The following is a 57,671-nucleotide window of genomic DNA, read 5'->3' on the forward strand; positions in this document are numbered from 1 at the left end:
CGGCCTGGCCGCGGAACTGGACGGCGAAGCCCTCGTCGATCGCTGAGATGTCCGGCGCGCCGCTGCCGGCCACCAGCTTCTTCTGCAGGTCCTGGTGCTGCGCGTTGAACTCGCCGGAGTTCAGCGAGATCTTGACGTTGGGGTGGTCCTTCTCGTATTGCGCCTTGAGCGCTTCCAGGCCGAAGTCTCCCCAGAAGTTGACCTTGAGGGTGACCTGAGCCGCCGTCGCGTCGCTGTCACCGCCGCTATCGAGCTTCTCGCCACTGCAACCGGTAAGAGCCAGGGTTCCGGCAAGGCCTGCGGCGATCAGCGCCACGCCTCGCTTGGCGAACCGTTCCATTACTCCTCCACCCAGGGAAAGTGCTGTGCGAATTTACTGAACCGGATAAGTGACGCGACCGTATGACGTGGCTCACCCGCTGTCAAGAGTGTGTTTCACGTTGATGTCTGTGTCCGTAACCAACCACTGTAAGCAACCGTAAAGCGGGTCAAAATGGTCAGTATGTTTCGTCGGGCTACCGCGAAGGCAAGTGGTCTGCAACACTTAACCGATCAAGTTCACAGCGCTCGCCAGGGACTTAGCGGGGCGAGGTAGCGTGAGAGCGCTCCACCAGCGATGGTCCGAAAAGAGAGGCGACCTTCAGTGAAGCGGCCGACGATCGCCGACATCGCGCGCCGGGCCGGTGTGTCCAAAGGGGCGGTGTCCTACGCGCTGAACGGGCAACCGGGCGTCTCCGAGGCGACCCGCCAGCGCATCGTCGCCATCGCCCAGGAGATCGGCTTCAACCCCAACAGCGCGGCGCGCGCCCTCTCCGGCGCCAGCGCCCGGGCGGTGGGCCTCACCCTGTGCCGGCCCGCCCGCATACTGAGCATCGAGCCGTTCTTCATGGGCTTGATCAGCGGCTTCGAGCAGGAGCTGGCCGCCCGGTCATACGCGCTGACGCTGCAGGTGGTGGCCACCCCGCAGACGGAGACCGACGTCTACCGCAGGTGGTGGGGCGAGCGCCGGGTGGACGGCGTCTTCGTGACCGACCTGCGGGAAAACGACATCCGCATCCCGGTGCTGAACGAGCTGCAGCTGCCGGCGGTGGTGATCGGCGGACCCGGCGACACCGGAAAACTGCCGCAACTCTGGTCCGACGACGCGGGCGCCATCACCGAAGCGGTCGGCTACCTGATGGCCCTGGGCCACCGCCGCATCGCCCGGGTCGGCGGCCTCCCGGATCTGCTGCACACGCAGACCCGAACGCGAGCGTTCACCGAGGTCTGCGCGTCGCTGGGCCTGAGCGAAGCGGTGACGGTGCCCTCGGACTACACCGGCGAGGAGGGCGGCCGCGCCACCCGCCGCCTGCTGATCAACGCGGAACGCCCGACGGCGATCATCTACGACAACGACGTGATGGCCGTGGCGGGCCTGTCGGTGGCCCAGGAGATGGGCCTGTCGGTGCCCGGCGACCTGTCGATCGTGGCCTGGGACGACTCACCGCTGTGCTCCCTGGTCCACCCCCCGCTGACGGCGCTGACCAGGGACATCGCGGCCTACGGAGCGCACGCCGCCCGCCAGCTGCTGGCGGCGATAGCCGGCGAACCGGTCCAGGACGTGGAAGAGGGAACGGCACACCTGACGCCCCGGGGCAGCACGGCCCCACCCCGGGAAAGCTGACGTCTCCACCCGGTTGCGGCCTCAGGCCCGGTGGGTGTCCAGATATGCCTCCATGCGCTCGGCCGGCGCCGGCCTGGCCAGCGCGAATCCCTGCCCGTAGAGGCAGCCCGCGCGCCGGGCGCGCGCGATCTGCTCCGCCGTCTCCAGCCCCTTCGCGACCGTCTCGAGGCCCAGCCGGCGGCCCAGGCTGACCACCACGTCGATCACCGCCGGGCCGGCCGCCGGCTCCGGTGGGGTGTTCACCAGAGCCTGATCGAGCTTGAGCATGTCGACCGGCAGCCGGCGCAGGTGCGACAGCGAGGCCTGGCCCGCGCCGAAGTCGTCCAGCGCGGCGCGGACGCCGAGTTTGCGCAGGCCCGCGAGCGACGCGACGATCGCCGGCAGGTCTTCGGCGACCCAGGTCTCCTGCACCTCCACCACCAGGCGCTCCGGCTCCAGCTCGTAGCGGCCCAGGATCTCGGCCACCCGTTCCGGGAAGCGGGCCGTCAGCAGCTCGCGAGGTGCGACGTTGACCGACAGCCAGAAGTCGCCGCTGCCCGCCGTCCAGCCGGCCAGGTGACGGCAGGCCGCGTCGAGGACCCACTCGTCCAGCTCGGCGGCGCAACCGACGGCGCGGGCGATCGGCAGCAACTCGGCCGGCAGGACCGTGCCCATCTTCGGGTGGCGCCAGCGCAGCAGCGCCTCCACACCCACCGGCTGCTCGTCACGGAGCGACACCACCGGCTGGAAGACCAGGTCGAGCTCGCCGCGATCGGCCGCGCCGAGCAGCTCGCGTTCCAGGTCCATCCGGCGGTGCAGCTGAAGCTCGATGTCCGTGTCGTACCACTCGACGCGGTCGCGGCCGAGCTGCCGGGCCCGGCTGCGCGCCAGGTCGGCGTGCCGCAGCACGTCCTCGGAGTCGCTGCCGCCGGCAAGTTCGGCGAGGCCGATGCTGGTGTGCAGCTCGACGATCGTGCCGGGCAGCTGGTACGGCTCCAGCAGCAGCGTCACGATCCGGGTCGCCAGCGCGTAGGCGAGGACCGCACCCTCCGGCGTGAGCACCGCGAACTCGTCGCCGCCGAGGCGGGCCGCCACGTCTTCCTCGGCGAGCAGGCTGCGCACCCGCCGGCCCACCTCGATGAGGACCGCGTCGCCGGTCTCCCGGCCCTTGTTGTCGTTGATCTCCGCGAGGCCGTGCAGGTCGATCACCAGCAGCGTGCCGTGCTGCCCGGCGCGGCGCCGGTGGTCGAGCAGGTCCCGCATCAGCGCCCGCCGGTTCGCCAGGCCGGTCAGCTGGTCGGTGTAGGACAGCCGGTGCAGGGTGCGTTCGAGGTGCCGGCGTTCGCCGACGTCGCGGACGTGCACGACCAGGGCGGCGACCTCGGGCACCGACCGCTGATCGGCCACTGTGGACTCGGTGTCGCGCCACATCCCGTGCCCGTCGCGGATCCGCGCGCTCAGCAGCGCGGGCGGGCCGTCGTCGTGCTCGCCGGCCAGCAGGGACTCCAGGCCGGCCTGTGCGCTCGGAACGTCGTCGGGGTGGATGAGCTCGAGGAACGTGCGACCGATGACCTCCGAGTCCGCGAGGCCGAAGAGCCGGGCCGCGGCCGGTGACTGCCAGCGCACGGTCAGCCTGTCGTCGAGCACCAGCGTCAGGTCGGTGGCGCCGGCCACCAGCGAGCGGAAGTGCGCCTCCTTGATGCGCAACTGCCCGGTGTAGCGGCGGATGTCGCTGACCACCAGCAGCTCGCGCATGGTCAGCACGGCGACCATCGCGAGGCCGAGCAGCACGGCGGTGCGGTCGAAGGTCCCGAAGAAGGCGAGGTGGTACAGCGCGGCGACGACGCCGATGCCGGCGGGCACGGCGAGCAGCGGATAGCCGGACAGATACCGATCCTGCTCGCGAGGCGCGGTCGACTCGGGCAGATTGCGCCGGGAGCCGCCCTCCGCGGTGAGCCCCAGCCCGGCCACGATCAGCAGGCCGCAGATCGTCACGGCCCAGCCGTCCAGGCCCGAGAGAATCAGGTTGGCGGCGGTGCAGAGCGCGAGCAGGACGAGAATGGCGCCGCCCCCGCACCGCAGCGCGGCCGGACGATGCAGGCGGGCCCGCAGCACGATGACCGTGACGATCGAGATGCCCGCCGCGGCGAGCAGGATGCAGCAGAGCGCGGTGACCGGGATCCGCTTCATCGGCGTGACCAGATAAGCCGCGAAGCCCAGGGCGACGCCGAGCCCCAGGCCGTCGAATGCGCGGCGCAGCCGGATCGGGACCGTCGAGGCGGCGCCGGGCAGCAGCATGGTGCCGAGGATGTAGAGCACGGCGGCCGCGCCCACCCCGGCGGCGGCGTAGATTCCCCGACCGGGTGGGTTCGCGAAGAGCACCGCGGTGGTCACCCCGGCGGCGAGGGCGCCCATACCGATGAAACCGGCGCCGCGACAGGCCGCGAACGTGCCGTCCCGGTGGTGGATCACCAGGGCGGTGTGCACCAGGACCACGGTGGCCCAGAGCGCGACCACACCGACGCCGAGGGCCAGCGCGGCCAGGTCGGAGATCAGCCCGGCCAGCGCGCTGACCAGCACGACTCCGCCGGCCCCGGGCACGGCCAGGAACGCCACCCGGTGGGGCCAGGTGCCGGTACGCGCGGTGGGCTGCACTGCCACGTGGGGGGTGATCCTCTGCGGACTGTGAGGGCTAGGCGGAACAGGCAACGGCGACGAGGGTCACTGCACCCACACCGGGTAACGAATGTCCTCCGGACAGGTTACGTGCGCGCGGGAGCACTTCGCACGTCGAGATCGTCGGGTATGGACGGCCGCACGGCAATCGAGCCGAAAGACTGAGCGGTCCCCCCTGCCCTCCGCCAGACGCCCGATCCAGCCCGGCCCGGCCGACGGACCAGACCTACGGGACCAGGCCGGCGGACCATGCCCAGCCCAGCGGCCCATGCCCGGCCTGGCGGATCATGCCCGGCCCAGCGGCCACGCCCGGCCTGGCGGATCACGCCCAGCCCAGCGGCCACGCCCAGCCCAGCGGCCACGCCCAGCCCAGCGGCCACGCCCAGCCCAGCGATCACGCCCAGCCCAGCGGCCACGCCCGGCCTGGCGGATCACGCCCAGCCCAGCGATCACGCCCGGCCCGGCGGCCGCGGAGCGAGGATCCGGTTCTCGCCGGTGTTTGCCTCTGTGGCCCTTTCTCGGCCGGGCGGGCTGCGTCGGACGGCCGTGGCGCTCAACCGCCGGCGACCGACGGGAGCACCTGGATCTCCGCGCCGGACGGGACCGGGGTGGCCAGGCCGCCCGAGCGGCGACAGTCCTCCCCATCCACATAGATGTTCACGTACCGGCGCAGTTCGCCGCTTTCGTCGCGGATCCGGCGTTCCAGCCGGGGCCAGCGCTCCCTGATCTCGTCCAGGACGGCAGCCAGCGTTCCTCCGTCACCCACCTCGAGGTGCGCCGATCCGCCCGCCTCGGCGCGCAGCACCCCCGGCACCAGCACCGTCGGCATCAGAGGGTCGCCGCCCGCACGCAGAGCACGTCGGGCAGGTGAGTCGCCACTGACGACCAGCTCTCGCCCTCGTCACGGCTGGCGAACACCTCGCCGGACCGGGTGCCGAAGTAGACACCGGCCGGCTCCGCGTCGTCCGCGCACATCGCGTCGCGCAGCACCGGCGAATAGAACGGCTCCTCGGGCAGCCCGGCCTGGTGTGGATGCCAGCTCTCCCCCGCGTCGGTGGACCGGAACACCCGGCAACACAGGTCGACCGGCTCCCGCTGACCGTCGCTGACCAACGGGAACGTCCACAGCGTGCCGCTGCGCCGGGGGTGCGCGACGATCGGGAAGCCGAAGTCTGCCGGCAGCGGCTCGGCGATGGACTGCCAGGTGTCGCCGCCGTCCGCCGTGCGGTAGACGCCGTGGTGGTTTTGCGCGTAGTAGCGCTCCGGGTCGGCGCCGTCGCGGGCCACCTTGTGGACGCACTGGCCGAACTCGGGCCACGGGTCGGGCAGGAAGTAGGCCTTGATGCCTTTGTTCGCCGGCGCCCAGGAGTCGCCGCCGTCGGTGGTGCGATAGACGCCGCCGGTGGACATGGCGACCAGCACGCGGCTGGGATCGTCGGGGTGCGGCAGGATCGTGTGCACCGCCTGCCCGCCGAAGCCGGCGCCCCACTCGGGCCGGTGCGGGTGGTCCCACAGGGCGCGGACCAGCTCATAGGTGCGCCCGCCGTCCTCGGAGCGGAACAGCGCGGACGGCTGGACCCCGGCGTAGACCACTCCGGGCGCGGCGGGCGTGATCTGCCAGACCCGCTCGACCGCCGCGCCGGCGTCCGCCGGGAAGGCCAGCGGGGCCATGTCGGGCTCCTGCCAGGTGGCGCCGAGGTCGTCGCTGATGGAGACGCTCGGCCCGAAGTGGGAGTTGTCCACCCCGGCCAGCAGCCGGGGCTCCTTGCCGCGATTGTCGATCGCGACGGCGTATATCGCCGTGCCGGGGAAGTGCGCGGAGCTGACCTTCCAGCTCCGCCGGTCGTCCTCACTGATGGCCAGGAACAGGCCTTTCTTGGTGCCGATGGCTAGTAAGTCGGTCATGCCAGGGAGTATCCCCGCCCGGTCCGACAAAAACGCCGCATCCGGCGGGTGCGAGGATGAGGAACGTGAGTCGAAAGCCCGCCCTGCGCGTCCGCAAGTCCGGCGCCCTCGTCGTCGCCGCCCTGATCGCGTTCGTGGGCACCGTGCCGTTCGCCGGATCCCGCTGGGAGCTGACGCCGATCATCCTGATTCCGCTGGCCATCCTGCTCTGGGTGGTCCGGGCCGGCACCGACGTGCGCCCCGGCGGCCTGCGGGTGCGCGCGCTCTTCGGCAGCACCGACATCCCGTGGTCCCGGATCGACCAGCTCGCGCCGGACGGGCGTGGGCGGGTGTCCGCTCTGCTCACCGACGGCAAGGTGATCCGGCTGACCGGGGTGACCACAGCCAACCTGCCCGCGGTCATCACGGCCGGCGGCCAGGAGCTGAGCGACAACGACCACGAGCCCGGCGACGACGACCAAGAACGCAGCAACGATGACCAGGAGCTCAGCGACGGCCGAGCGCCCAGCGACGGAGGCCCGGGGCCAGGCACGACGGCCGAGCGCTGAACGACGAAGGCCCGGAGCCAGGCACGACGGCCGAGCACTGAACGACGAAAGCCCGGAGCCAGGCACGACAGCCGAGCACTGAACGACGAAAGCCCGGAGCCAGGCACAACGGCCGAGCGCTGAACGACGGCTCAGTAGCCGTCGACGACCCGGTTTACCAGCGGCTCCCCGGCGACGAACCGGCCTAGCTGCTCCGCCACCAGGCGGTAGGCCCGGGGCAGCAGCCCGACAACGGCGCTGCCGACGTGCGGGGTCATGAAGACATTGGGCAGCTCCCAGAGCGGATGCCCCGCGGGCAGCGGCTCCGGGTCGGTCACGTCCAGCGCGGCGCCGATCCGCCCGGAGGCCACCTCGATGAGCAGCGCCGTGGTGTCCACCACCGGCCCTCGCGCCGCGTTGACCAGCAGCGCGCCGTCCGGCAGCGCGGCCAGGAAGGCCCCGTCGACCAGCCCGCGCGTCTGCTCGGTCAGCGGCACGAGCAGCACCACGACCTCGGCCCGGGGCAGCAGAGCAGGCAGCTCGGCGACCCCGTGCACGTCCTGCTCGGGCCGGGCGGTGCGGGCCACCCGGGTCACCGTCACGTCGAACGGCGCCAGCCGGCGCTCGACGGCCCGGCCGATCGAGCCGGCCCCCACGATGAGCACCCGCCTGCCGGTCAGCTCCGCGGTCGGGGTGAAGGCGGCCGACGCCCACTCGCGCCGCTGCTGGGCCCGGGCGAAGGCCGGGAACTGCCGCAGCGAGCCGATCGTCGCGCCCAGGACCCACTCGGCGACCGCCGCGTCGTGCACGCCCGCCGCGTCGTAGAGCTGCACATCGGGCGGCACACGACCGATCCAGTTGTCCGCGCCGGCCGAGAGCAGCTGCACCACCCGCAGGCCGGTGAGCTTCGGCAGCAGGTCGATGGCGGCGGAGCCGAACGGCGGCACCAAGAACCGGACCTCCGTGGGATCCGACGGCAGCGTAAGCGCGTCGGCGCAGACCTCGACCCGGACGCCGGGCGGCAGCGCGCCGAGCAACTCGCGGCCCTTGGCGTGGGCGATCCAAACCTTCACCGTGCCCAACTTAGCCGGGCCGGGGACCGGGTGCCCGGCCCGAGATCGAGGTGTGCCGGACGTCCCAGCGGACGCGGCTACCCTGGACCGGGGAAACGAGGAGGTCGTGTGATCGAGCGCAGTCCGAGAGTCCGCGCGCGCGCCGTGACGCTGAGTGCCGCGGTTCTGGGCGCCGTGTTGGCCCTGAACGCCGCGTGCAGCTTCGGCCCCCCGGACCCGGACGTGGCGGGCGAGCCGCCAAATCTGCCGGCGCCATCCGTCTCCGCTGGTCCCGACAGCGGCAGCGGCGGCGAGTCCGCCGCGGCGGCCACGGTGCTGGCCAAGGGCCTCGAGGTCCCGTGGGGCCTGGCCTTCCTGCCCGACGGCGGAGCCCTGGTCACCGAGCGTGACACCGCCCGCATCCTGCAGGTCGGCCCGGAGTCGGGCACCGAGGGACTCAAGGTCACCGAGGTGCAGCGGCTCACCGAGGCGGAGCCCGGCGGCGACGGCGGCCTGCTCGGCATCGCCGTCTCCCCGAAGTACGCGACGGACGCGACGGTGTTCGTGTACTACTCGACGGCGACGGACAACCGCGTCGCCAAGCTCAAGCTCAAGGGCAAGCCGCAGCCGATCCTCACCGGCATCCCGCACTCGGCCAACGACAACGGCGGCCAGCTCGCCTTCGGCCCGGACGGCATGCTCTACGTCACCACCGGCGACGGCACGAGCGGCACCCTGGCGCAAAACCCGAAGAGCCTCGGCGGCAAGATCCTGCGGATCACCACCGCCGGCCGGCCCGCGCCGGGCAATCCGGTCAAGAACTCGCCGGTCTGGTCGTCCGGTCACCGCAACGTGCGGGGCATAGCCTGGGACGCGGCCAAGAAGATGTACGCGAGTGAGTCGAATCAGAAGAAGACCGGCGAGCTGAACGTGATCCAGAAGGGCAAGAACTACGGCTGGCCCGGGGTCGACGGCACCGGCACGAACGCCAAGTTCACCAGTCCCCTGGTGACCTGGCCGATCGAGGACTCGAACTGCGCGGGGGTGGCGGTGCTGGAAAGCATGGTCGCGACGGCCTGCCTGCAGGGCCAGCGGATGTGGATGGTCGACGTGACCGGCAACGGCACGCTGCTGGGCCAGCCCCGGGCGTTGCTCGCCGGCGAGTTCGGCCGGCTGCGCGCGCTGGTCGCCGCGCCGGATGGCTCGTTCTGGGTCACCACCTCCAACCAGGAGGAGGGCGCCGACCCGGCGCCGGAGGACGACCGAATCATCCGGCTGGTGTTCTCCGACGGCGGAGCCGGTCGGAGCTGACCATCAGCACTGTTTGGCGACCGGCGCGCGGGGGCAGGTGAAATGTTGACCATGAACGAGAAGATCTCCCGTGCCCGCGCGTCGGTGGACCGCACCTGGCAGCTGCCCTGGGCCCGACGGCTGCGCATCTGGGCGGCCGTCGTGGCCGTCAGCCTCACCGGCGTCTTCGTCGGCACGATGCTGTTCGCCCAGTCGGAGATCGCGGTGGGCCCGTTCCGGGCCGACATGTCGATCAGCCCGTCGATCGCGGGTGGCACCGAAGTGGAGATCCCGCCGCTGGGCGCGCTGCACCTCGACAGCCACGACGGCCCCATCCACCTCAAGGTGAACCTGGGCTCGCTGGACCAGGAACGCACCGAGGCGCTGATCGACGACCCGACGGCGATCAGCGCCGCCGGGCAGTCGGCGGTCGACGACGTGACCAAGGGCGTGCTGCAGCTCGGGCTGCGCGCGCTCGGCGCGGCGATCGTCTGCGCGCTCATCCTGGCGGCGCTGATCTTCCGCAACATCCGCCGGGTGGCGGCCGCCGGGGTGCTGGCGCTGGTGGTGACCGGCGGCAGCCTGGGGCTGGCCGCGGGCACGGTCCGGCCGGATTCGATCAGCGAGCCGCGCTACGAGGGCCTGCTGGTCAACGCGCCCGCGGTGGTGGGTGACGCGCGGCGCATCGCCGACAACTACGGCCGGTACGCCGACCAGCTCCAGCAGCTGGTCAGCAACGTCAGCCGCATCTACACCACGGTGTCGACGCTGCCGGTGTTCGAGCCGGCCAGCAACACCACCCGCATCCTGCACGTGTCCGACCTGCACCTGAACCCGACCTCGTGGGGCGTCATCCGCACGGTCGTGAAGCAGTGGGACATCGACGCCGTGGTCGACACCGGCGACATCGTGGACTGGGGCAGCAACGCCGAGACCTCGTACGTGAGCAACATCGGGCAGCTCGGGGTCCCGTACGTCTACGTGCGCGGCAACCACGACTCGATGGCGATCCAGGCGGCGGTGGCCCGGCAGAAGAACGCGAAGGTGCTCGACAACACGACCGTGACGATCAACGGCCTGACGTTCGCGGGCATCGGCGACCCGGAATTCACACCGGACAAGAGCGAAAACCCGCCGGTGAACGCGGACGACCCGACCGCCTCTCCGCTGCTGGCCAGCGGGGAACGCCTGGCCACGACGATCCGCGGGGCGCAGACGAAGGTGGACGTGGCGCTCGTGCACGACCCGGCGATGGCGCCGCCGCTGTCCGGGGTGGTGCCGCTGGTGCTGGCCGGCCACAAACACAAGCGCGAGGTGAGCGTGCTGGCGGCGCCCTCCCCGGCGACCTCACCGTCACCGGCGCCGAGCCCGTCGGCGCCGGTGACCGAGGCGCCCCAGAAGACCCGGCTGCTGGTGGAGGGCTCAAGCGGCGGGGCGGGCCTGCGCGGGCTGGAGAACGAGGAACCGACGCCGCTGACGATGTCGGTCCTGTACTTCGACGAGACCCACGCCCTGAAGGCCTATGACGACATCCAGCTGGGCGGCACCGGCGAGCAGAACGTGACGATGCAGCGCAAGGTGGTCGGCAAGGACGAGCCGGAACCGACGACGAACCCGTCGGTCTTCAACGCCGTGACCCCGGGCATCAACCCGAGCAGCGTCCCACCCGGCCGCTGAACCAACCCGGGCCCAGCGCCGCCGCTTTCCACCGCTCTCAGCCCGGAGGGTGGCGTGACCAGGCCGGGACGGCAAAGCCCGGCCCTGTGTGCCACAGGACCGGGCGGTGCCGTACGGGAAGGGCCTAGGCGAGGCGCGCGAGGATCAGCTCGCGGACCGTCTTGGCGTCCGCCTGGCCGCGGGTCGTCTTCATGACCGCGCCCACCAGGGCTCCGGCCGCCGCCACCTTGCCGTCGCGGATCTTCGCCGCGATCTCCGGGTTGGCCGCGATGGCCTCGTCGACCGCGGCCGTGAGCGCGCCCGTGTCGGAGACGACGCCGAGGCCGCGGGCCGCGATCACCGCTGCCGGGTCGCCCTCGCCGGCCACGACGCCCTCGAGGACCTGGCGGGCCAGCTTGTCGTTGAGCTTGCCCTCGTCGACCAGGCCCTGCAGCTGCGCGACCTGGGCCGGGGTGACGCCGACCGCGGCGAGCTCGACGCCCGTCTCGTTGGCGCGGCGGGCCAGCTCGCCCATCCACCACTTGCGGGCGCCGGCCGCGGTGGTGCCCGCGGCGATGGTCTGCTCGATCAGCTCGGTCGCGCCGGCGTTGGCCACCGACTGCATGTCGAGCGCGGAGATGCCCCACTCCTCGGCGAGCCGGGCGCGCTTGACGCTGGGCATCTCGGGCAGGGCCGCCTTCAGCTCGGCCACCCACGCGGTGTCGGGCGCGATCGGCACGAGGTCGGGCTCGGGGAAGTAGCGATAGTCGGTCGCGGTCTCCTTGGAGCGGCCCGGCCGGGTGTCGCCGGTGGTCTCCTGGAAGTGCCGGGTCTCCTGGAAGATCCGGGTGCCGTCGGTGAGCAGCATCGCCTGGCGGATGATCTCGGAACGGACCGCACGCTCGACCGAGCGCAGCGAGTTGACGTTCTTCGTCTCCGTGCGGGTGCCCCACTCGTCGCCCGGCCGGTTCAGCGAGGTGTTCACGTCGCAGCGCATCGAGCCCTGCTCCATGCGCACGTCGGAGACGTCCAGCGAGCGGATGATGTCGCGCAACTCCGTCACGTAGGCCTTGGCCACCTCGGGCGCGCGGGCGCCGAGGCCGGGGACCGGCTTGGTGACGATCTCCACCAGCGGGATGCCGGCCCGGTTGTAGTCCACCAGCGACTCGGTCGCGCCGTGGATGCGCCCGGTGGCGCCGCCGACGTGCAGCGACTTGCCGGTGTCCTCCTCGAGGTGGACCCGCTCGATCTCGACCCGGAAGGTCTCGCCGTCGATCGCCACGTCGACATAGCCGTCCACGCAGAGCGGCTCGTCGTACTGGCTGGTCTGGAAGTTCTTCGGCATGTCCGGGTAGAAGTAGTTCTTCCGGGCCATCCGGCACCAGGACGCGATGTCGCAGTTGAGCGCGAGGCCGATCCGGATGGTGGCCTCGATGGCGGCGCGGTTGGCCACCGGCAGCGCGCCGGGCAGGCCGAGGCAGACCGGGCAGACCTGGGTGTTGGGCTCCGCGCCGAACTCGGTCGGGCAGCCGCAGAACATCTTGGTGTTCGTGCCGAGCTCGACGTGCGTCTCCAGGCCGATGACCGGCTCGTAATGGGCGATCGCGTCCTCGTACGAGGGCAACACGGTCGTGCTCATGCGAGAGACTCCAAACTGAGCTCGGGCGGGGTGAACGTCCCGACGGCCGACTCGAGGGCGGCGGCGACCCGGTACATCCGGTCGTCGGCCATCGTCGGCGCCATGACCTGGAAACCGACCGGCAGTCCCTCGGAGAGCCCGCACGGCACGGAGATGGCCGGGCCGCCGTACAGGTTCGTCGGGATGGTGTAGAGGTCGGCCAGATACATCTGATATGGATCCGAGGTGCGCGACCCGAACGGGAACGCCGTGAACGGCGTGGTCGGCGAGATCAGCACGTCGGCCTTGGTGAACGCGCTCGTGAAGTCGCGCGTGATGAGCGTGCGGACCTTCTGCGCCTGGCCGTAGTAGGCGTCGTAGTAGCCGCTGGACAGCGCGAACGTGCCGAGGATGATGCGGCGCTTGACCTCGGGGCCGAAACCGGCCTCCCGGGTCAGCGACATGACCTCCTCGAGCGACCGGTTGCCGTCGTCGCCGACCCGCAGGCCGTATCGCACGCCGTCAAAGCGGGCCAGGTTGGAGGACGCCTCGCTGGGCGCGATCAGGTAATACGCCGGGAGGGCGTATTCGAAGTGCGGGCAGGACACCTCGACGACCTCGGCGCCGAGCTTGACCAGCGCCTCGACCGACTCACGGAAGGCCGCGAGCACGCCGGGCTCGGCGCCGTCGCCCGTGAACTCCTTGACCAGGCCCAGCTTGACCCCGGCCAGGTCACCGGTGGCGCCCAGCCGGGCGGCCGCGACGACGTCGGGCACCGGCTGCGGGATGGAGGTCGAGTCGCGCGCGTCGTGGCCCGCGATCACCGCGTGCAGCAGCGCCGCGTCCTCGACCGTCCGGGCGCAGGGCCCGGGGGTGTCGAGGGAGGACGAGAAGGCGATCAGGCCGTATCGCGACGTGCCGCCGTACGTCGGCTTGGCGCCGACCGTGCCGGTGACCGCGCCGGGCTGCCGAATGGAGCCGCCGGTGTCCGTGCCGATCGCCAGCGGCGCCTCGTAGGCGGCGAGCGACGCGGCGCTGCCACCGCCGGAGCCGCCGGGGATGCGCCCGAGATCCCACGGGTTGTGAGTGGGGCCGTAGGCCGAATATTCGGTGGAGGAGCCCATCGCGAACTCGTCCATGTTGGTCTTGCCGAGCATGACCGTGCCGGCGGCGCGCAGCCGCTCGACGACGGTCGCGTCGTAGGGCGGCCGCCAGCCTTCGAGGATCTTGGAGGCGGCGGTGGTCGGGATGCCGCGCGTCGCGATCACGTCCTTGACCGCGACGGGCACGCCGGCCAGCGGTCCGAGCTCCTCGCCCTTGGCCCGCTTCTCGTCGACGGCGCGGGCCGCGGCCAGCGCACCGTCTCTGTCCACATGCAGGAACGCGTGCACCCGCTCGTCGACGGCGGCGATCCGGTCGAGGTGCGCGGTCGCGACCTCGACGGCGGAGGCGTCGCCGCCGCTGATCAGGCCGGCGACCTGCGCGGCGGTCATCCTGGTGACGTCAGTCACGGCGCTCAGTCCTCCTCGTCCAGGATGCGCGGCACGCGGAACCGGCCCTCGGCGGAGTCGGGGGCGCCGGAGAGCGCCTCCTCCTGCGTGAGGGACGGCTGCACGACGTCATCGCGGTAGATGTTGGTCAGCGGCACGGAATGCGAGGTCGGCGGGATGTCCTCGGCGGCCACATCACCGATCCGGGCGACCGACTGCAGGATGACGTCGAGCTGACCGGCGAATCGGTCGAGCTCCTGCTCGGTCACGGCGAGCCGCGACAGGCGCGCGAGATGCGCGACCTCTTCGCGGGAGATGGCGGCCATCGTGCCCCCTTGGTATGGATGTCGCTGACCCGGGAAGTCTATTTCCCGGGGCCGTGGGCGTGGGCGGCGGCTCCCCGGTCTGTGGATAACTCCTCAGAGCCGAACTTCCAACTCGAGCTCGTGGCGCACCGGGATGCCGTCCAGCATCGTCGGGATGGCCGGTTTGAGGGCGCGAGCACGCGTCACCGCGTCCCGGTGCACGGCGACCAGGTCGTAGCCGTGACGCTGATAGAAGCGCAGGGCGTTGACGTTGTTGTTGGTGGTCACCAGCCAGAGCCGGGCCGCCCCGGCCGCGACGGCCGTCTCGCGGACCCAGCCGAGCAGGGCACTGCCGACTCCGCTGCCCGACCGGTCGGCGGCTATCGACACGACCTCCCAATCCGCCCCGACGACGCGGTAGGTGAGCAGCCCCGACGGTTCGCTCCCGTGCCAGGCGATCGCGGCGGGCAGCGCGGCCGCGTCGATCAGTTCGTCGTGGACGGCCACCACGGTGCCGCTGAACGCGGCGGTCAGCGACCGTCGCAGGTACGGCTGGTCGGCGGGCGTGGCCGGGCGCACCTCGATCGCCATGGCACTCCTCAGGACGTCGGCACCGCCAGGGCGCCGGGTTCACGGCCGGGTCTCAATGGACGATAGCGGGACAGCCAGACCGCCAGATCCGGCGCCGGCATCGGCCGAGCGTGGAACCAGCCCTGCGCCGCGTGACAGCCGGCCGCGGCCAGCAGCCGCCAGGTGCGCTCGTCCTCCACGCCCTCGGCCACCACCCGCAGCCCCAGCGAGTCGGCCAGGGCGATCACCGAGCGCACGATCGCCGCGTCACCCCGGTCGGCGGCCATGCCCAGCACGAACGAGCGGTCGATCTTCACCTCGGAGAACGGCAGCCGGCGCAGATGCTGCAACGACGAGTAGCCGGTGCCGAAGTCGTCCAGCGAGATGGCCACGCCCATCCGGTCCAGCCGGGTGATGGTGTCCAGCACCCGGTGCGGGTCGGCCATCAGCGCGCTCTCGGTGATCTCGAGCTGGAGCAGGTCGGGCGGTACGTCGTACCGGTGCAGCAGGGTGTTGATCTCCTCCGCGATGTCCGCCGCGTGCAGGTCCCGGACGCTGACGTTGACCGCCGCGCGGAGCGGGCGGCCGGCCGCTCGCCAGGCCCCGAGCTGGCCGATCACCTCGCGCAGCACCCGGCTGGTGAGCAGCCGCATGACGGGCGTCTGCTCGGCGACCCGCAGCAGCTCGCTGGGGCCGACCATGCCGCGCACCGGGTGCCGCCAGCGCAGCAACGCCTCGACGCCGACCACCTCGCCGGTCGCGACGGCGATCTGCGGCTGGTAGTAGACGGTGATGCCGTCGGCGGCCGGATCGCCGCCGGGCTCGGCCCGCACGGCCAGGCGCAGGTCGGCCAGCAGGGTGAGGTCGGGAGTGTGGTGCTCGGTGTCGCGGGCGTAGACGGCGACCTGGTCGCCGCGCTCCTTGGCGTCGTACATCGCCGCCTCGGCCTGGCGCAGCAGCGAGGCGCCGTCACCGCCGCGTTCGGACTGCAGCGCGATGCCGATGGAGGCGCTGACGTCGATCGGCAGGCCGTCGAGGGCGAACGGCCGGCCGAGTTCCTCGGCCAGGTGCGCGGCGAGCCGCCGGGCCGCGGCCGGCCCGTCGACCCGGGTGGCCAGCACCGCGAATTCGTCGCCGCCGAGACGCGCCACAAGATCATGCGGGGGTACGACCGCGACGAGCCGGCGGGCGACCTCGACGAGCAGCCTGTCGCCGGTGGTGTGCCCCAGGGCGTCGTTGACGGTGCGAAACCTGTCCAGGTCCAGCAGCAACAACGCGAGCCGGCGCTCCGGCCGGTGGGGACCGCGGCCCGTCCACCGCTCGGCGACAGAGGTCTGCAGGGCACGACGGTTGGGCAGGCCGGTGAGGGAGTCGACGCGGGCGGCCCGTTCGTATTCGCCGGTGGAGCGCACCATCCGGTGCACGGCGTGCAGGGCGAGCAGGACCAGCGGCACGAGCGCGAGGCCGACCTGTGCGGCTGCCAGGACCACGGGCCCGAGCAGCAGCAGCGCGGCGGTGGCGAACAGCTCCGGCCCTCGGCGCCGCGCCCGCGGCCGGCGGCGACCCGCACCGGCGCAGCGGGTGATGAGCGGGTCGAGGCCGGCGCGGGCGCCGATCCAGGCTGCCGCGGCCGCGACGGTGAACACGGCGTCCTCCCAGTGCGGCTGCGCGCCCGCGTGTAGCCCGGCGAGCACGGCGACCACGGCGGCGCCGGTCAGGGCCACGGCATGCTGCACGGCGAGGTGCAGAGCGCGGCGGGCGGACTGGCGCATCCGTACACCGGCCACGGCCATCGCGGCCAGTTGCACAGCGAGGGCGGGCACGAATCCCCAGGCGAGCACGATGCCGAAGGTGAAGCAGATGGACGGCAGGATCACGGAGCTGGCCCGCCGGTTGGCGACCACATAGGGCCGCGCGTCGACGGCGAGGGCGAGCGCGGCCATCACCCAGAAGGCGGTGGGCAGCTTCTCGAAGGCGTGCGGCAGGGCTGCCCACAGCGCTAAATCGACGACGACGGCCCCGCCGACCGCGGTGACCGCACCCCGCCGGGCGGTGACGGACTGCGCGCCGCCCGGCCGTGAACCGGGCCGGCGCCCGGGACGCCAGCCATGCCCCCGCCAGCCACGCCCCCGCCGGCCCGGCGCCGCCCCGCGGGGCAATGCATGATCCAGTGAGCCGTCAGCGGCACGCACGCCGCCGGCCGCCGGCTCTTCCGCCGGCATGGAGCTGCGCTGTTCTGCGGCGTCCATGCGACCTCCACGGTGGCGTCGACCAAACGATCATCCTCACCATAGATCCGCATGGACAAAACTACGCGAAACAGACTCGCCGTTATCAAATCGCCGTATCCGCCGGAACGTGGAACCTGTCGAAATTCACCCGTTGGTGAATCGGCGGCGGTGGCCTACTCCGCCGTTTCGGCGGACGGCGCGGGCTCCTCCGCCACCGCGGCCGCGGCCTTCTTCTTGGGCTCCTTGGGCACTTCCGGGGCGATCTCGGCCACCGCGCGAGCCGCCTCCGGCCCCTCTGCCAGCAGCACGGCGAAGCCCTGCTCGTTGAGCACCGGCACCCGCAGCGACAGCGCCTTGTCGTATTTGCTGCCCGGGTTGTCGCCCACTACCACGAAGGCCGTCTTCTTCGACACCGAGCCGCTCACCTTGCCGCCGCGCGACAGCACCGCCTCGGAGGCCTCGTCACGGGTGTGGGTGGACAGGGTGCCGGTCACCACCACGGTCATGCCGGCCAGCGGCCGGCCGCCGGTCTCGGACCGTTCCTCCGCCATCTTGACGCCGCTCTCGCGCCACTTGCGAACGACCTCGCGGTGCCAGTCGACCGCGAACCATTCCCGCAGGCTCTCCGCGATCGTCGGGCCCACGCCGTCGACGGCCGACAGCTCCTCGATCCGGCCCTCGGCGACCGCGGCCTCGATGGCCGCCATCGAGCCGAACTCCAGGGCCAGCGCCCGCGAGGCGGTCGGGCCGACGTGCCGGATCGACAACGCCACGAGCACCCGCCACAACGGCCGTTCCTTGGCCTCCGCCAGATTTTCCAGCAGCTTGACCGCGTTGCTGCCCAGCGTGCCGTCCATGTTGACGAAGAACGGCGAGCGCGACAGATCGTCGGCGGTCAGCCCGAAGAGGTCGCTCTCGTCGGTCAGCACCGAGGACTCGTAGAGCGCCCGGGCGGCCTTATAGCCGAGCACCTCGATATCCAGCGCGTTGCGGCTCGCCAGATAGAAGAGCCGCTCGCGCAGCTGCCCCGGGCAGTGGTGTGAATTGGGGCAGCGGATGTCGATGTCGCTCTCCTTGGCGGGAGCGAGCGGGGTGTCGCACTCGGGGCAGCGCGTCGGCATCACGAACGGATGCGCGTCGGCGGGCCGCAGATCCATGACCGGGCCGAGCACCTCCGGGATCACGTCGCCGGCCTTGCGCAGCACCACGGTGTCGCCGATCCACACGCCCTTGCGCTCGACCTCCCGGGCGTTGTGCAGGGTCGCCTGGGCCACCGTGGAGCCGGCCACCAGCACGGGCTCGAGCACCGCATAGGGCGTGACCCGGCCGGTGCGTCCCACGTTGACGAGGACGTCGAGGAGCTTGGTGGTGACCTCCTCGGGCGGATATTTGAAGGCGATCGCCCAGCGCGGCGCCCGGCTGGTCGAGCCGAGCCGGCCCTGGATGGCCACGGCGTCCACCTTGACCACCACGCCGTCGATCTCGTGCTCGACGTCGTGCCGGTGCTTGCCGTAGTAGTCGATGTAGTCGCGGACCTCGGCCATCCCGTCGACCAGCCGCCAGCGGTCGCTGGTGGGCAGCCCCCAGGAGCGCAGCGCCTCGTAGGCATGCGACTGCGAATCCGGCCGGAACCCCTTGCGGGCGCCGATGCCGTGCACGACCATCCGCAGCCCCCGGGAGGCGGTGATCCGCGGATCCTTCTGGCGCAGGCTGCCGGCCGCGGCGTTGCGCGGGTTGGCGAACGGGGCCTTGCCCTGCTCGACCAGCGAGGCGTTGAGATCGGCGAACGCGGAGGCCGGGAAGTAGATCTCGCCGCGCACCTCGAGCAGCTCGGGCGGATCGTCGTCGATCAGTCGGTCGGGGATCTCACGGATGGTCCGCACATTGGAGGTCACGTCCTCGCCCGTGCGCCCGTCGCCGCGGGTGGCGCCGCGGACCAGCCGGCCCTTCTCATAGGTCAGGTTGATGGCGAGGCCGTCGACCTTGAGCTCGCAGATGAACCGCACCGGCCCACCGGCGTCCCGCTCGGTGCGCTCGGCCCAGGCCGCCAGCTCGCCCTCGTCGAAGACGTTGTCGAGCGACATCATGCGCTCGGCGTGCTCGACCGGGGTGAACAGGGTGGAGAACGTGCCGCCGACGTTCTGGGTAGGAGAGTCGGGGGTGCGCAGCGCCGGGAACTGCGCCTCAAGCGCCTCCAGCTCGCGCAGGAGCCCGTCGAACTCGGCATCCGAGATGGTCGGGGAATCCAGGACGTAGTAGCGGTACTGATGGCCGCGCAGCTCGTCACTCAGCTCGGCGTGCCGGGTGCTGGCCGCCGGGGTCGGCTCGGGCCCGGCGGCGGCCACTTGCTCGGCGGTCGGCCGGCCGCCTGCGAGCTGCTCGGCGACGGCCGCCTGAACACCGTCGGATTGCGTTTCGACAGGCTGGACAGGCTGCTTCTCAGGCACCGGGTGACCTCCGTGGTTCGTGCTTCTAAGGGCACGGTAGTCGCCGGGTCTGACAAAACCGTCGGCCTGCGTGCTCCGTGTCCAGCGCGCCGCGGCGGGCAGCGGGCCGGCGGCAGCGTCAGACTTCGGCCAGGCGCCGGCCGGCGTCGCGGCAGGCCTTCAGCACCTCGCGCACGTACGGCTGGGAGGCGCCGGCCAGGCCGCAGGCCGGGGTGATCACGACCTGCTGCGGCAGGCGGGCGGCCGGAAAGCCGAGCCGGCTCCACAGCTTCCGCACCCGCTCGGCGACCTGCGCCGAGGTCAGCGCGCGCCCGTCGGCCGGCGGCCGGGTGGGTGCGGCACCGGCGAAGAGGCCGAGGCCGGCCTCCAGCGCCTCACCCAGCGGGTCGAGATCCTTGATCAGCGAAAGGTCGAGCGTGGCGGCGGCGACCCGGGCATCCCGGAAGACCTGCAGCGGCACGTCCGGGGCGCAGCAGTGCACGATGACCGGCACCCCGACCGCCTCGACGATCGTCCGCAGGCCCGTCGCGGCGTCGGGACCGTCCACCGCGTGGTAGGCGCTCAGCCCGCTCTCGGTTGGGATGTGCCCGGCGAGCACGGCCGGCAGCGAGGGCTCGTCGAGCTGCAGCAGCAGGGACGCGAGCGGAAGCCGCTTCCGCAGGTCGGCCACGTGCGAGCGGAGCCCTTCGCCCAGCGACTCGGTCAGATGGCGCACGGCGCCGGCGTCGCGCAGCATGCGGCCGCCGATCGGCAGGTCCAGGTTGGCGGCCAGGGTCCACGGACCGGCGGCCTGCACCTTGATCGTTCCGGCGAACCGGTCGGCCTGCTCGCTGAGCTGGTCGAGGTCGCGTTCCAGCAGGTCAGCGATGTGACGCTGGTCCTTGCCGGGACGCGGCGCCATCTGCCAGCGGCCGACGTAGAGCTGCACGGGCAACTCGGCCAGCAGCCCGGCAGTGCGGCCGATCAGGTCGGAGCCGGGGCCACGGTTGGGCAGCTCGGCGAGGTGCGGCAGGTCGGGCAGCTCGCCCATGACCAGGCGCTGGGCCTCGGCGATGTCCGTACCGGGAAGCGAACCGATCCCGGTGGCCGCGCCGGACGGCCAGGGGAAATCAGGCACCGCGCGCCGCCCCGACCCCGCCGGCGTTCGCCTCGGCGCCGAAGCTGCCGGACGTGATCGTTGCCGAGCCGAGGACGATGTCGCCCGCCGGGTCGGGGCGGTAGGCCACGATCGCCTGGCCGGCCGCGACGCCGCGGGCCGGAGCGCGAAGGTCGGCCACCAGGCCGTCCGGCCCGACTGTCACCACGGCCGGGACGACCTCGCCGTGCGCGCGCAGCTGCACCTCGCACTCGACCGGGGTCCGCTCGCCGTGCCAGATCGTCCGGGTCGCCGTCACGGTGTCGACCGCGAGGTCCTCACGCGGGCCGACCGTCACGGTGTTGGTCTTCGGGGTGATCGACAACACATAGCGGGGACGCCCATCCGGGGCCGGAACCCGCAGGTCAAGGCCCTTACGCTGGCCGATCGTGTAGGAATAGGCCCCATCGTGCCGCCCGAGCACGGCACCCGTGCGACCGTCGACGATGTCGCCCGGCGCCTCACCGAGCCGCTTGGCCAGGAAACCCTTGGTGTCGCCGTCGGCGATGAAGCAGATGTCGTGCGAATCCGGCTTTTCCGCGACGGCCAGGCCACGCTCGGCCGCCTCCTCGCGAACCCGGGCCTTGGTCGAGTCGCCGAGCGGAAAAACGGCCCGGTCGAGCTGGGCGCGGGTCAGCACGGCCAGGACGTAGGACTGATCCTTGGCCATGTCGACGCTGCGGCGCAACAAGCCGTCCGGGCCCAGCCGGGCATGATGGCCGGTCACAACCGCGTCGAAGCCCAGGGCGACCGCCCGGTCCAGCACGGCGGCAAACTTGATCTTCTCGTTGCAGCGCAGGCAGGGGTTGGGGGTGCGGCCGGCGGCATATTCCGCGACGAAGTCATCAACCACGTTGTCATGGAACTGCTCGGCCATATCCCACACATAGAACGGGATGCCGATGACATCGGCGGCACGCCGAGCGTCACGCGAATCCTCCAGCGTGCAGCAACCCCGCGCACCGGTCCGGTAGGTCTGAGGATTCCGCGCCAGCGCCAGATGCACCCCGGTCACATCGTGGCCGGCATCCCGAGCGCGCGCGGCAGCGACAGCGGAGTCGACCCCGCCGGACATTGCTGCAATCACTCGCACCCACCAAGCCTATCCGCCCCGGTCTTTCCCGCTACGGCAGCCTTCTTCCGGGCACGAGCACGGCCCGCTCCCGTAGGCGCACAAGCCCAGGAAGTGCCGTCCCGGCCTGATCACACCGCCATCCACCTCTTTCCGGTACGGAAAGCCTCGGCTCCCGTGGCACACAAGCCCGGGAAGTGCCGTCCCGGCCTGATCACGCCACCATCCGGGCTGAGAGCGGTAAATAGTGTTCAGCCGCTCTCGCCGCTCCTAGCGTCGCGTGATCGTGGATGCGCGATGCACGATCGAGCCGGAGTTTCCCCGTTCTCGCAGGTCACGCCTCTGCGAGAACGAGAGATCAGATAACGCGGCCAGCATCACGCGACACAAGAGACCGCCCAGCCTGGTCTGCTGGATCGCGGTGGAGACCTCTGCTTGTCCATCCAGCAGCAGAGTCGCGATACCTCGCTTGAGCGACAGCGCGGCGGCACGGTCCGCTCCACACCCGCACGCGACAACGTCGACCCCGGACCGGCGACCAGGCGAGGATCCCGTAGCCGCGTAGTCCGCTCCGCACCCGCACCCGCAACGTCGGCGGCCCTGGCAAGGATCCTGTAGCCGCGTAGTCCGCTCCGCACCCGCACCCGCACCCGCAACGTCGGCGGCCCGGCGAGGATCTTGTGGCCGCGCGGACGCTCGCCTTTCGCCGTCTCGGGATAGCTCGCGCCGCAGGGCATCCAACCTCCGCCCAGGTCACGCGGCACGCCGGCCAACCCGACCCAGCACTTCGCGGCGGCGCGCTGATCAGGCAAGACGCAAGGTCCACCGACCCCGGTCAACCGGTGGTTTGCAACGCCTCCCACCTGCAGCATCTCCCAGGCCGGCTCTCACGTCCCTTGAACTGGGCCGCAACGGACGCGGGAATGGCGGGCCCCGAGGGTGTTGCAACCACCGGTTGAGCTCGCCACCGCTACCCGATCGCCGCAAGGTCCTCGCCAGCCAACCGACCCTCCACCGATAGCGGTCGCGCCAGTCGGGAGCGGACCACACCCCTGCAAGATCCGGACGCGAACCGAGGACGCCCGCGATCTTGGAGACCTGCGGTGTGCTCGGCCCAGCTCATCAAGGTCGCGGCAGGTGGCGAAGATATGGGGGGTTGTGAGAGGTCAGATACCGGAGCTTGGGACGGAATGTTCACCCGGTGGTACGTGACCCCGGCATGTGGGAGCAGGGTCCGTGAGCTGGACGTCGTGCCCGCATGATGGACCGCCGCCTAGCCTCGCAGAGGAAACGGTTCCGATGACTCGCTTCATGGACGCTGCCACCGGGATCGGCTACCGACAGAACACACCGGACACTGGGGAACGAGGCCCCAGGCCGGCCGCTGCTACGAAGATCTCGACAGCAAACTCCAGCCAGTTCTTCGCGAACGCACCGACCCGGACAATCCACCTTGCCGCCGCTCCCAGCCCGGATGGTGGCGTGACCGGGTCGGGACGGCACTGCCTGGCCTGTGTGTCACGGGACTCGACGCTGTCCGTACCGGAAGACGACCGAAAGTAAATCTGCCTGCTTGGATTAGCGGGGGGTTTTCCAGGCGGTGGCTCGGCGGGCTCGCTCGACGGCACCCGGCAGGGCGGCCAGCAGCTCATCCACCTCCTTGGCCGTTGACGTGTGGCCGAGGGTGAAGCGCAGCGAGGACCTGGCGCGGTCGTTGTCGGCGCCCATCGCCAGCAGTACGTGGGACGGCTGCGCCACCCCGGCCGAGCAGGCCGAGCCGGTCGAGCACGCGATGCCCTGGGCGTCGAGGAGGAGCAGCAGCGCGTCACCCTCGCAGCCCGGGAACGAGAAATGCGCGTTGCCCGGCAGTCGCTCGGTGCCGTGGCCGTTGTAGACCGCGTCCGGGATCGCCGTGCGGATCCGGCGCACCAGGTCGTCGCGGAGGGTTGCGACCCGGTGGGCGTATTCTTCGCGGGTTTTGACCGCGGTCTCGACCGCCACCGCGAAGGCGACCACTCCCGGGGTGTCCAGGGTGCCCGAGCGCACGTCGCGCTCCTGGCCGCCGCCGTGCAGCAGCGGGGTCGCGGCGATGTCGCGGCCCAGCAGCAGCGCGCCGACCCCGATCGGGCCGCCCAGCTTGTGCCCGGTGACCGTGAGCGCCGCCACCCCGCTGGCCGCGAAGTCGACCGCGATCTGGCCCACCGCCTGCACCGCGTCGGTGTGCAGCGGGATGCCCGCCCGTGCCGCCAGCCGGGACAGCTCGTCGATCGGCTGGATCGTGCCCACCTCGTTGTTCGCCCACTGGGTGGTGATCACCGCGATCTCGTCGCCGTGCTCGGCCAGCAGCTTCGCGAGCGATTCGGGGTCGACCCGGCCGGTCTCGTCGACCGGCAGCCAGCTGACCTCGGCGCCCTCGTGGGTGGCGAGCCAGTCGACCGCGTCCAGGACCGCGTGGTGCTCGACCGCCGAGGCCACCACCCGGTTGCGGCGGCAGTCGGCGCCGCGGCGCTCCCAGTAGATGCCCTTGGTCGCGAGGTTGTCGCTTTCCGTTCCGCCGCTGGTGAAGATCACCTCGGAGGGCCGGGCGCCGAGCACGGCGGCGACGCGCTCGCGGGACTCCTCGACCAGCCGGCGGGCGCCGCGGCCGGCGGCATGCAGGGACGACGGATTGCCGACCTCGCGGGCGGCCGCGACGTAGGCGTCGAGCGCTTCGGCGAGCATCGGCGTGGTCGCCGCGTGATCCAGGTATGCCATCAACGTGAAGCTTATGCCTTGAGCCGTCAACCGAAACGGCCCGGCGGTGGGACCGCCGGGCCACTCGAGGGGAACATGTCCTACTTGCGCTTGCGGATCTCGTCGTCGGCCTGGGGTACGACCTTGAACAGGTCGCCCACCACGCCGAAGTCGGCGAGCTCGAAGATCGGCGCCTCGGGGTCCTTGTTGACCGCGACGATGGTCTTCGAGGTCTGCATGCCCGCCCGGTGCTGGATCGCGCCGGAGATGCCCAGGGCCACGTAGAGCTGCGGGGAGACCGTCTTGCCGGTCTGGCCCACCTGGAACTGGTGCGGGTAGTAGCCGGAGTCGACCGCCGCGCGGGAGGCACCCACGGCGGCGCCGAGCAGGTCGGCCATCTCCTCGACCAGCTTGAAGTTGTCGGCGTTGCCGACGCCGCGGCCACCGGAGACGACGATCGAGGCCTCGCTGAGCTCGGGGCGCGAGCCCTTCTGCTCGGCGACCCGCTCGACGACCCTGGTCAGCTTGTCGGCGTCGGACGCGACGACCGTGAGCTGCTCCACCGACGGGGTGGCCGGCTGCGGCACCGGGGTGACCGAGTTCGGGCGGATGGTGATGATCGGCACACCCTTGGTGACCTTGGACTTGACGATCGTCGAGCCGGCGAAGACGACCTGGGTCGCGGTGCCGTCGGCGGCCACCTCGACCGCGTCGACCAGCAGGCCGTTCTCCAGCTTGACGGCGAGCCGGCCGGCGATCTCCTTGCCCTCCTGGGTGGAGCCCAGCAGCACCGCGCCCGGCTGGACCCGCTTGACCAGCTCGGCCACCACGGTCGCCTTCGGCGCCACCAGATAATTCTCCACGTCATCGCCGGACGCGGTGTAGATCTTCTCGGCGCCGAACTCGGCGAGCTTGCCGGTGTCGACGTTCCCGAACACCACCGCCGACACCGACCCGAGCCCGCGGGCGATGGTCAGCATCTCGAGCGTGACCTTCTTGACGCCGGAAGCCTCCGAGGCCTCGACGACGACCAGCACTTCAGCCATGGTGGGAGCCCCTTCTCAGACGAACTTCTCGGCGGCGAGGTATGCGACGAGCTGTTCGCCGCCGGTACCCTCATCAGTGATCTTGGTGCCGGACGAGCGCGGCGGCCGCTTCGCGAACTCGACCACCGCGGAGGTGGCGCCCGCGGTGCCGACCTCGTCGGCGGAGATGCCCAGGTCGGCGAGCGACAGGCTCTGCACCGGCTTCTTCTTGGCGGCCATGATGCCCTTGAAGGACGGGTATCGCGGCTCGTTGATGGTGTCCCAGACGCTGACGACGGCCGGCGTGGCCGCGGTGACGACCTCGTAGCCCTCGTCGGTCTGCCGCTCGGCGGTCAGCTGGCTGCCGTCGACGGTGAGCTTGCGGGCGCCGGTCAGCGCCGCGACGCCCAGGCGCTCGGCGAGCATGTGCGGCATGACCTGCACGCGGCCGTCGGTCGACTCGGCGCCGCAGAGCACCAGGTCGGCGTTGAGAGTGCCGAGGGCGGCCGCCAGGACCTTGGAGGTCGCGACGGCGCAGGAGCCGTGCAGGGCGTCGTCCTGCACGTGGACGGCCTTGTCGGGCCCCATGGACAGCGCCTTGCGGATCGACTCGGCGGCGCGCTCGGGGCCCATCGTCAGGACGGTCACCTCGCCACCGTGCGCTTCCTTGATCTTCAGCGCCTCCTCGATGGCGTATTCGTCCATCTCGTTGATGACGTTGTTCGCCGAGGACCGCTCGACGGTGTTGTCGCCCGCGCTCAGGGTGCGCTCAGCACCGGAATCGGGCACCTGCTTGACCAGTACGACGATGTTCATCGCGCTTCGACGACCCTCCTGTTTGTGGACGCACGCCTGCAGCCGGAGCTGCTGTCCCCCCGGCCGATGTTACCCGTCGGTAGCTTACGGGTCTCCACCACCGAGAGTGACTCACCTCACCCGAATTGATCAGCCGATCGCTACAGTCGGTTCAAGGGGGTGTTACGACATGTCCGGCCAATCCGCTCCTGTAACCCACGGGCCACCCCCGGCCCCGACCCATCTTCTCCCACCGCACCGGCCGACCAAGCCGGAGGGAGCCTGGTGCAGCTGCGGCCGGCCCCGCGAGTCCTGCGTGAGTGACCAGATCCGCAGGTTGTGGACCGCCGGAACGAATGTTCACCCGGCTGGTCGATAATCGGCGCGTGCTCGGCCAGTGGTTCAACCCGCAGAAGACCCCGGTGGTCGGCGACAAGCCCGACTACCGGTTCTCGCTGGCCAACGAGCGCACCTTCCTGGCCTGGATCCGCACCGCGCTGGCGCTGCTGGCCGGCGGGCTCGCCTGCGCGCAGTTCCTGCCGCCGCTGCCGATCGCGCACCTGCGCGAGGGCATCGCCATCGCGTTGCTGCTGCTCGGCGGGGTGGTCGCGCTGCGGGCGGTGGACCACTGGGCGCGCACGGAGCGGGCCATGCGGCTCGGCACCGACCTGCCCAAGTCGCGGTTCCCCGCGATCCTGGCCCTGGTGGTGGCGGTCGGCGCGGTGCTGCTGGTCGTCGCCGTCGTGATCAAAGCGGTCGCGTGACCCCCGACCCCGGGGCGTCCGCGGAACGCACCCGGCTGGCGTGGCGGCGCACCGGCCTGTCGGCCACCGCGGTGGCGCTGCTGGCGGCCCGGCCGGCCTTCACACCCGGCGCCGGGACGGGGACCCACCTGGCCGCGGCCGCCGCCATGGCCGGCTGGGCGGTGCTGGTCGGCCTCGGATACCGCCGGGCCCGAGGCCTCGACGCCGATCCGCCGCAGCCCGGGCAGCGCACTATCACCGCCTATGCGGCGATCACGGTGACCTTCGCGATTCTCGGTACGGTGCTTGTCACGCTCTGAGCGTCGCCGTTACCCGTGCGGCGCGTCATTATTGCCTCATGGTCCGGCTGTTCGTCTTCCTCGCTGCGGTGCAGCTCTTCCTTCTGGTGCTCGCGCTCATCAGCGCGTTGTCGGCCCCCCGGGTCCGCAACATGCCGCGAGTGCTCTGGGTGCTCGTCATCCTGCTGATCCCCCTACTCGGCCCGCTCGCCTACTTCCTCTCGGGACGACCGAAAGCGCCACCTCGGGAGCACGGCCCGGTGCTGCGAAGCAAACCGCGGCCGGCCGCCCCGGACGACGATCCGGACTTCCTGCGCTCGATGGACACCGAGCAGTCCCGGCGCGACCGGGAGCTGCTCGCCCAGTGGGAGCGTGATCTGGAGAAGAACGACGAGTGAGGGTGCCTCAAGCCAGGTTGGACGACCTCGGGTAGGCGTCCGCCGGGTCGGTCAGCACGTTGACCAGATACGGCACGCCCGCGTCGAACGCGCGCCCCAGCGCCGGGCCCAGGTCGGCCGACTTCTCCACCGTCTCGCCGGCCCCGCCCAGCGCCTTGACGACGTGGTCGTAGTGCAGGCCGGGCTGCAGGTCGGCGGCGACGTCGTAGCCGTACATGGCCTGCATGGGGTGCTTCTCCAGGCCCCAGATGCCGTTGTTGCCGACCACGATCACGACCGGCAGCCCCTGCCGGACCAGCGACTCGGCGTCCATCAGCGAGAAGCCGGCGGCGCCGTCGCCCATGAGCACACAGATCTGCCGGTCGGGGTAGGTGACCCTGGCACCCATCGCGTAGCCCATGCCGGTGCCGAGGCAGCCGTACGGGCCCGGGTCGAGCCAGGTGCCGGGCTGGGCGGGCTCCAGGTAGCGGCCCGCGTACGAGACGAAGTCGCCGCCGTCGCCGATGGTGACCGCGTCGGGAGCCAGCACCTTGCGCAGCTCGCCGTAGATCCGGGCGGGCTTGATCGGGTCGCTCTCGGCGGCCATCGCCTCGGCGTCGCGGGCCTTGCCGGCGTCCTCGGCGGCACGCAGGCCCTCGATCCACTCGCCGTGGTCCGCGCGCTTGCCGCTGTGCTCGGCCAGCGCGGCGAGGATGAGCCGCAGGTCACCGGCGGGCGAGACGGCCGTCGCCACGTGCCCGGCGCGCTGGCTGGGCGCGTCGACGATGTGGACGACCTGCGCGGCGCCGAACTCGCCGAAGCCGAGCCGGAAGTCGAGCGGGGTGCCGATGACGGCCACCACGTCCGCCTCGTTCAGGGCCGGGCGCCGGGCCTTGGCGAAGGCGAGCGGGTGACCGGGCGGCAGCGCGCCCCGGCCCATGCCATTGGTGAAGACCGGGATCTGCAGCGCCTCGGCGGCGGCGCGCAGCTCGGCGATCGCGTCGCCGCCCCACACGTCGGAGCCGGCGATGATCACCGGACGCTCGGCGGTCGCCAGCAGGGCGGCGGCGCGCGTGACCTCGTCGGGGTCGGGCTGGATGACCGGGATCCCGGGCACGCCGGGCGCGGCGGCGTCCTCGCTGGAGAAGAGCACCTCGAGCGGCAGGTCGAGGAAGGCCGGGCCGCGGTGGGCGGTCAGCGCGGCGGTCAGCGCCTTCGCCACCTCGCCGGGGATCTCCTCGGTGCCGGTGACGGTCGCGGCGTACTTGGTGACCGGGGTGACCAGCGGGATGTGGTCGATCTCCTGCAGGCTGCCGGAGCCCCAGCGGAAGGCGGGCGCCCTGCCGCCCAGCACCAGCACCGGCGAGGCGTTGAAGAACGCACTGGTCAGGCCGGAGATGCCGTTCGTTACGCCGGGGCCGGCGGTGAGCACGGCGAGGCCGGGACGGCGCTGCAGCTTGGCGACGGCCTCGGCGGCGAAGACGGCGGACTGCTCGTGCCGTACGTCGTAGATCGGGAAGCCCGCCTTGTGCGCGGCGTCGTACAGCGGGAAGACGTGGCCGCCGGAGAGGGTGAACATCTCCGTCACCCCGTACGCCCGCAGCGCCGCCAGCGCCAATTCCCCGCCGTGGCCCTCGATCATTTCCGCCATGCCAGCTCCCGCCGCTCGGTCTTCGCCCGCAGGCTACCGGGCCGACGGGAAAAGGTGAATCAAACTCGCTCTAGGAGGCGCCGCAGGTCGTCCAGGATGAAGCCGGCCGCTTCCTCCACCGACACGCCCGCGCTGACGCCGTACGCCGCCACCATCGCCGCCAGCGGGACCGTGACCAGCACCAGCACGCTCAGGAACACCTGGAAGAAGCGCAGCGCCCCGCCGGTGCGCCGACGCCTTGGCGCCGCGGGCTGCCGCGGCGCCGCGGTCTTCCGTGGCGCCTGGGACTGGGTGGTTTGCCCGGGCCGGGTGCCGGCGGCGGGCCGCGCCGGCGGCGACACCGGCCGCGAGATCACCGAGCCGGAGGCCGACCTCGCCCCGGACTGGGACATCGGCCGGGTGGCCGACGGCGACACCGGCCGGGACGTGGTCTCGGGTCGTCGCACCGGCTGAGTCGCCGCGGCGGCCGCCGCCGAACGGGTCGGCGGCGGGGGCGTCTTCGGAAGCGCGTGCAGATCCCACGAGGGGTCCGAGGCGACGGTTTGTTCCGGGTCGGGCACCCAGTGCTGCTGGGCGTGCGGCCAGGGGTCGACGGCCGGCGGCGGCAGCAGTTGGTCCCGCGAGGACGGCACGGTCTCCATGTCATCGGCCGACATCCGCGGCGCCGAAGCCGCGGCGGGGGACGCGGCCGGCGACGTCGGAGACGCGGCGGTGGACAGCGGTGGAGCGGAGGCCGGCGCGGAAGGCGTGGATGGCCGCGCCGGCGGCGGCTGCGTCTGCCGGGAGAGCAGCCACATCTCGGACGTGGGGCCCGGCGCGGCCGGCTCCGAGGCGAGCAGGGCCGCGTCCGCCAGGATGCTGCCCTCGGCGACCACCAGCTCGGGCTGCTCGATCACCACCGGCGCCTCGCCGAGCGCGCGGTGCAGCAGCGTCGCCACCAGCGGGATCCGGCTCGCGCCGCCGACCAGGAACACCCCGGCCAGCCGCCCGTCCGCAAGGTCGGCCCAGCGCAGCAGGTCGCGGGTCACCTGCACGGTCTGGTCGAGCACCGGCCGGGCCAGTTCCTCCAGCTCGTCGCGGGTGACGTGCAGCTCCAGGTCGAGCAGCGGCACCACCACGTCGGCGGACTGCAGCCGGGAGAGCCGTTCCTTGGCGATCCGGACGTCGTCCCAGAGCTGCCGCTTGGCGCGCCGGTCCTCCAGCGTCCCGGGCTCGGTCAGCCGTTGCCAGATCGCGGCGTCCCGCTCGGCGCAGAATTTGCCGATGTGTTCGACGAGCGCGGCGTCGATGTCCAGCCCGCCGAGATCGTCCCGGCCGTCCACGGCCAGCACCTCGAAACCCTCCGCCGTACGGGCCACCACGCTCACGTCGAAGGTGCCGGCGCCGAAGTCGTGCACCACGAGGACCGAGCCGATCGGCACGTCGCGCCCCAGCACCTCGGCGAAGTAGGTGGCGGCGGCGACCGGCTCGGCAACCAGCCGGGCGCGGCTCAGCCCGGCCCGGGCGGCGGCCTCGGCCAGCAGGCCGCGGCGGGTGGCGCCCCAGGTGGCCGGGCAGGTGAGGGTCAGCTCGGGGCGGACCGGCCCCACGGTCCGGTGCCACTCGTCGGCGACCCGGACCAGCACCGCGGCGATCATGTCGACGACCGGGAACTCCTCGTCGCCGAGCAGCACCAGCCCGTCGTCGATGCGGCGCTTCGGGTTGGGCTCGAAGCGACCCGGGTCGCGCCGGGCGCTGTGCACCGCGTCGCGGCCCGCGATCAGATGTCCTCCGGCCTCGGCATAGACGGCCGAGGGCAGCAGCGGCGAGCCGTCGACGAGGATCGGCCGGGCCCGCCCGTCGGGCCAGCGGGCGACCGCGACGGTGTTCGAGGTGCCGAAGTCGACGCCGAGCGAGTGCCGACCCTGGTCGATGGACATGCGCGTCAGTGTAGGCGCAGCCACGAAGCTGATGATCTCGCTAGACGACCCGCCAGCGCAGGTCGCCGCGGCGGTCGCGCTCGCACCGCACGGCCTTGCCTGCGGCGGTCTCGCCGAGCGCACCCTCGTCGTCGCAGCGCTCCCGCTCGACCGCCGGGATGGGCGCGTCGTCCTCGGGCGCCGCGGGCGACGGCGGGATCAGCGCGAGATCCGACGGCGAGGTGGCCGGCGCCGGCGCCGGCGAAACCGAAGCGGTGCGGGACGGGCCGACCGTCCGGGTGGCGGAATTCCGCACGGCCACCGAGGCCTGCGGCGAGGTCGGCAATTCGATCCGGCCGTAGCGCGTGGTGCCGGGTTCCGGGCGGCCGGCCGGCGCGTCGACCGGCGGCGTGCCGGCGCTCGGCACCACCGGCGGCGGCCCGGCGAGCTGCGGCTCCGGGGCCTGAGCAGCGGGCGCCGACGTGCTCCTGTCGCTGAATGTGACGATTCCGATGACCCCACAGAGCAGCGCCTGACCGGTCACCAGCGCCACCGCGATGCCCACGGTGCGCCGGACCGAGGTCACGCGCACACCGGGCACCGTCACAGAGGGGAACTTTATGGCAACAGATCGATATACGCGAGATCCCCAGCAGCGTTTTCTCGGCTCAGCGGCCCGTGAACTTGGGTTTGCGCTTCTCCACGAACGCCGTGGTGCCCTCGACCCGGTCGTCGGTGGCGAACAAGCCCGCGAAGAGCTGGCTCTCCCAAGCCAGACCCGAGGCCAGGTCGGTGCTCAGGCCGCCGTCGATCGCCAGCTTCGCGGCCCGCAGGGCCAGGGCAGGACCATTCAGGTACGGCCGGAGCAGCTCGACCGCGCTCGCGTACACGTCGGCGGCCGGCACCACCCGGTCGGCGAGCCCGATCCGCAGGGCCTCCTCGGCGTCCACCATCCGGCCGGAGAACACCAGGTCCTTGGCCTTCGCGGGGCCGATCAGCCGGGCCAGCCGCTGAGTGCCGCCGGCTCCCGGGATGAGCCCGAGCCTGATCTCGGGCTGGCCAAGCTTGGCGTCGTCGGCGACGACCCGCCAGTCACAGGCCAGCGCCAGCTCGCAGCCGCCGCCGAGGGCGTAACCGGTCACCGCGGCGACGACCGGCTTCGGGATCTTCGCCACCGTGTCGAACGCGCTGGACAGGGCGCCCGCGCGAACGGTCATCTCCTGGAACGTCGTGGTGGTGAACTCGGTGATGTCGGCACCGGCGGCGAACACCTTCTCCCCGCCGTACACGATCACCGCCCGGATCTGCGGGTCGTCGGCCGCCGCCTGCGCGGCCTCCCGCAGCTCCTCCTGAACCTGCGTGTTCAGCGGGTTCATCGGTGGCCGGTCGAGCCGGATCGTGCCGATGCCGTCGCTCGTCTCGAGTCGTACGAACTCACCCACGCGCATGCCTCCCTAGCGATCGTTCAGTCTCCGACAGCGTAAGGCCCGGACGGTGCGGGTAAGTATCATGGTGAGGCCAGGGGAGGGGCGATGATCACCTACTACCGCGACCCGGACGTGCTGGTCACGTCAACCGGGGTACGGATGGGCGGACGCGAGTACCGCCTGACCGACTTCGCCCAGGTCTGGCACCGCCAGGGCCGCCGCAAGTGGAGCGCGGTCGCGGGCCGCGGCGCCCTCGGCCTAGCCATGATCATCCCGGTCCTCGTCGGCGCGCTCGGCGTCCTGGTGGCCCTGGTCATCGACGCCTCGACCGCCACCACCATCGCGCTGGCCGGCGGCGGCATCCTGATCGGCCTCGCCGCGGCGCCGCTGGCCGACGTCCTGCTGGAGTTCGTCGACCGCTCATACGACAAGGGCAGCCGCCGGCGGGAGATCTGGGCCCGGGTCCGCGGCGCCGAGGTGCTCCTGCTGGACACCGACAACGCGCAACGCTTCGGCCAGATCTACCGGGCCCTGCAGCGCGCGCTCGACCACGACCCGGTCCCCCGCCCGTGACAAACCCCTCGAAGGGCGCGCTGTCGCTCGCCGGCCTGCTCGCGGCCTCCGGTGTGCTGCACTTCGTGGCCCCGAAGCCGTACGACGCCATCGTGCCGCGCTCGCTGCCCGGCGCCCCGCGCACCTGGACGCTGCTCAGCGGCGCCGCCGAGCTGGCCGTCGCCGCGGCCGTCGCCAATCCCGGCACCCGCCGGCTGGGCGGGCTCGCCGCCGCCGGCCTGTTCGCCGCCGTCTTCCCCGCGAACGTCCAGATGGCGGCCGACTGGCGGCACGCCTCGCCGACCCGCCGGGCGATCGCCTACGGGCGGTTGCCGTTGCAGATCCCGCTGGTGCTCTGGGGCCTGCACGTGGCCCGCCGCCCTCGACGTGGTTAGCACGTCTGGGCGTAGTCAGTACGTCTGGGCGTAGAGGGCGTCGATCTCGGCGCGGCTGGGCAGAGCGTTGCTGGCGCCCACCTGGCGCACGCACGCCGCCCCTGCCGCGTTCGCCCAGCGGACCGCCTCCACCAGGTCGCGGCCCTCGCCCCAGGCGACCGCCAGCGCGCCGGTGAAGGCGTCACCGGCCGCCGTCGTGTCCGCCACGTCGACCCGGCAGGCCGGGATGCTCTCGTCGCGGCCGTCCCGGTCGGCATACCGGGAGCCGGCGCCGCCCAGCGTCAGCACGACCCGGGGCACCAGCGCCAGCAGCGCGGGCACGTCCGGCGCCGCCGACCCGGTGATCGCGGTCGCCTCGCCCTCGTTGACCACCAGCAGGTCCACCACTTCCAGCAGCTCCGGCGGCAGCGCCCGCGCCGGAGCCGCGTTCAGGATCACCCGGGTGCCGCCGGCCCGCGCCGCCTGCGCCGCCGCGATCACGGTGTCCGTCGGGATCTCCTGCTGGCACACCAGCACGTCGCTGTCGGCGATCACCGCCGTCTCGGCCGCGCTCAGTCCCGCGAACGAGCTGTTCGCGCCAGGGCTCACGATGATCGAATTCTCGCCCGCGCGGTCCACCATGATGACCGCGACTCCGGAGGCGCCGTAGCTGGTCCGGAGGTTGTCGGTGTCCACGCCGGAGGCATTGAGCCGGGCCTTGATGGTCACTCCGAACGCGTCGGAGCCGATCGCGCCGAGCATCGTGCACACGCCGCCCGCGCGGGCGGCGGCGATGGCCTGGTTGGCGCCCTTGCCGCCGGGCGTCATGACGAAGTCGTCGCCGAGCACCGTCTCGCCCGGCAGCGGCAGCCGGGCGGCGAGCCCGACGAGGTCCATGTTGGCGCTGCCGGCGACGACGATGCGCGGCGAGGTGTCAGCCATCGGGTGCCTCAGGCCGCCCTGGCCGTGTACCGGTCGCCGGAGCGCTGGACCTGCAGCGGCAGGCCGAACGTCTTGGACAGGTTGTCGGCCGTCAGCGTCTCGCCGAGCAGGCCCGCCGCCACGACCGTGCCCTCGCGCAGCAGCATGGCGTGGGTGAAGCCGGGCGGGATCTCCTCGACGTGGTGGGTGACCAGCACTATCGCCGGGGCGTCCGGATCCTCGGCCAGTTCGGTCAGCCGTCCGATCAGGTCCTCCCGGCCGCCCAGGTCGAGCCCGGCGGTGGGCTCGTCGAGCAGCATCAGCTCGGGGTCGGTCATCAGCGCGCGGGCGATCTGGGTGCGCTTGCGCTCGCCCTCGGAGAGGGTGCCGAACTCGCGCTCGACCAGCGTGCCCATGCCCAGCTGCTCCAGCAGGGCGCGGGCCCGCCCCTCGTCCTGCGGGCCGTAGCTCTCCCGCCAGCGGCCGACGACGGACCAGGCCGCGGTGACCACGACGTCGAGCACGCGCTCGGTGGGCGGCACCTGGTCGGCGAGCTGACCGGTGGTGATGCCGATCCGGGTGCGCAGCTCGGTCACGTCCGTGCGCCCCAGCCGCTCGCCGAGGATCCAGGCGGTGCCGCGGGACGGGTGCAGCCGGCCCGACGCGAGATTGAGCAGCGTCGTCTTGCCGGCGCCGTTGGGGCCCAGGACGACCCATCGCTCGTCCAGCTCGACCTGCCAGGAGAGCCCGCGCAGCAGATAGCTGCTGCCGCGGATGACGCTCACCCGGTCGAAGGAGATGACGGTGTCGTCGTCAGGTGGGGTGGGGATCGCAGTCGCTGCCTCGAGCACGCATCCATCCAACCATGCAGGACCCTCGGCCCCCGACGCCGTGCCCGGCTATCCCGTCGTTGATCCGAAGACTTCGTCGCGGACCGAGTCGAGCGCCGACAGCAGTGCCCCGTTGAGGATCGGCTCGACGGCCACCTCGCTGATCACGACCTTCGGCGCGACCAGCGTGATCGCGGCGACCTCGCTCTCGACCCGCTCGGCCAGGGCCGTGCCGCCGGCCTGGCTGACCTCGCCGGCGAGCACCACCAGCGGCGGATCCAGGACGACACAGGTGGCCGCGACGCCCAGGGCCAGCCGGGCGCCCAGCTCGTCGAGCAGGGGCTCGCCCGCCGCACCGGCGGCGACGGCGGCGCGCACCACGTCGGCGGACTCGTTGCCGCGGAAGCCGTACTTCTTGCCGAGGGCCTTGGCCGCGTCGGACGCGACCAGGGTCTGGAAGGCGCCCTTGGCGCCGCGCTTGGTCGCGTTGCGGGGGATCTCGCCGCCGCCGACCGGCAGGTAGCCGATCTCACCGGCCGCGCCGGTGCTGCCGTGGTGCAGCCGGCCGCCGATCACCGTGGCGAGGCCGACGCCGCGGCCGACCCAGATCAGCACGAAGTCGTCGACGCCCCGGGCCGCGCCGACGTGCTGCTCGGCGATGGCGACGAGGTTGACGTCGTTGCCGAAGACCACCGGCGTGCTCAGGTCCTTGCGCAGCTCGGCGAGCAGGCCGCGGTGCCAGCGGGGCAGGTCGAAGGCGAACGAGACCTCGCTGGTCTGCGGGTCGACCAGGCCGGGTGTGCCCAGCACCACCCGGCGCACGGAGGCCATGTCGGTGCCGCCGCGACTGGCTGCCTGCACGACCGCGCTGTGCACGGCGCGCACCGGATCGTCACTGTCCTGGGTCGACTGTTCGCTGCGGCCGACCACCTCGCCGGTGATGTCCGCGCAGGCGGCGATCACCCTGTCCGGCAGCACCTCGACGCCGATGACGTGGGCGCTGCCGGGAGCGACGGCGTACAGCTGCGCGTTGGGCCCACGGCCGCCGGCCTGCTCACCGACGCGGCGCACCAGGCCCCGCTCCTCGAGCCGCTCGACCAGCTGGGAGGCGGTCACCTTGCTCAGACCGGTCATCTCGCCGAGCTGCGCGCGGGTCAGCGGGCCCCTAGCGAGCAGCAGCTCGAGCGCGGCACGGTCGTTGAGTGCACGCAGCAGTCGAGGTGTACCCGGCAGGCGGGTGGCAGCCATAACGACGTCCCTTTAGTATTTAGGATTGTTTCCTAATGCGGTTCACCGACGCGGATCATGTAGCCGCAGCGTAACGGGCAGCGCGCAGACTGGTTGCGTCGCGTGTCCGATAGACATCTGACGATCATGCAGCCCACCCGGCTGGAAAACCAGATCCGAACCGAGGAAGAAAACCATGGCGATCGACCCAGGGCTCCGCCGCCTGGCCCTGCGCACCCTGCTCGCGGCCTTCGCGGGCCCGACCGCACCGGATTGGGCGACCCGGCTGCTGGCCGACGGCCTCGCCGGGCACACCCTCTTCGGGACCAACATCGCGGAGCCGGCCCAGGTGGGCCTGCTGACGGCCACGCTGCGCGCGGTACGGCGGGACGTCCTGATCGCGATCGACGAGGAGGGTGGCGACGTCACCCGGCTGGCGCACCGGACCGGGAGCCCGTACCCGGGTAACGCCGCCCTCGGCGCGATCGACGACCCCGACCTCACCCGCACGGTGTACGCGGCCATCGGCGCCGACCTGGTCACCGCCGGCATCAACCTCGACCTGGCGCCGACGGTCGACGTGAACACCGCCACCGACAACCCGGTCATCGGCACCCGCTCGTTCGGCGCGGAGCCACTGCGGGTGTCCCGGCACGCCGCCGCCGCGATCGAGGGCCTGCAGTCCACCGGCATCGCCGCCTGCGCGAAGCACTTCCCGGGCCACGGCGCCACGCTGACCGATTCGCATCTCGAACTGCCCACGGTCGCCGCCACGCCGGCCCTGTTGCGCGAGCGCGACCTGCCACCGTTCGCGGCGGCGATAGCGGCCGGGACGCAGGCGATCATGAGCGCGCACATCCGGGTGCCCGCCCTAACCGGCGCCGGCCCGGCCACCTTCAGCCGCGCCGCGCTGACCGACCTGCTCCGCGGCGAGTACGACTTCCGGGGCACGGTCATCACCGACGCCCTGGAGATGAAGGGAGCCACGCTGGCGGCGGGCGGCATCGGCGAGGCCGCGGTGCTGGCCCTCGCGGCCGGCGCCGACCTGCTCTGCATCGGCGCGCGGGTGAGCCTCGACCTGGTCGAACTGGTCGCGGCGGAGATCGTCGCGGGGGTGGGCGACGGCCGGCTGACGCGGAGCCGGCTGGAGGAGGCCGCGGAGCGCACGGCGGCGCTGGCCGCGTGGACGCAGCGCCCGGTGACGCCGGTGCGGCACGATGCCGCGCTGGGCTACGCGGCGGCCCGCCGGGCGGTACGGGTCGAGGGCTCCCTGGCGGAGGTCACCGGTCCGCTGGTCATCCAGCTGGAGTCGGGTCACTCGATCGCCGAGGGCCGGGTGCCGTGGGGCCTGAAGCCGCATCTGAACGGGACCGAGCAGGTGTCGGTCGTGGCCGCCGACGCGTCGGCCGAGGCGCTGGCCGAACGGGCGGGGTCCCGGCCGATCGTGGTCGTCGGGCGGCACACCCATCGGGCCGAGGCGAACAGGGCGCTCATCGAGGCGCTGGCCGCGCGCCACACCGTCGCGGTGGTGGAGATGGGCTGGCCGGCGAGCTGGCGGCCGGCGGGGGCGCGAGCCTTCGTCACCACGTACGGCGCCAGCCACGCCAACGGCCGCGCCGCGGCCGAAGCCCTGGGGCTGTGCTCCTAATCTCCTTGAACATGTTCAAGTAACGTCCTACGCTAAGCCGGACACCAGTTGAACACGTTCAAGAAAGGTGGAGGACCGTGGACCACAAGGTCTGGATGTACCTCGTCTACCTGGTCGTCAGCGTCGCGCTGACGATCTGGGTGGCGACCACGCTGTCCCGCAACGGGCTGGTCTTCCTGGAGGACGTCTTCGCCGACAGCCGCCTGGCCCGAGCGGTGAACCAGCTGCTGGTGATGGGCTTCTACCTGCTCAACCTCGGCTACGTCGCGGTGGCCATGCGGTCCAGCGCCAGCGTGTCCGACGCGGCCCGGGCGCTGGAGACGCTGTCCTACAAGATCGGGTTCGTGCTCCTCGTGCTCGGCGTGCTGCACGTGTGCAACGTCTTCTTCCTCGGGCGATACCGGCGCGGGCGGCTGCGCCAGCAGCAGGGGATGCCGCCGCTGCCGCCCGCGGGCCGGCTGCCGATGCACCCGCAGCAAGGCGGGCCGGGCCGTCCCGGCGGACCCGGCGGACCCGGCGGACCTGGTGGACCTGGTGGACCCGGTGGACCCGGCGGACCCGCCATGGGTGCCCCTGGCATGGCCGGACCCGGCACGGCCGGGCCTGGGATGGCCGGGCCTGGGATGGCCGGGCCTGGGATGGCCGGGCCTGGGATGGCCGGGCCCGGGCCCGTTCCGCCGCCGACGCCGGCATGACGGGGAGCATCGATCCGGCCGGTCACGGGGCCGGCCGGGTCGGGTTCTTCACGGTGCTCTACGACGAGGGCTGCCCGGTCTGCCGCGCCGCGCATCGCTGGCTCGCCGGCCGCGCTCAGCTCGTACCGTTGCAGTTCGTGCCCGCCGGGTCGGCGGAGGCCCGGATGCGCTTCCCCGGGCTGGACCATGCCGCGACGCTGCGGGACCTGACCGTGATCACCGACGGCGGCCTCGTGTACGTCTCGGACGGGGCCTGGCTGGCCTGCTTGTGGGCGCTGGCGGACTACCGCGGGATGGCCGAGCGGCTCAGCTCGCCGCGGCTGCTGCCCACGGCGCGGCGCTTCATCGCGGCGGCCGCTGCCGTCCGGCAGTCGACGCGATCGGACGACTACGGTGACGTGTGTGACGACCAGTGCCGCTGACCCCACCGCCGAAGAGCCCGGTGCCGGCCCTCCGGCTTCGGCGCCCGGGGCCGGGAGAAAGACTCCGGCCACCGCCGACAGCAAGGGCGACGGCGGCGAGGAGAAGCCGCGGCGGGCGCGGGGCGAGCAGACCCGCCAGCTGATCCTGGAGACGGCGTTGCGGCTGTTCCGGGAGCGGGGTTACACCGAGACCACCATGCGGGCCATCGCCAAGGAGGCCGGGGTGGCGGTCGGCAACGCCTACTACTACTTCGACTCCAAGGAACACCTGATCCAGGGGTTCTACGACCGCGTGCAGGGCGCGCACCGGGCCGCGGCCGAGGTCGTGTTCGCGAACGACAAGGACTTCGCCGCCCGGCTGCGGGGCGTGCTGCACGCCGGAATCGACGTCAACCAGCCCTACCACTCGTTCGCCGCCACGTTCTTCAAGACCGCCGCCGAGCCGTCGTCTCCGCTGAGCCCCTTCTCCCGGGAGTCCTCGCCCGCCCGGGAAGCAGCCATCGCCATCTTCCGGGACGTGGTCGACGGCTCCACCGCGAAGCTCGATCCCGAGCTGCGGGCGGAGCTGCCGGAACTGCTCTGGCTCGGCTGGATGGGCGTGGTGCTGTTCTGGGTCTACGACCGCTCCCCCGACCAGCGCCGGACCCGGCGCCTGATCGACGGAGCCGTGCCACTGGTGGACCGGCTGGTCGGGCTCTCCCGGCTCCGCGTGCTGCGGCCCGCCCTGCGGCAGATCCTGGCGCTGCTCGACACCATCCGCCGGGACGACTGATGACGCTGTGTTAGATAGTGGACCACTACTCCTAGTTACTGAAAGCGGCGATTCGCGACCCGATGTGCGGCTATAGCCGGATCTGTCGCCCGAGAGAGGCCGCCCGAACGGTCAATTCGCATACGGAGCGCTTCCCTGGCGCCTTCGTCGCCACGTAGCGTTACTTCTGCAGGTGGATCTGGGGATGTCGCAGGGCTTCGAACCTCGGGACCGGTTCGAAATCCCTGCGGCACGGATGTGGGCCGGGCGCCCCGATGATTTCGGGAGCAATCATCGGGCATGGCGCCCGGCTCACACTGCCGATGGCCGGAAGCGGCGCAACCGCAGGCTGTTCGCCACCACGAAGATCGAACTGAACGCCATCGCGGCGCCCGCGATCATCGGGTTGAGCAGGCCCGCCGCGGCCAGCGGCAGCCCTGCCACGTTGTAGGCGAACGCCCAGAACAGGTTGCCCCGGATGATGGTCACGGTGCGCCGCGCGAGCCGCACGGCGTCCACGGCCGCGGTCAGGTCGTCCCGCATCAGCGTCAGATCGGACGCCTCGATCGCCACGTCAGCGCCCGCGCCCATCGCCACGCCCAGGTCGGCCTGGGCCAGCGCCGCCGCGTCGTTCACCCCGTCGCCGACCATCGCCACGGACCTGCCGCGCGCCTGCAACTGCTTGACCGCGTCGACCTTGCCCGCCGGCAGCACTCCGGCGATCACCTCGGTGATCCCGACCTGGGCCCCGACCGCCTCGGCCACCGCGGGCGCGTCGCCCGTGACCAGCACCGGCTCCAGCCCCAGGGCACGCAGGGCGCGGACGGCGGCAGCGCTCGTCGGGCGCACCGCATCGGCCAGGGCCAGCCGCCCCCGGACCACGCCGCCGACCCGGACCGCGACCCAGGTCTGCGCCGTGTCGCCCGTGCCGCGGGCGACCTCCACCTCGGCACCCTCCACGATGCCGCGCACGCCGACGCCGGCCGTGGCCCGGAAGTCGGTGACCGCGGGCAGCGGGCCGTGACCGGCGGCGGCTCGCGCTATCGCCCGGCCCAGCGGATGCTCGGAGGCCGCCTCGACCGCGCCCGCCAGCCGCAACAGCTCATCGGCGTCCTGGCCGGGCTCCGGCACGACGGCCGAGACGGTCATCACGCCGGTGGTCACCGTGCCGGTCTTGTCCAGCACGATCGTGTCGACCCGCCGGGTGGACTCGAGCGCCTGCACACCCCGGATCAGGATGCCCAACTGCGCGCCCCGGCCCGTGCCGACCAGCAGAGCGGTCGGCGTGGCCAGGCCGAGGGCGCAGGGACAGGCGATGATCAACACTGCCACCGCCGCTGTGAAGGCGGCGGTGCTCCCCTGCCCGGCGCCGAGCCAGTAGCCCAGCGTCGCGGCCGCGAGGGCGATCACCACGGGCACGAAGACGCCGGAGATCCGGTCGGCGAGACGCTGCACCGCTGCCTTGCCGTCCTGCGCCTCCTCGACCAGGCGGGCCATCTGCGCGAGTTGGGTGTCGGCGCCGACCCGGGTAGCGCGCACGACAAGACGGCCGCCGGCGTTGACCGTCCCGCCTGTGACCGGGTCACCCGCGGCGACCTCCACCGGCACCGACTCGCCGGTGAGCAGGCTCTGGTCCAGCGCCGAGGACCCGTCGACCACCACGCCGTCGGTGGCGACCTTCTCCCCCGGGCGCACCTGGAAGACGTCGCCGGCCTGCAACTGCTCGACCGGGATCGCCCGGCCGTCGGCGAGGGTGACCGTCTTGGCGCCCAGGGCGAGCAGCGACCGCAGCGCGTCGCCGGCCCGGCGCTTGGCGCGAGCCTCCGCATAGCGCCCGGCCAGCAGGAAGGTGGTCACCCCGGCGGCAGCTTCGAGATAGATGGCGTCACCGGCGGCGCCGGCCCGCAGCTCGAACGGATGCGTCATGCCCGGGAGGCCGGCGTCACCGAGGAACAGCGCCCACAGCGACCAGCCGAAGGCGGCGAGGGTGCCGATCGAGACGAGGGTGTCCATCGTGGCGGCGCCGTGCCGCAGATTGACGAACGCCGAGCGGTGGAAGGGCCAGCCGCCGTAGCCGACGACCGGCGCGGCCAAGGTCAGCGACAGCCACTGCCAGTAGGTGAACTGCCAGGCCGGAACCATGGCGAGCACGATGACGGGCACGCTGAGCACGAGGGAGACGAGCAGCCGGGTGCGCAGCGGATCCGCCCGCGGAGCGTCGGCGGCCGGCTCGACCCGCGGCTCGGCGGCGGTGTAGCCGGTCTTTTCCACCACGGCGATGAGGTCGGCGGCCGTGAGCCCGGCCGGCACCACGGCTCGCGCCTTCTCGGTGGCGTAGTTGACCGTGGCGGTGACCCCGTCGAGCCTGTTGAGCTTCTTTTCGATGCGGTTGGCGCAGGCGGCACAGGTCATGCCACCGATTTCCAGCTCGATCTGCCGCGTCATGCCTGCCACCATATACCCCTCGGGGGTACCTGAGCTCACCTTGCCACCTGTGTCGGCCGCCACCGTCGCGCGAGTCATGCGGACGAGCCTGCCGCAATCCGGGGCCGGCCGGGCCGCCCCTGTGGACAACGCGCGGGCTGTGGATAACGCGCTAGGGACGGAGGAGGGATTCCGTACCCTTGATGAGCGTGGCGAGGCCGTGCTCGAAGACCTCGTCGCCGATCGGGCTGCCGGATCGCAGGGCCGCGGCCAGCGTCGGCAGGTCGGCCAGGTCCGGGCGTTCGCCTCGGTCGGCGGCGGTGGCGGAGACCGCCTGCTCCTGCAGCACGTGCCCGTTGATGTAGTGGCTCAGCACAGTGATCGTGCGCAGCGCCTGGACCGGGGTGAAGCCGCGCTCCACCATCGCCGCGAGCTCCTGCTCGAAGTGCCGGACCGAGTCGCCACCCCGCACCGCCCCGGAGACCACGCGCGCGCCGTCGCGGCTGGCCAGCAGGGACGCGCGATAGGACCGCGCCCGGCGGGCCAGCCACTCCTGCCAGGACTCGCCAGGGCGGGGCGGCCCCATCCCGGCACGCACGATGATCTCGTTCGCCATGCCGTCGAGGAGCTCCTGCTTGGTGCGGATGTGCCAGTACAGCGCCGGCGACTGGACGCCCAGCTCGGCCGCGAGCTTGCGCACGGTCAGCCCGTCGAGGCCGACCTCATCGAGCAGCTTCAGACCGGCCTCGATCAGCACGTCCCGCGTCAGCCCCTTCACGATCCCACCTTAGCAGTGCTAAGTTTTCCTTAGCGGCGCTAAGGGGGAGATCATGCAGGCGATCACCGAGGACGGCACGGAAGCGCAAGCGGTGGACGAGGGAGTCGGCACGCCGATCCTGGTGCTCCACGGCGGCATGGGAGACCGCACGGTCTGGCAGCCGGTCACGGACCTGCTGCGAGACCGCTTCCGCACGGTACGGCTGGAGCGCCGCCGGTACCGCATGGACCTGCCCGGGGTGGCGACGATGGCGCAGGAGGTCGAGCACGTGGCGGCGATCGCGGCGCAGCTGGAGCGGCCGGTGCTGGTCGGGCACTCGTCCGGGGCGGTGCTGGCGCTGGAGGCACTGGTCGCGAACCCCGGGGCATACGCGGGCGCGGTGCTCTACGAGCCGCCGCTCGTGATCGGGGCCCCGCTGAGCGACGACAAGCTCGCCGCGGCCCGCGAGGCGCTCGCCCGGGACAAGCCGGGGATGGCGCTGTCGATCTTCCTGCGCGACGTGGTCCGGATGCCGGCGCCGCTGGCCTGGATGGCGGGATTGCTGGTAGGACGGCACCCGGAATACCGGCGCCGGGTGGTCCGGCAACTGGACGACAACGACGCGATAGACGCGCTCGGGGTGCGGCTGGCGGCTTACGCGCGGCTGGACATGCCGATCCTGCTGCTCGGCGGCGACAAGTCACCACGGCACCTGGCTGAGCGGCTCGACGCGCTCGAACGGACGCTGCCCCACGCCCGCCGGTTGCTGATGCACGGCCAGGGCCACACCGCCGAACGCCGCGCGCCGGACCGGGTGGCGAAGGCGATCGCGACCTTCATCACCGAGGAAGTCGCACCCCGCTGACAGCTCCGAACCGAACCAAGCCCAGGCCGCAGCTCGAACGCCACCGCGCCAGACCAGGCCGCAGCTTGGATGCCGCCGCGCCGGGCTGGTCGGGGTCCGGCGCGGTGGGGCGCTCAGCCTGCGGACGAGGTCTTGACCAAGGTGCGGATCTGGCGGAGCAGCACCGACAGCGCCGCCAGGTCCGCGGGGGTCTCCTCCACGTTGCCCATCGCGTTTCCGGTGCGGGCCATCGAGGCCGCGTTCACCTGTTCCCATTCCGCCAGCCGGTCCTCCGGCGGCGCCGACGCCGGGGTCGACTGCAGCACCTCCGACGTCAGGCCCGCCAGCGCCGCATACAGGTCGTATCGCAGCGCCATGCGGGCCAGGGTCTGCCAGCGGTCGCCGCGGGGCAGCCGGGAGATGTGCGACAGCAGGAGATCGATCTGGAAGCGTTCCGAGATCACGAAGTAGACCTTGGCCACCTCGGTCGGGTCGTGGCCGGTGGACCGGGCCGTCTCGAGGATGTCGAGCATGCCGAAGCCGTACACGACGCGGGAGATCGCGCCGGCGAGCCGTTCCGGGACGCCGCGGTCTGTCAGCGTGGCCACGTGGGCCTCCAGGGAACGCCGTTCCACGCCGATGACCACCGTCGGAAGCTGGGTCAGCAGGGCCTCGACGCCCGGGCGCAGGCGGGCGATCTCGCCCGTCACGTCGATCGGCGAGCGGCGGTTGCTGACCAGCCAGCGCACCGCGCGGTCCAGCAGGCGCCGGGTCTCCAGGTAGACCAGGGTCTGTGCCGGCGTCGGCACCTCGTTGTCCAGCTTTTCCGCGGCCGCCCACAGCTCCGGCAGGCCGTAGACGTCGCGGATCACCACGTAGGCGCGGATCACGTCCGCCGCCGAGGCGCCGCTCTCCTCCATCGCCCGGAACACGAACGACGTGCCGCCGCGGTTGACCACCTCGTTGACCAGGGCCGTCGAGATGATCTCGCGGCGCAGCCGGTGGCCGGCCATCCGCGCCGCGTAGCGCTCGCGCAGCGGGGTGGGGAAATACCGGGCCAGGACGCCGTTGGTCCATTCCTCGTCCACCAGGACGTCGGCGAGGACCTGGCGCTCGAGCGAGATCTTCACGTACGCCAGCAGCACCGCGAACTCCGGCGCGGTCAGCCCCTCGCCGGCCTCGTGGCGGACGCCCAGCTCCTTGTCGCTCGGCAGCGCCTCCAGCTCTCGGTTGAGCTGGCCGGACTGTTCGAGCGTGGTGAGCATCCGGCGGTGCACCGGCAGCAGCGAATGGGCCTGCGACCGGGCGTTGCCGAGCGCGGTGGCCTGCTCGTAGTTGTCCCGCAGGACCAGCGCCGCGACCTCGTCGGTCATCGCCGCCAGCAGCTCGTCGCGGTCGGGCAGGGTCAGCTCGCCGTCGGTCACCGCGCCGCCGAGCAGGATCTTGATATTCACCTCGTGGTCGGAGCAGTCCACCCCGGCGGTGTTGTCGATGAAGTCGGTGAAGATCCGTCCGCCCCGGCCAGAACCGGTCTCGTCCGGCGGCCCGCCGACCCGGGCGTACTCGATCCGGCCGCGCTGGGTGAGACCCAGGTTGCCGCCCTCGCCGACAACTTGGGCGCGTACCTCGTAGCCGTTGACCCGGATGGCGTCGTTGGCCTTGTCGCCCACCTCGGCGTGGGTCTCCGTGCTCGCCTTCACGTAGGTGCCGATGCCGCCGTTGAAGAGCAGGTCGACGGGGGCGGCCAGGATGGCGCGCATCAGCTCGGTGGGGCTCACGGCCTTCGCGTCGCCCAGCGCCAGCGCCGCGCGGACCTGCGGCGTGACCGGGATGGACTTGGCCGTACGAGGGAAGATGCCGCCGCCCTCGCTGATCAGGGCGGCGTCGTAGTCGGCCCAGGATGAGCGCGGCAGGTCGAAGAGCCGGCGGCGTTCCGCGTAGGAGGAGGCGGCGTCCGGATCCGGGTCGAGGAAGATGTGCCGGTGGTCGAACGCGGCCACCAGCCTGATGTGCTCGCTGAGCAGCATCCCGTTGCCGAAGACGTCGCCGGACATGTCGCCGACGCCGACCACGGTGAAGTCCTGCGACTGGGTGTCCGTGCCCAGGTCGCGGAAGTGCTTCTTGACCGATTCCCAGGCGCCGCGGGCGGTGATGCCCATCTTCTTGTGGTCGTATCCGGCGGACCCGCCCGAGGCGAACGCGTCGCCGAGCCAGAAGTCCTTGCTCACCGAGATCTCGTTGGCGATGTCGGAGAACGTGGCCGTGCCCTTGTCCGCCGCGACGACGAGGTATGGGTCGTCGCCGTCGTGCCGGACCACCTCCACCGGCGGCACGATCTTGCCGCTGTGGATGTTGTCCGTGACGTCGAGCAGCGCGCCGATGAACAGGCGGTAGCACGCGACGGCCTCGTCGCGGTCGCCCGGCTTCTGCTTGAGCACGAAGCCGCCCTTGGCCCCGACGGGCACGATCACCGCGTTTTTCACCATCTGCGCCTTGACCAGGCCGAGGACCTCGGTGCGGAAGTCCTCCCGCCGGTCCGACCAGCGCAGGCCGCCGCGCGCGACCGCGCCGAAGCGCAGGTGCACGCCCTCGAAGCGGGGCGAATACACGAAGATCTCGTACTTCGGCCGGGGCTCCGGCAGATCCGGGATGGCCTGCGGGTCGAGCTTGAACGCCACGTACGACTTCGGGCGTGAGTCGGCGCCGCGCTGGAAGAAGCTCGTGCGCAGGGTGGCCTGGATCAGCGTCAGGTAGGAGCGCAGGATGCGATCCTGGTCGAGGCTGTCGACGCCGTCCAGCAAGGTGGTGATCTGCTCGGCCAGGTCGTCGCCGCGGCGGGCCCGCTCCTCCTCGACCAGCTCCAGGGCCGGCGAGAACCGCGCCTCGAAGAGGTGCACCAGCAGCCGGGCGATCTCCGGATAGGCGATGAAGGTCGACTCGACGTAGCGCTGGGAGAAGACGTTGCCGGTCTGCCGCTGATATTTCGCGTACGCCCGCAGCACCACGACCTGCCGCCAGGTCAGCCCGGCGCGCAGCACCAGCTCGTTGAAGCCGTCCACCTCGGCCTCGATTCGCCACGCCGCCGCGAAGGCGTTCTCCACCTGCGGGCGCACCTCGGCGAGCTCCCGGTGCGCGGCCGGCGGCAGCAGACCGAAGTCGTACAGGTAGACGGTGCCGTCGGGGCGGCGCACCTCGTACGGCCGTTCGTCGACGACCTGGGCACCCAGCGAGTGCAGCACCGGCAGGACGGCGGAGAGCATCATCGGCTCGCCGTACCGGAAGACCTTGAACCGGACGTCGGCGTCGTCGGGCTCGGCGTTGCCCTCCCGGTTGACGTGGCGCTTGCGGTACAGATGCATCTCGAGCTGGCCGGTCTCCTCCAGCAGCTCCAGCTTGGCGATGTCCTGGACCGCCTCGTACGGCGTGTGCCCGTCCTTGTAGCTGTCCGGGAACGCGGCCGCATACCGACCGAAGAGGTCCTTGGCCGGCTCCTCCCCCAGCTTGCGCTCGAGCACCAGGGAGAAGTCGTCATCCCACATCCGGGTCGCGTCGGCGAGCAGCTCGGCCAGCACGTTGGGGTCCACCACGCCCGGCGGGTCTGCCGGGTCGGTGCGCACGATGAAGTGCACCCGCGCGAGCATCCGCTCGGTCACCCGGGTCGTGTAGTCGACGCCGATGCCGTTCAGCTCGCGCAGCAGGATCTCCTGCATCGCCTGGCGGTTGCTGGTGGTGAAACGGTCCCGGGGCAGATAGATCAGGCAGGAGATGAAGCGGCCGTAGCCGTCGCGGCGCAGGAACAGACGCAGCTGGCGGCGGCCGGCCATCCGCAGCACGCCGACGACCGCCTCGTACAGGTCATCGGTCTTGATCTGGAACAGCTCGTCACGCGGATAGGTCTCCAGGATCTGCAGCAGGTCCTTGCCCGAATGCCCCCGTGGCGACAACCCGGAACGATCGAGCACTTCCGCGACTTTGCGGCGCACCACCGGCAGCTCACGGACGCTGGTGCGGTAGGCGGAACTGGAGAACAGCCCCAGGAAGCGGCGCTCGCCGACGACCTCGCCGGAGTCGTTGAAGACCTTGACGCCGATGTAGTCCAGGTAGGCAGAGCGGTGCACGGTGGCCCGGGAGTTGGCCTTGGTGATCACCAGCAGCCGCTTTTCCAGGGCCCGGCGGTGTGCTTCCGGCGCCATCGAGGACAGCTTGCGCGGGGTGCTGTGATCACCACGCAGGATGCCCAGACCGGTGCCCGGCACGCAGGTCAGGGTCTCACCGACCAGCTGATATTCCCGGTAGCCGAGGAAGGTGAAGTGGTCATGGGCGAGCCACTTGAGCAGCTCGATGGAGTCGGTGACGTCCTTGTCCGGCACCGGCAGCTTGCGCTCGGATCCGCGCGCCGCCGCCAGCTCGTCGGCGATCACCACCGCGCGCTGGCGCATCCGCGGCCAGTCGTCGACGGCGTCGCGCACGTCGGTCAGCACCCGGCGCAGCTCCTGGTGCAGCTGAGCGCGGGCCTCGGCGCTGCGCACCGGGTCGATCTCGACCCGGATCCAGCTCTCCACCAGGTCGCCGTCGATCGCGTCGTCGGGCTCGACGTCGGCCTCGACCTGGTCCAGCTCGCCGGCGGGCCCGCGGCGCACCACGATCAGCGGGTGCACCAGCAGGTGCACGTCGAGATGGTGGGCGACGAGCAGGGCGGTGACCGAGTCGACCAGGAACGGCATGTCGTCGGTGACGATCGACAGCACGGTGTGCGACTGCTGGTCGTCGGGAGGGCTGATGTCGAGCCGCAGCTCACCGGGGAGCCTGGTGCCGGCCAGCTCGCGGTGGGCGAGCGCGGCGGCATGCATCTCGGCCGGGGTGTAGCCGACCAGCTCCTCGTCCGGCGCGAAGCGCCAGAACCGGCCGACCAGCGACGCGGCAGTGTGGTCCTGTCCCGCTAGCTCCACCGCCTGCGCCACCAGGCGCTCGGCGTTGGGGAGCGGCTCATCGAGCTCATCGTCGGACGTCCCCAGCCGGCCCGTCAGGGCCAGCCCGGGGCCGGGCCCGAAATCCAGCTCGGGATCGGATTCGATCGCTGCCTCATCGGCGACGGCCATGGCCTAGGGCTCCCCTCACCCACAACATTGTGGGTTCGACGTGTCGGCCATCAGCCTAGAGCCTGCCTCTGACACCCCGGGCATGCCCGGGGTGTGCGGCAGAGATCCGACACCCGAAAATTAGCTACATCTCACCCACCACGGGTCAACGCGACGGCTCGAGTGCGGTTACCGTTCCGTAGGTTTGGCGAATCACGGCGAGAGAAGGTGACATCATGCGCCGCATCGGACGTGTTGGGCGAGTCGCGGCCGTCATGGCCGGGCTGCTGCTCACGAGCGGCGTGGCCGCGTGTTCGAGCTCCGACGGCCCGGGCGACGCCCTCGACACCTTCGTCAAGGGCTGGCGCACCGGGGATCTGAGCAAGACCGGATTCGTCACCGCCGACGGCGCCAGGATCTCCGCGAACGACGTCTTCACCCAGCTGCAGGCGCTCTCCGGTGAGCTGAAGAAGTCGTCGCTGCTGGTCTCGGCGCAGGGCGAGCCGAAGGAGACCGGCGACATCGCCTCGGTCCCGGTGAAGCTGGACTGGACGCTCCCGGGCGGGACCCCCTGGTCGTACCAGAGCACCGTGCGGCTCACCAAGCGCGGCAGCGACGGCTGGCGGGTGGTCTGGGAGCCCACCATCCTGCACAGCGAGCTGACCGCCGGCGACCGGCTCGAGCTGCGCCGCAAGACCGCCGACCGGGCCGACGTCCTCGGCCTGGACGGCAAGCCGATCGTCACGCTGCGCCCGGTCGTCACGGTCGGCGTGAGCCCCGAGAAGATCACCGATGAGGCGAGCCTGTTCAAGCAGCTCGACCCGATCCTCAAGTCCGTCAACGTGAGCATCGATCTCAAGAATGTCCAGGAAAGGGTCAAGGACGCCCAAAACCCGGGCGCCTTCATCGACATCATCACGCTGCGGCGCACCGACTACGACAAGATCCGCGATCGGGTACGCGACCTGCCGGGCACCGTCTTCGCGGAGGGTCAGCGGGAGCTCGCACCCACCCGGCCGTTCGCCCGGGCGCTGCTGGGCTCGGTCGACGCCGCGACCCGCGAGGACCTGGACGCCAACCCGGACGAGCTGCGGGAGAACGACCAGGTCGGGCACGGCGGCCTGCAGCAGCGGTACGACGCCCAACTGCGCGGCATCCCCGGCCAGTCCGTGGTGATCGCCCGCAAGACCCCGGACGACAAGATCGAGGACTCGCAGCTGTTCAGCACCGAGCCGGTCGCGGGCAAGCCGATCAAGACGACGCTCGACATCGCGACCCAGAACGCGGCCGACGGCGCGGTGGCCAAGGAGAAGCAGCCCAGCGCCCTGGTGGCGGTCCGGATCAGCGACTCGAGCGTCCTCGCGGTCGCCAACGGCCCGGAGGGCGGGGGCGTCAACACCGCGATGACCGGCCAGGTCCCGCCCGGCTCGACCTACAAGATGGTGTCGACGCTGGGCCTGCTGGACAAGAAGGCGGTCACCCTCGACGGCAAGGTGGACTGCCCGAAGACCAAGAAGGTCGACGGCCGCACGTTCAAGAACTCGAACGACGCGGCGCTCGGCTCGGTCCCGTTCCGCACCGACTTCGCGAAGTCGTGCAACACCGCATTCGTCAACCTCGCCCCGCAGCTGGGCGCCGACGGCCTGCGGGACGCCTCGGCGAAGGTCGGCCTCGGCGCCAAGTGGGACCTCGGCACGGAGGCCTTCACCGGCAAGATCTCCCCGGCGGACAGCCCCACGGAGCTCGCGGCGGCGGCTTTCGGCCAGGGCGCGACGGCGGTCAGTCCGCTGGCGATGGCCGGGGCCACCGCCGCGGTCGCGCGAGGCCAGTTCGTCCAGCCCAAGCTCGTGACCGAACCGGCGCCGAGCGCCCCGGCGGCGGACGGTCCGAAACTGGCCGCGACGTCGCTCCAGCCGCTGCACACGATGATGCGCGAGGTTGTCACCAAGGGCACCGGCAAGGGCCTGGCGGACGTGCCGGGCAAGCCGGTCTCGGGCAAGACGGGCACGGCGGAGTTCAAGGACGGCGCGGCGGAGACTCACGCCTGGTTCGTGGGCTGGCAGGGCGATGTCGCGTTCGCGGTGATGGTGGAGAAGGGCGGGGCCGGCGCGGAGGCAGCGGTCCCGATCGCCGAGCGCTTCCTCACCGCCCTGAACTGAGCGGCGCCCTGGCGCGTGACAAGCCGCCCCTTCGGCGCCCCGATGTCACGCGCCCGGGCCTTGGACGTCATGCCGGCATCTCTGGCGGGGATGCTCCGGTCGAGTCTCGTGCCGCCCGGGCGCGGCCGGGCGGGTCGGCCCCTGGTCAGCCCAGGTCAGCCGGCTGTTCGGGGCCGACCTCGAAGGCCGGGCGCTGGGCCGGGAGGGTGAAATCCTCGATGCTGCGTGGCCGCAGCATGCCCGGCATGGTCGCGGGAAGCGGCTTGGAGTCCAGCAGCGGCGCGGACCCGAGCGGTCGCATCGGCGCCCGCGCCGGATCGTCGGCCGCATCCAGCATCGAACCGTCGACGGCGTCCACCGTCGGATCGTCGGCCGGCACCGCGACCGGAGCGTCGACCGCGTCCAAACCCGGAGCGTCGGTCGGCGCGGTATTCGGAACGTCAGCCACGTTCGACACCGAATCGTCTGCCGGCGCGGTATTCGGACCGTCAGCCACGTTCGACACCGGATCGTCGGTCGGCTCCGCGCCCGGATCAACCGCGTCCGGCCATGGGCCATCGGCCAGCGCGGCTTCCGGAGCGTCGACCGCGTCGGGACTCGGGCGATCAGCCGGGCCGGGCTCGACGTCAGCGGCCGGTCCGGGGAGATGATCATGGACCGCTTCGAGGGCGGAACCGTCGGCAGACTCCGAGGAGCCCCCGGGACCGGGCCAGGCGTCACCTGACGGCACCGACGCGACGACATCAGGCAGCCCGGCAACACCAAGCGACCCCGCAACACCAAGCGGCCCCGCAGCGTCCTCGGACAGCTCCTGATTCGTGTGGTCGAGGCCGTCCGGGTCGGTCAGCTCTCCGTCGAGCCCGGCCACCCCCCGGTCACCTTCGCGATCGCCCAGCTCCGCACCGTCCAGACGAGCGGCAGACTCCCCCAGCTCCGCACCGCCCGGACGAACGGCCGACTGGCCCAGCTCCGCACCACCCGGACGAACGGCCAACTCGCCCAGCTCAACACCACCCGGACGAACGGCGGACTTTTCCAGCTGAGCATCGCCGAGAAGAGCGGCGGGCTCGCCTTCACGAGACGCGTCGGCAACCCCCGCCCCGCTGGACAAGGCAGATCCCGCCCCGCTGGACAGGACGTCGGGCTCATCCTCGCGGAAAGCGTCCTGGACCTCCGCCCGGCGGGAGAGGGCGTCGAACTCCGCCCGATCAGACGCGGCATCCTGCTCCGCCCGGTCAGCCGCCGCGCCGGCGGCGGCGTCGGCGGCGGGGTCGATGGCCGGGAAGCCAGCGGCCTCGCCCGCCTCCGAGACGCCCAGCAGAGTGATCCCGGGGGCGTCGGACACCTCCGTGCTTCCCGCGCTGCCGCCGCCCGACATCGCCACCGCCGCCAGCCGAACATCATCCGCGGCAGCCGCCCGCTGCGCCCGCACCGCATCGTCCGGCTCCGAAACGGGCCGGGCAACCGGCACCGCCGGCTCCCCAAGCCGACCAGGCGCCGAGTCCCCACCCTGACCAACCACCGCGTTCCCACGCTGACCAGCCGCAGGGTTTCCCCGCTGACCAGGAGCCTGACCAGGAGCCTGACCAGGACCCGGCCGCCCAGGTCCGAGCCGGCCGGGTCCGGCGAGGTCCCGGCGGGCCGCGATCAGGTCCGGGCGGGCGTCGACCAGCTGGGCCGGCTTCAGCCCCGCCACGATCGCCGAGGTGATCTCCTCCGCATACCTGCCGTCCGGGTCGTAGTCCGGGTCGAACACCGTGATCTCCACGCCCAGGCAGTGCGGCGATTCCACCAGGCCCGCGAGCAGGATCTCCAGCTCGGGGAAGGCGATGCCGCCCGGCTCCGGCGCGTCCACCGCCGGCATGACCGCCGGGTCCAGCACGTCCACGTCGATGTGCACCCAGTAGCCCGCGCAGTCCACCAGCTGGTCGCGCGCCCACTGGGCGCTGCGGGCCGCGCCCTCCACGCGCAGGGTCGGCACCGGGCGCGTCACGATGCCCGCCGCCTGCAGGTCCAGGCGGTATTCGTCCTGGGCCCGGATGCCCATCACCACCACGTCGATGTCGCGGTAGTACGGCCGCCGGCCCTCCATCGCCGCCAGGTCTGTCTGGCCTCGGCCGGTGACCAGCGCCAGGTCCTCGCCCGCCGCCGCGCCCACGTACGAGGCGTTGCCGGGGTGCCGGAAGTCGGAGTGGCCGTCCACGAAGACCAGGCCGATCCGGCCGCCGACCGCCTCGCCCAGGCGGTGCATGGCCAGCGCCGAGCCCAGCACGATCGAGCAGTCGCCGCCCAGCACCACCGGGAACTCGCCCTGGTCGAGGATGGCGCCGATCCGGTCGGCCAGCTTGCGGGAATACGCCGAGATCTCCGGTGCGTGGCACACGCCGTCGCCGGGCCGCCAGTCGCCCGGGTCGTACCGGGGCGGGGTCAGGCAGCCGGCGTCGCGGGCGTTGAGGCGGCGCAGCAGGCCGTGGTCACGCAGGGCTCCAGGCGCCTTGGCGCAGCCCGGCACCGATGTCGCCGTCGGCGGGCGCAGGCCGAGGTTGGACGGTGCGTCGAGCACGGCGATGCGGCGCATGGAGCCCCCCGTACCTTTGCCTAGAAGAGCGCGCGGGCTAGCGCACGCCGCGCGCTCGCCACGGCCGGATCGTCGGGTCCGGCCACGTTGAAGAGTGACAGCAGATGCTTGCGTACGCTGTCCCGTTCCTCGCCGCTGGAGCGCTTCACCGCCGCGACCAGCCGCTCGTATGCCTCGGGCGCTTGTCCGCTGAGGACCTCGATGTCCGCGGCGAGCTGCTGCGCGGCCAGGTCGTCGGGGTCGGCCGCGGCCTTCGCCAGCGCCTTCTCCGCGTCCACGCCGGTGATCCGGCGGTAGAGCTCGACCTGCGCCAGGCCGGACTCCGCCGCGTGGTCCTGCGGCGACTCGGCCAGGATCTTCTTGTACGCCGCCTCGGCCGCGTCCAGGTCGCCGGTCATCATCGCGTCGTCGGCCGCGTCGAGGCGCGGGTCCTCGGGGGCGGCGACCTCGATGCCGCCGGCCTTGAGCACCGCGTCGATGTACTGCCTGATCTGGGCCTCCGGCAGGACGCCGGTGAAGCCCTCGACGAGCTGGCCGCCGACGACCGCGATCACCATCGGGATGCCCTGCACGCGCAGCGCCTGGGCGAGCCGCGGGTTGGCGTCCACGTCGATCTTGCCGAGCACCCAGCTGCCGCCGCCCTCGGCCACGAGCTTCTCGAGGACCGGGGAGAGCTGCTTGCACGGCTCGCACCACTCGGCCCAGAAATCCAGGATCACCGGGGTGGCCATGGATCGTTCGAGCACGCTCGACTGGAAATTCGCTTCGGTGACGTCGATGACCGCGGGCGGCGCACCACCCGGCAGCGGGTTGGCGGCGGGGCTCGCGGCCGGCCCGGCAGGGCCCGCGGGCGCGGGCTTGTTCGCGGGGCGCAGTGCACCGAGATCGACCGCGCCGCGGGTGAAGATCGACGGAGTGGTCCGTGGGTCGCTCATGGTTACCTAGTCTCGCACGCGCGCCGGACTGTTCGCGTCGCCGCCGGGCTGGCGATATCGGACGTCACAGGCGGTTCGCTTGATCGCCGGGAAGCAGCGCATCGTCGAGGTAGCGGACCCCGGTCAGTTCCTGCGAAACCGACCACAGCCGGGCTGCCGTGGCGGGCTCGTCGCCGGGCGGCATGATCGCGTCCAGGTGCACCCTGACGTCCGATTTACGCGTTCCCGGGCAGAGGAAGACGCCGGTCTCGGCGGCGGGGCTGCTGACCGCGAAAAGCAGGGGCAGGCTGCCCTGCTCAGCGGTGCGAGCGAGCAACCGTGCGGTGATCGACACGAACAGCCGCTCGGCGGGGCCGCGGGGGGTGTCGTGGATCGGGGTGGTCGCCATGCCCGGATGGGTGACGAAGCTGCGCACCGGGCTGCCGGCGTAGCGCAGCCGGCGGTCCAACTCGGTGCCGAAGAGGACGTTGGCGAGCTTCGAGCGCGCGTAGGCGGTGTTCGGCGAGTACGACCGGGCGGCGTCGAGGTCGTCGAATCTCAGCCGGACGCGCAGCCGGTTGTAGAAGTTGGAGCTGACGGTGACAATCCGTGGGTCGTGATCGGGCCGGAAGAGGTCCAGCAGCATCCCGGTGAGCGCGAAGTGGCCGAGGTGGTTGGTGGCGAAGACGCTCTCCCGGCCCTGCGGAGTGAGCTCGCGGGCCCGCCCGGTGATGCCGGCGTTGTTGAGCAGCACGTCGATGCCCCTGCCCCGGTCGTGCAGCGCGTCCGAGAAGCGCCGCACCGAGTCCAGGTCGGCCAGGTCGAGGTGGTGGACCTCGAGGTCGCCGCGCAGGGCCGCGCGCACCCGGTGGCCCTTGTCGGTGTCGCGCACCGCCATGATCACCGTCGCGCCGCGCGACGCCAGTTGCTCCGCGGCGATCAGGCCCAGGCCGCTGCTCGCCCCGGTGATCACCACGGTGCGACCGGCCTGGTGGGGAATGTCGTCGAAACCGAACGCGAGCGCCATCGATGCCTCCATGAGGGCAAGAACGGATTATTTATCCGCTGAGCCGACGCTAGCACGAGATCGGATAACTAATCCGATTGGTAGGCTGCGGCCATGGCACCCACCACCAGCGCCGGGTCACTGCGCGCCGACTCGGCTCGCGCGCGGGCCCGGGTGCTGGCCGCCGCGCGCGAGGCGCTGGCGGCCGGCGACACCGACCTGGCGATGAACGCCATCGCCAAGGCGGCCGGGGTCGGCGTCGGCACGGTGTACAGGCACTTCCCCAGCCGGCAGGCGCTGCTGGAGTCGCTGGCCACGGCGAGCTTCGCGGCCATGATCGACGACGCGCGGGCGGCCGCCGCGGAGCCGGACGCGGCCGCGGGGCTGGCCCGGCTGCTGCGGTCGGTGCTGCGGTTCCAGCTGACCGATCCGAGCCTCGCCGCCGTACTGGCGACGCCGTCCAGGACGGGCACCGAGGCTCACGCGCTGAGCGCGGAGCTGCTCGGCACGGCCATGGCGGTGGTCGACCGCGCGCGGGCCGCCGGCGTCATCCGTCCGGAGGTGACCGCCGACGACCTGCGCCGGCTGATCTGCGGTGTGCACCACGCCGTGAGATTGGGCGCCGACGACAGCGCCGCCGATCGTTACCTGGAGATTTTGGTGAGCGGGCTGCGTCCCTAGAAGCGGGCCGGCTCGCGGTAGCTGCCCCACTCCCCCTTGAGCGCCTCGCAGATCTCGCCCAGGGTGGCCTCGGCCCGGGCCGCGTCGAGCATCGCGGGGATCATGTTCTCCGTGGTCCGCGACACCGCCACGAGCCGCGCGAGCGCCTGCTGGGTCCGTACCGGATCGCGGCCGGCCTTGCGGGCAGCCAGCTCGCGCTTCTGCACGGTCTCGACCTCGTGCGAGACCCGGAGGATCTCCAGATCCTTGGCGACCGTGCCGGTGTGCACGTTGACGCCGACGATCCGCTTCTCGCCCTTCTCCAGGGCCTGCTGGTAGACGAAGGCCGCCTCGGCGATGTTGGCGGTGAACCAGCCGTCCTCGATGCCGCGCAGGATGCCGGCCGTCATGCTGCCGTCGTGGCCCAGCTCGCGGATCCGGGTGAAGATCTCCTCGGCCTCCGCTTCGATGCGGTCGGTGAGCGCCTCGACGTACCAGGAGCCGCCGAGCGGGTCGGCCACGTTGGTCACCCCGGTCTCCTCCATCAGCACCTGCTGGGTGCGCAGGGCGATCTCGGCGGACTCGTCGGTGGGCAGCGCCAGGGTCTCGTCGAGGGCGTTGGTGTGCAGCGAGTTGGTGCCGCCGAGGATCGCGGCGAGCGCCTCGACGGCCGTGCGCACCACGTTGTTGACCGGCTGTTGCGCGGTCAGCGAGACCCCCGCGGTCTGCGTGTGGAACTTGAGCCAGAGCGCCTTCTCGCTGGTCGCGCCGTAGTCGTCGCGCAGGTGCCGGGCCCAGATCCGGCGGGCGGCGCGGAACTTGGCGATCTCCTCGAAGAAGTCGACGTGCGCGTCGAAGAAGAAGCTCAGCCCGGGCGCGAAGGTGTTGACGTCCATCCCGCGCGACAGGCCCAGCTCGACGTAGCCGAAGCCGTCGGCCAGCGTGTATGCCAGCTCCTGCGCGGCGGTCGAGCCGGCCTCACGGATGTGGTAGCCGGAGACGCTGAGCGGCTTGTACTTCGGGATCTCGGCGTGGCAATACTCCATCAGGTCGCCGATCAGGCGCAGGTGCGGCTCGGGGGCGAAGAGCCACTCCTTCTGCGCGATGTACTCCTTGAAGATGTCGGTCTGCAGGGTGCCGTCGAGCTTGCCGAGGTCGGCGCCCTGGCGCTCGGCGGCGACCAGATACATCACGAAGACCGGCACGGCCGGGCCGGAGATGGTCATGCTCGTGGTGGTCTGCTGCAGGTCGATGCCGTCGAACAGCA

45 protein-coding genes and 2 pseudogenes (1 of these 47 running past the window's edge) are annotated in these 57,671 nt (G+C 72.0%); 16 read left to right on the forward strand and 31 right to left on the reverse strand.

Annotated features, from left to right (window positions below; genetic code table 11):
- A partial coding sequence (locus DMB66_RS09980; protein WP_125803753.1) for an extracellular solute-binding protein occupies window positions 1–340 on the reverse strand: 340 nt, incomplete at its 3' end.
- Between the two features lie 276 nt (window positions 341–616).
- On the opposite strand from DMB66_RS09980, the gene DMB66_RS09985 reads away from it, so the two are divergent.
- Window positions 617–1,663 carry a LacI family DNA-binding transcriptional regulator gene (locus DMB66_RS09985; protein ID WP_199752194.1) on the forward strand — a complete coding sequence of 349 codons (1,047 nt, stop codon included), beginning with the start codon at window positions 617–619 and terminating at the stop codon, window positions 1,661–1,663.
- A 21-nt stretch (window positions 1,664–1,684) separates the two neighbouring features.
- On the opposite strand, the gene DMB66_RS09990 is transcribed toward DMB66_RS09985, so the two are convergent.
- The 3 genes from DMB66_RS09990 to DMB66_RS10000 all read right to left on the reverse strand — a co-directional run bounded on the left by DMB66_RS09990 (window position 1,685) and on the right by DMB66_RS10000 (window position 6,223).
- A complete protein-coding gene (locus DMB66_RS09990; protein WP_233624443.1) occupies window positions 1,685–4,303 on the reverse strand; it encodes a bifunctional diguanylate cyclase/phosphodiesterase in 2,619 nt (872 codons plus the stop codon).
- Window positions 4,304–4,871: 568 nt separating this feature from the next.
- Window positions 4,872–5,147: a ubiquitin-like small modifier protein 1 gene (locus tag DMB66_RS09995; protein WP_199752196.1), complete on the reverse strand. Its 276-nt coding sequence runs from the start codon at window positions 5,145–5,147 to the stop codon at window positions 4,872–4,874.
- Window positions 5,147–6,223, reverse strand: coding sequence for an exo-alpha-sialidase (locus DMB66_RS10000; RefSeq protein WP_125803756.1), 1,077 nt, complete (start codon window positions 6,221–6,223; stop codon window positions 5,147–5,149). The genes DMB66_RS09995 and DMB66_RS10000 overlap by 1 nt, the downstream gene beginning before the upstream one ends.
- A gap of 65 nt (window positions 6,224–6,288) precedes the next feature.
- On the opposite strand from DMB66_RS10000, the gene DMB66_RS10005 reads away from it, so the two are divergent.
- Window positions 6,289–6,771 carry a PH domain-containing protein gene (locus DMB66_RS10005; protein ID WP_125803757.1) on the forward strand — a complete coding sequence of 161 codons (483 nt, stop codon included), beginning with the start codon at window positions 6,289–6,291 and terminating at the stop codon, window positions 6,769–6,771.
- A 131-nt stretch (window positions 6,772–6,902) separates the two neighbouring features.
- Here the strand turns inward: DMB66_RS10005 and DMB66_RS10010 are convergent, their stop codons facing one another.
- Complete coding sequence (locus DMB66_RS10010) at window positions 6,903–7,823, reverse strand: 2-hydroxyacid dehydrogenase (protein ID WP_125803758.1); 921 nt, start codon at window positions 7,821–7,823, stop codon at window positions 6,903–6,905.
- A 111-nt stretch (window positions 7,824–7,934) separates the two neighbouring features.
- On the opposite strand from DMB66_RS10010, the gene DMB66_RS10015 reads away from it, so the two are divergent.
- The gene (locus DMB66_RS10015; RefSeq protein WP_233624449.1) at window positions 7,935–9,113 is read left to right on the forward strand and encodes a sorbosone dehydrogenase family protein; all 1,179 of its coding nucleotides are present in this window, start codon (window positions 7,935–7,937) and stop codon (window positions 9,111–9,113) included.
- A gap of 51 nt (window positions 9,114–9,164) precedes the next feature.
- Window positions 9,165–10,769 (forward strand): metallophosphoesterase, encoded by a 1,605-nt coding sequence (locus DMB66_RS10020; RefSeq protein ID WP_233624444.1) that lies wholly within the window; start codon window positions 9,165–9,167, stop codon window positions 10,767–10,769.
- A gap of 124 nt (window positions 10,770–10,893) precedes the next feature.
- On the opposite strand, the gene gatB is transcribed toward DMB66_RS10020, so the two are convergent.
- From gatB to DMB66_RS10075, 11 genes are all read right to left on the reverse strand, one after another.
- Window positions 10,894–12,387: an Asp-tRNA(Asn)/Glu-tRNA(Gln) amidotransferase subunit GatB gene (gene gatB, locus DMB66_RS10025; RefSeq protein WP_125803761.1), complete on the reverse strand. Its 1,494-nt coding sequence runs from the start codon at window positions 12,385–12,387 to the stop codon at window positions 10,894–10,896.
- Window positions 12,384–13,877: an Asp-tRNA(Asn)/Glu-tRNA(Gln) amidotransferase subunit GatA gene (gene gatA, locus DMB66_RS10030; protein WP_125803762.1), complete on the reverse strand. Its 1,494-nt coding sequence runs from the start codon at window positions 13,875–13,877 to the stop codon at window positions 12,384–12,386. Before gatA ends, gatB begins: the two co-directional genes overlap by 4 nt.
- 5 nt (window positions 13,878–13,882) lie before the next feature.
- Complete coding sequence (gene gatC / locus DMB66_RS10035) at window positions 13,883–14,182, reverse strand: Asp-tRNA(Asn)/Glu-tRNA(Gln) amidotransferase subunit GatC (RefSeq protein WP_125803763.1); 300 nt, start codon at window positions 14,180–14,182, stop codon at window positions 13,883–13,885.
- A 93-nt stretch (window positions 14,183–14,275) separates the two neighbouring features.
- Complete coding sequence (locus DMB66_RS10040; protein ID WP_125803764.1) at window positions 14,276–14,752, reverse strand: N-acetyltransferase; 477 nt, start codon at window positions 14,750–14,752, stop codon at window positions 14,276–14,278.
- Window positions 14,753–14,760: 8 nt separating this feature from the next.
- On the reverse strand, window positions 14,761–16,980 hold the full coding sequence (locus DMB66_RS10045) for a bifunctional diguanylate cyclase/phosphodiesterase (RefSeq protein ID WP_233624445.1): 2,220 nt from the start codon (window positions 16,978–16,980) through the stop codon (window positions 14,761–14,763).
- A gap of 155 nt (window positions 16,981–17,135) precedes the next feature.
- A complete protein-coding gene (gene ligA / locus DMB66_RS10050; RefSeq protein WP_233624450.1) occupies window positions 17,136–19,307 on the reverse strand; it encodes an NAD-dependent DNA ligase LigA in 2,172 nt (723 codons plus the stop codon).
- Window positions 19,308–19,527: 220 nt separating this feature from the next.
- Entirely contained in the window at window positions 19,528–20,526 is a 999-nt protein-coding gene (locus DMB66_RS10055; RefSeq protein ID WP_233624446.1) for a methionine synthase, read from the reverse strand.
- Window positions 20,519–21,637 (reverse strand): tRNA 2-thiouridine(34) synthase MnmA, encoded by a 1,119-nt coding sequence (gene mnmA, locus DMB66_RS10060; protein ID WP_125803766.1) that lies wholly within the window; start codon window positions 21,635–21,637, stop codon window positions 20,519–20,521. Before mnmA ends, DMB66_RS10055 begins: the two co-directional genes overlap by 8 nt.
- A gap of 1,557 nt (window positions 21,638–23,194) precedes the next feature.
- The gene (locus tag DMB66_RS10065) at window positions 23,195–24,370 is read right to left on the reverse strand and encodes a cysteine desulfurase family protein (RefSeq protein ID WP_125803767.1); all 1,176 of its coding nucleotides are present in this window, start codon (window positions 24,368–24,370) and stop codon (window positions 23,195–23,197) included.
- Window positions 24,371–24,450: 80 nt separating this feature from the next.
- Complete coding sequence (locus tag DMB66_RS10070; protein ID WP_125803768.1) at window positions 24,451–25,395, reverse strand: electron transfer flavoprotein subunit alpha/FixB family protein; 945 nt, start codon at window positions 25,393–25,395, stop codon at window positions 24,451–24,453.
- Window positions 25,396–25,410: 15 nt separating this feature from the next.
- A complete protein-coding gene (locus DMB66_RS10075) occupies window positions 25,411–26,190 on the reverse strand; it encodes an electron transfer flavoprotein subunit beta/FixA family protein (protein ID WP_125803769.1) in 780 nt (259 codons plus the stop codon).
- 335 nt (window positions 26,191–26,525) lie between these two features.
- Between DMB66_RS10075 and DMB66_RS10080 the strand changes: the two genes are divergently transcribed.
- From DMB66_RS10080 to DMB66_RS10090, 3 genes are read left to right on the forward strand one after another with little or no spacing between them, the layout of a single operon-like run.
- The gene (locus tag DMB66_RS10080) at window positions 26,526–26,933 is read left to right on the forward strand and encodes a YidH family protein (protein WP_125803770.1); all 408 of its coding nucleotides are present in this window, start codon (window positions 26,526–26,528) and stop codon (window positions 26,931–26,933) included.
- On the forward strand, window positions 26,930–27,232 hold the full coding sequence (locus DMB66_RS10085; RefSeq protein ID WP_125803771.1) for a DUF202 domain-containing protein: 303 nt from the start codon (window positions 26,930–26,932) through the stop codon (window positions 27,230–27,232). The genes DMB66_RS10080 and DMB66_RS10085 overlap by 4 nt, the downstream gene beginning before the upstream one ends.
- A 38-nt stretch (window positions 27,233–27,270) precedes the next feature.
- Window positions 27,271–27,609 (forward strand): PLDc N-terminal domain-containing protein, encoded by a 339-nt coding sequence (locus DMB66_RS10090; protein WP_125803772.1) that lies wholly within the window; start codon window positions 27,271–27,273, stop codon window positions 27,607–27,609.
- A gap of 7 nt (window positions 27,610–27,616) precedes the next feature.
- Here the strand turns inward: DMB66_RS10090 and DMB66_RS10095 are convergent, their stop codons facing one another.
- The 4 genes from DMB66_RS10095 to DMB66_RS10110 all read right to left on the reverse strand — a co-directional run bounded on the left by DMB66_RS10095 (window position 27,617) and on the right by DMB66_RS10110 (window position 32,579).
- Window positions 27,617–29,239 (reverse strand): acetolactate synthase, encoded by a 1,623-nt coding sequence (locus DMB66_RS10095; RefSeq protein WP_125803773.1) that lies wholly within the window; start codon window positions 29,237–29,239, stop codon window positions 27,617–27,619.
- Between the two features lie 59 nt (window positions 29,240–29,298).
- Window positions 29,299–31,158, reverse strand: a complete 1,860-nt coding sequence (locus DMB66_RS10100; protein ID WP_125803774.1) for an Hsp70 family protein — start codon at window positions 31,156–31,158, stop codon at window positions 29,299–29,301.
- Between the two features lie 40 nt (window positions 31,159–31,198).
- Complete coding sequence (locus tag DMB66_RS10105) at window positions 31,199–31,744, reverse strand: hypothetical protein (protein ID WP_125803775.1); 546 nt, start codon at window positions 31,742–31,744, stop codon at window positions 31,199–31,201.
- 61 nt (window positions 31,745–31,805) lie between these two features.
- Entirely contained in the window at window positions 31,806–32,579 is a 774-nt protein-coding gene (locus DMB66_RS10110) for an enoyl-CoA hydratase/isomerase family protein (protein ID WP_125803776.1), read from the reverse strand.
- 90 nt (window positions 32,580–32,669) lie between these two features.
- Between DMB66_RS10110 and DMB66_RS10115 the strand changes: the two genes are divergently transcribed.
- Window positions 32,670–33,137, forward strand: coding sequence for a DUF6232 family protein (locus tag DMB66_RS10115; protein WP_125803777.1), 468 nt, complete (start codon window positions 32,670–32,672; stop codon window positions 33,135–33,137).
- Window positions 33,134–33,511 (forward strand): hypothetical protein, encoded by a 378-nt coding sequence (locus DMB66_RS10120; RefSeq protein ID WP_125803778.1) that lies wholly within the window; start codon window positions 33,134–33,136, stop codon window positions 33,509–33,511. The genes DMB66_RS10115 and DMB66_RS10120 overlap by 4 nt, the downstream gene beginning before the upstream one ends.
- Before the next feature lie 15 nt (window positions 33,512–33,526).
- On the opposite strand, the gene DMB66_RS10125 is transcribed toward DMB66_RS10120, so the two are convergent.
- Genes DMB66_RS10125 through DMB66_RS10135 form a run of 3 tightly spaced genes read right to left on the reverse strand, consistent with a single transcriptional unit; the run spans window position 33,527 to window position 36,489 of the window.
- Window positions 33,527–34,432, reverse strand: coding sequence for a ribokinase (locus DMB66_RS10125; protein ID WP_125803779.1), 906 nt, complete (start codon window positions 34,430–34,432; stop codon window positions 33,527–33,529).
- Window positions 34,433–34,440: 8 nt separating this feature from the next.
- Window positions 34,441–35,262, reverse strand: coding sequence for an ABC transporter ATP-binding protein (locus tag DMB66_RS10130; RefSeq protein ID WP_370318354.1), 822 nt, complete (start codon window positions 35,260–35,262; stop codon window positions 34,441–34,443).
- A 48-nt stretch (window positions 35,263–35,310) separates the two neighbouring features.
- On the reverse strand, window positions 35,311–36,489 hold the full coding sequence (locus DMB66_RS10135) for an ROK family transcriptional regulator (RefSeq protein WP_125803781.1): 1,179 nt from the start codon (window positions 36,487–36,489) through the stop codon (window positions 35,311–35,313).
- A 175-nt stretch (window positions 36,490–36,664) separates the two neighbouring features.
- On the opposite strand from DMB66_RS10135, the gene DMB66_RS10140 reads away from it, so the two are divergent.
- The 4 genes from DMB66_RS10140 to DMB66_RS10155 all read left to right on the forward strand — a co-directional run bounded on the left by DMB66_RS10140 (window position 36,665) and on the right by DMB66_RS10155 (window position 40,005).
- Complete coding sequence (locus tag DMB66_RS10140; RefSeq protein WP_125803782.1) at window positions 36,665–38,116, forward strand: glycoside hydrolase family 3 N-terminal domain-containing protein; 1,452 nt, start codon at window positions 36,665–36,667, stop codon at window positions 38,114–38,116.
- Window positions 38,117–38,193: 77 nt separating this feature from the next.
- Complete coding sequence (locus DMB66_RS63590; protein WP_233624447.1) at window positions 38,194–38,811, forward strand: hypothetical protein; 618 nt, start codon at window positions 38,194–38,196, stop codon at window positions 38,809–38,811.
- Window positions 38,808–39,233, forward strand: a complete 426-nt coding sequence (locus DMB66_RS10150; RefSeq protein WP_125803783.1) for a thiol-disulfide oxidoreductase DCC family protein — start codon at window positions 38,808–38,810, stop codon at window positions 39,231–39,233. The genes DMB66_RS63590 and DMB66_RS10150 overlap by 4 nt, the downstream gene beginning before the upstream one ends.
- Complete coding sequence (locus tag DMB66_RS10155) at window positions 39,214–40,005, forward strand: TetR/AcrR family transcriptional regulator (RefSeq protein ID WP_125803784.1); 792 nt, start codon at window positions 39,214–39,216, stop codon at window positions 40,003–40,005. The genes DMB66_RS10150 and DMB66_RS10155 overlap by 20 nt, the downstream gene beginning before the upstream one ends.
- A gap of 291 nt (window positions 40,006–40,296) precedes the next feature.
- Here the strand turns inward: DMB66_RS10155 and DMB66_RS10160 are convergent, their stop codons facing one another.
- Entirely contained in the window at window positions 40,297–42,429 is a 2,133-nt protein-coding gene (locus DMB66_RS10160) for a cation-translocating P-type ATPase (RefSeq protein WP_125803785.1), read from the reverse strand.
- A gap of 151 nt (window positions 42,430–42,580) precedes the next feature.
- Entirely contained in the window at window positions 42,581–43,186 is a 606-nt protein-coding gene (locus tag DMB66_RS10165; RefSeq protein WP_125803786.1) for a TetR/AcrR family transcriptional regulator C-terminal domain-containing protein, read from the reverse strand.
- A gap of 52 nt (window positions 43,187–43,238) precedes the next feature.
- Between DMB66_RS10165 and DMB66_RS10170 the strand changes: the two genes are divergently transcribed.
- Complete coding sequence (locus DMB66_RS10170) at window positions 43,239–44,030, forward strand: alpha/beta fold hydrolase (protein ID WP_125803787.1); 792 nt, start codon at window positions 43,239–43,241, stop codon at window positions 44,028–44,030.
- Window positions 44,031–44,143: 113 nt separating this feature from the next.
- Here the strand turns inward: DMB66_RS10170 and DMB66_RS65805 are convergent, their stop codons facing one another.
- Complete coding sequence (locus tag DMB66_RS65805) at window positions 44,144–45,382, reverse strand: hypothetical protein (RefSeq protein WP_370318355.1); 1,239 nt, start codon at window positions 45,380–45,382, stop codon at window positions 44,144–44,146.
- A pseudogene (locus DMB66_RS10175) lies at window positions 45,380–49,108 on the reverse strand (NAD-glutamate dehydrogenase); the annotation flags it as partial. The gene DMB66_RS65805 and the pseudogene DMB66_RS10175, both read right to left, overlap by 3 nt.
- Window positions 49,109–49,323: 215 nt before the next feature.
- Here DMB66_RS10175 and DMB66_RS10180 point away from each other — a divergent pair.
- The gene (locus DMB66_RS10180; protein WP_125803789.1) at window positions 49,324–51,246 is read left to right on the forward strand and encodes a penicillin-binding transpeptidase domain-containing protein; all 1,923 of its coding nucleotides are present in this window, start codon (window positions 49,324–49,326) and stop codon (window positions 51,244–51,246) included.
- A gap of 1,677 nt (window positions 51,247–52,923) precedes the next feature.
- On the opposite strand, the pseudogene DMB66_RS10185 reads toward DMB66_RS10180, so the two are convergent.
- The 3 genes and pseudogenes from DMB66_RS10185 to DMB66_RS10195 all read right to left on the reverse strand — a co-directional run.
- A pseudogene (locus DMB66_RS10185) lies at window positions 52,924–53,824 on the reverse strand (arginase family protein); the annotation flags it as partial.
- A gap of 20 nt (window positions 53,825–53,844) precedes the next feature.
- Window positions 53,845–54,759, reverse strand: a complete 915-nt coding sequence (locus DMB66_RS10190) for a tetratricopeptide repeat protein (RefSeq protein ID WP_125803790.1) — start codon at window positions 54,757–54,759, stop codon at window positions 53,845–53,847.
- 64 nt (window positions 54,760–54,823) lie between these two features.
- A complete protein-coding gene (locus DMB66_RS10195; protein ID WP_125803791.1) occupies window positions 54,824–55,765 on the reverse strand; it encodes an SDR family NAD(P)-dependent oxidoreductase in 942 nt (313 codons plus the stop codon).
- A 93-nt stretch (window positions 55,766–55,858) separates the two neighbouring features.
- Between DMB66_RS10195 and DMB66_RS10200 the strand changes: the two genes are divergently transcribed.
- The gene (locus tag DMB66_RS10200) at window positions 55,859–56,425 is read left to right on the forward strand and encodes a TetR/AcrR family transcriptional regulator (RefSeq protein WP_125803792.1); all 567 of its coding nucleotides are present in this window, start codon (window positions 55,859–55,861) and stop codon (window positions 56,423–56,425) included.
- Here the strand turns inward: DMB66_RS10200 and DMB66_RS10205 are convergent.
- Window positions 56,422–57,671: the 3' portion of a methylmalonyl-CoA mutase gene (locus tag DMB66_RS10205; protein WP_125803793.1), read on the reverse strand. 424 nt of this gene lie beyond the right edge of the window; 1,250 of the gene's 1,674 nt are visible here — the last part of the coding sequence; the start codon falls outside the window, past its right edge; the stop codon is at window positions 56,422–56,424. The two genes, DMB66_RS10200 and DMB66_RS10205, sit on opposite strands and share 4 nt — an antisense overlap.

It is taken from the genome of Actinoplanes sp. ATCC 53533 (genome assembly GCF_003947245.1).

Bases quoted from the DNA above. Each gene is read 5' to 3' on its own strand.
- DMB66_RS09985 (WP_199752194.1), top strand. From the start codon at position 617: ATGGTCCGAAAAGAGAGGCGACCTTCAGTGAAGCGGCCGACGATCGCC.
- DMB66_RS09995 (WP_199752196.1), bottom strand. From the start codon at position 5,147: ATGCCGACGGTGCTGGTGCCGGGGGTGCTGCGCGCCGAGGCGGGCGGA.
- DMB66_RS10000 (WP_125803756.1), bottom strand. From the start codon at position 6,223: ATGACCGACTTACTAGCCATCGGCACCAAGAAAGGCCTGTTCCTGGCC.
- DMB66_RS10020 (WP_233624444.1), top strand. From the start codon at position 9,165: ATGAACGAGAAGATCTCCCGTGCCCGCGCGTCGGTGGACCGCACCTGG.
- gatB (WP_125803761.1), bottom strand. From the start codon at position 12,387: ATGAGCACGACCGTGTTGCCCTCGTACGAGGACGCGATCGCCCATTAC.
- gatC (WP_125803763.1), bottom strand. From the start codon at position 14,182: ATGGCCGCCATCTCCCGCGAAGAGGTCGCGCATCTCGCGCGCCTGTCG.
- DMB66_RS10040 (WP_125803764.1), bottom strand. From the start codon at position 14,752: ATGGCGATCGAGGTGCGCCCGGCCACGCCCGCCGACCAGCCGTACCTG.
- DMB66_RS10045 (WP_233624445.1), bottom strand. From the start codon at position 16,980: ATGGACGCCGCAGAACAGCGCAGCTCCATGCCGGCGGAAGAGCCGGCG.
- DMB66_RS10065 (WP_125803767.1), bottom strand. From the start codon at position 24,370: ATGGCATACCTGGATCACGCGGCGACCACGCCGATGCTCGCCGAAGCG.
- DMB66_RS10070 (WP_125803768.1), bottom strand. From the start codon at position 25,395: ATGGCTGAAGTGCTGGTCGTCGTCGAGGCCTCGGAGGCTTCCGGCGTC.
- DMB66_RS10075 (WP_125803769.1), bottom strand. From the start codon at position 26,190: ATGAACATCGTCGTACTGGTCAAGCAGGTGCCCGATTCCGGTGCTGAG.
- DMB66_RS10080 (WP_125803770.1), top strand. From the start codon at position 26,526: ATGTTCACCCGGCTGGTCGATAATCGGCGCGTGCTCGGCCAGTGGTTC.
- DMB66_RS10090 (WP_125803772.1), top strand. From the start codon at position 27,271: ATGGTCCGGCTGTTCGTCTTCCTCGCTGCGGTGCAGCTCTTCCTTCTG.
- DMB66_RS10095 (WP_125803773.1), bottom strand. From the start codon at position 29,239: ATGGCGGAAATGATCGAGGGCCACGGCGGGGAATTGGCGCTGGCGGCG.
- DMB66_RS10100 (WP_125803774.1), bottom strand. From the start codon at position 31,158: ATGTCCATCGACCAGGGTCGGCACTCGCTCGGCGTCGACTTCGGCACC.
- DMB66_RS10115 (WP_125803777.1), top strand. From the start codon at position 32,670: ATGATCACCTACTACCGCGACCCGGACGTGCTGGTCACGTCAACCGGG.
- DMB66_RS10125 (WP_125803779.1), bottom strand. From the start codon at position 34,432: ATGGCTGACACCTCGCCGCGCATCGTCGTCGCCGGCAGCGCCAACATG.
- DMB66_RS10135 (WP_125803781.1), bottom strand. From the start codon at position 36,489: ATGGCTGCCACCCGCCTGCCGGGTACACCTCGACTGCTGCGTGCACTC.
- DMB66_RS10140 (WP_125803782.1), top strand. From the start codon at position 36,665: ATGGCGATCGACCCAGGGCTCCGCCGCCTGGCCCTGCGCACCCTGCTC.
- DMB66_RS10150 (WP_125803783.1), top strand. From the start codon at position 38,808: ATGACGGGGAGCATCGATCCGGCCGGTCACGGGGCCGGCCGGGTCGGG.
- DMB66_RS10160 (WP_125803785.1), bottom strand. From the start codon at position 42,429: ATGACGCGGCAGATCGAGCTGGAAATCGGTGGCATGACCTGTGCCGCC.
- DMB66_RS10170 (WP_125803787.1), top strand. From the start codon at position 43,239: ATGCAGGCGATCACCGAGGACGGCACGGAAGCGCAAGCGGTGGACGAG.
- DMB66_RS65805 (WP_370318355.1), bottom strand. From the start codon at position 45,382: ATGACCGACGAGGTCGCGGCGCTGGTCCTGCGGGACAACTACGAGCAG.
- DMB66_RS10180 (WP_125803789.1), top strand. From the start codon at position 49,324: ATGCGCCGCATCGGACGTGTTGGGCGAGTCGCGGCCGTCATGGCCGGG.
- DMB66_RS10190 (WP_125803790.1), bottom strand. From the start codon at position 54,759: ATGAGCGACCCACGGACCACTCCGTCGATCTTCACCCGCGGCGCGGTC.
- DMB66_RS10195 (WP_125803791.1), bottom strand. From the start codon at position 55,765: ATGGCGCTCGCGTTCGGTTTCGACGACATTCCCCACCAGGCCGGTCGC.
- DMB66_RS10200 (WP_125803792.1), top strand. From the start codon at position 55,859: ATGGCACCCACCACCAGCGCCGGGTCACTGCGCGCCGACTCGGCTCGC.